At 66.1% G+C, this 57,671-nt stretch carries 47 protein-coding genes and 2 other RNA genes (1 of these 49 running past the window's edge); 21 read left to right on the top strand and 28 right to left on the bottom strand.

Translation table 11 applies throughout. The annotated features are described in order from the left end of the window. Positions 1-469 carry the 5' portion of an acyl-CoA thioesterase gene (locus XdyCFBP7245_RS15825; RefSeq protein WP_055849978.1) on the bottom strand. The gene continues 23 nt to the left of window position 1, outside the view, so only the first 469 of its 492 coding nucleotides appear in the window; the start codon lies at positions 467-469; the stop codon falls past the left edge of the window. A 338-nt stretch (positions 470-807) separates the two neighbouring features. On the opposite strand from XdyCFBP7245_RS15825, the gene XdyCFBP7245_RS15820 reads away from it, so the two are divergent. Next, positions 808-1,539: a hypothetical protein gene (locus XdyCFBP7245_RS15820; RefSeq protein ID WP_104616506.1), complete on the top strand. Its 732-nt coding sequence runs from the start codon at positions 808-810 to the stop codon at positions 1,537-1,539. Positions 1,540-1,549: 10 nt separating this feature from the next. Here XdyCFBP7245_RS15820 and XdyCFBP7245_RS15815 read toward each other — a convergent pair whose 3' ends face one another. Next, complete coding sequence (locus XdyCFBP7245_RS15815; RefSeq protein ID WP_104616505.1) at positions 1,550-2,377, bottom strand: class I SAM-dependent methyltransferase; 828 nt, start codon at positions 2,375-2,377, stop codon at positions 1,550-1,552. Positions 2,378-2,386: 9 nt separating this feature from the next. Next, entirely contained in the window at positions 2,387-3,727 is a 1,341-nt protein-coding gene (locus tag XdyCFBP7245_RS15810) for a dicarboxylate/amino acid:cation symporter (RefSeq protein WP_104616504.1), read from the bottom strand. A 148-nt stretch (positions 3,728-3,875) separates the two neighbouring features. On the opposite strand from XdyCFBP7245_RS15810, the gene XdyCFBP7245_RS15805 reads away from it, so the two are divergent. From XdyCFBP7245_RS15805 to XdyCFBP7245_RS15785, 5 genes are all read left to right on the top strand, one after another. Beyond that, on the top strand, positions 3,876-5,576 hold the full coding sequence (locus XdyCFBP7245_RS15805) for an alkaline phosphatase (protein ID WP_170068673.1): 1,701 nt from the start codon (positions 3,876-3,878) through the stop codon (positions 5,574-5,576). A 287-nt stretch (positions 5,577-5,863) separates the two neighbouring features. Next, the gene (tilS, locus tag XdyCFBP7245_RS15800; RefSeq protein ID WP_104616502.1) at positions 5,864-7,165 is read left to right on the top strand and encodes a tRNA lysidine(34) synthetase TilS; all 1,302 of its coding nucleotides are present in this window, start codon (positions 5,864-5,866) and stop codon (positions 7,163-7,165) included. A gap of 31 nt (positions 7,166-7,196) precedes the next feature. Then, positions 7,197-7,460 (top strand): exodeoxyribonuclease VII small subunit, encoded by a 264-nt coding sequence (locus XdyCFBP7245_RS15795; RefSeq protein WP_005995187.1) that lies wholly within the window; start codon positions 7,197-7,199, stop codon positions 7,458-7,460. Position 7,461: 1 nt separating this feature from the next. Continuing rightward, on the top strand, positions 7,462-8,337 hold the full coding sequence (locus XdyCFBP7245_RS15790) for a polyprenyl synthetase family protein (RefSeq protein ID WP_104616501.1): 876 nt from the start codon (positions 7,462-7,464) through the stop codon (positions 8,335-8,337). An 883-nt stretch (positions 8,338-9,220) separates the two neighbouring features. Next, positions 9,221-10,309 (top strand): M35 family metalloendopeptidase, encoded by a 1,089-nt coding sequence (locus XdyCFBP7245_RS15785; RefSeq protein ID WP_104616500.1) that lies wholly within the window; start codon positions 9,221-9,223, stop codon positions 10,307-10,309. 67 nt (positions 10,310-10,376) lie between these two features. Here the strand turns inward: XdyCFBP7245_RS15785 and XdyCFBP7245_RS15780 are convergent, their stop codons facing one another. Beyond that, a complete protein-coding gene (locus XdyCFBP7245_RS15780; protein ID WP_104616499.1) occupies positions 10,377-10,769 on the bottom strand; it encodes a DUF4870 domain-containing protein in 393 nt (130 codons plus the stop codon). A 341-nt stretch (positions 10,770-11,110) separates the two neighbouring features. Beyond that, positions 11,111-12,478 carry a metalloprotease PmbA gene (pmbA, locus tag XdyCFBP7245_RS15775; protein WP_104616521.1) on the bottom strand — a complete coding sequence of 456 codons (1,368 nt, stop codon included), beginning with the start codon at positions 12,476-12,478 and terminating at the stop codon, positions 11,111-11,113. 199 nt (positions 12,479-12,677) lie between these two features. Here pmbA and yjgA point away from each other — a divergent pair, with 199 nt between their 5' ends. Continuing rightward, the gene (yjgA, locus tag XdyCFBP7245_RS15770; protein ID WP_104616498.1) at positions 12,678-13,328 is read left to right on the top strand and encodes a ribosome biogenesis factor YjgA; all 651 of its coding nucleotides are present in this window, start codon (positions 12,678-12,680) and stop codon (positions 13,326-13,328) included. A gap of 51 nt (positions 13,329-13,379) precedes the next feature. On the opposite strand, the gene tldD is transcribed toward yjgA, so the two are convergent. Continuing rightward, on the bottom strand, positions 13,380-14,825 hold the full coding sequence (gene tldD, locus XdyCFBP7245_RS15765) for a metalloprotease TldD (RefSeq protein WP_104616497.1): 1,446 nt from the start codon (positions 14,823-14,825) through the stop codon (positions 13,380-13,382). Between the two features lie 99 nt (positions 14,826-14,924). On the opposite strand from tldD, the gene XdyCFBP7245_RS15760 reads away from it, so the two are divergent. Further along, positions 14,925-15,680, top strand: a complete 756-nt coding sequence (locus XdyCFBP7245_RS15760) for a DUF6065 family protein (protein ID WP_104616496.1) — start codon at positions 14,925-14,927, stop codon at positions 15,678-15,680. 5 nt (positions 15,681-15,685) lie between these two features. On the opposite strand, the gene XdyCFBP7245_RS15755 is transcribed toward XdyCFBP7245_RS15760, so the two are convergent. The 3 genes from XdyCFBP7245_RS15755 to XdyCFBP7245_RS15745 form a co-directional block, all read right to left on the bottom strand. Next, a complete protein-coding gene (locus XdyCFBP7245_RS15755) occupies positions 15,686-19,591 on the bottom strand; it encodes a YhdP family protein (RefSeq protein ID WP_104616495.1) in 3,906 nt (1,301 codons plus the stop codon). Positions 19,592-19,760: 169 nt separating this feature from the next. Then, positions 19,761-21,260, bottom strand: a complete 1,500-nt coding sequence (rng, locus tag XdyCFBP7245_RS15750) for a ribonuclease G (protein WP_104616520.1) — start codon at positions 21,258-21,260, stop codon at positions 19,761-19,763. Next, positions 21,260-21,832, bottom strand: a complete 573-nt coding sequence (locus tag XdyCFBP7245_RS15745; RefSeq protein ID WP_104616494.1) for a Maf-like protein — start codon at positions 21,830-21,832, stop codon at positions 21,260-21,262. Before XdyCFBP7245_RS15745 ends, rng begins: the two co-directional genes overlap by 1 nt. A 131-nt stretch (positions 21,833-21,963) precedes the next feature. Between XdyCFBP7245_RS15745 and XdyCFBP7245_RS15740 the strand changes: the two genes are divergently transcribed. From XdyCFBP7245_RS15740 to XdyCFBP7245_RS15730, 3 genes are all read left to right on the top strand, one after another. After that, a complete protein-coding gene (locus XdyCFBP7245_RS15740) occupies positions 21,964-22,701 on the top strand; it encodes an SIMPL domain-containing protein (RefSeq protein WP_104616493.1) in 738 nt (245 codons plus the stop codon). 330 nt (positions 22,702-23,031) lie between these two features. Beyond that, entirely contained in the window at positions 23,032-26,151 is a 3,120-nt protein-coding gene (locus XdyCFBP7245_RS15735) for a TonB-dependent receptor (protein WP_104616519.1), read from the top strand. Positions 26,152-26,458: 307 nt separating this feature from the next. After that, on the top strand, positions 26,459-27,133 hold the full coding sequence (locus XdyCFBP7245_RS15730) for an energy transducer TonB (protein ID WP_104616492.1): 675 nt from the start codon (positions 26,459-26,461) through the stop codon (positions 27,131-27,133). A 387-nt stretch (positions 27,134-27,520) separates the two neighbouring features. On the opposite strand, the gene XdyCFBP7245_RS15725 is transcribed toward XdyCFBP7245_RS15730, so the two are convergent. Together XdyCFBP7245_RS15725 and rlmH are read right to left on the bottom strand one after the other, a co-directional pair. Then, a complete protein-coding gene (locus XdyCFBP7245_RS15725; protein WP_104616491.1) occupies positions 27,521-27,700 on the bottom strand; it encodes a hypothetical protein in 180 nt (59 codons plus the stop codon). Between the two features lie 15 nt (positions 27,701-27,715). Further along, positions 27,716-28,186 carry a 23S rRNA (pseudouridine(1915)-N(3))-methyltransferase RlmH gene (gene rlmH / locus XdyCFBP7245_RS15720; RefSeq protein WP_104616490.1) on the bottom strand — a complete coding sequence of 157 codons (471 nt, stop codon included), beginning with the start codon at positions 28,184-28,186 and terminating at the stop codon, positions 27,716-27,718. Positions 28,187-28,307: 121 nt separating this feature from the next. Here rlmH and XdyCFBP7245_RS15715 point away from each other — a divergent pair, with 121 nt between their 5' ends. Further along, entirely contained in the window at positions 28,308-29,843 is a 1,536-nt protein-coding gene (locus XdyCFBP7245_RS15715) for an alkaline phosphatase PhoX (RefSeq protein WP_104616489.1), read from the top strand. Between the two features lie 190 nt (positions 29,844-30,033). Here XdyCFBP7245_RS15715 and XdyCFBP7245_RS15710 read toward each other — a convergent pair. The 8 genes from XdyCFBP7245_RS15710 to XdyCFBP7245_RS15675 all read right to left on the bottom strand — a co-directional run bounded on the left by XdyCFBP7245_RS15710 (position 30,034) and on the right by XdyCFBP7245_RS15675 (position 38,216). Continuing rightward, positions 30,034-30,110: non-coding RNA, sX9 sRNA (locus XdyCFBP7245_RS15710), on the bottom strand. A 170-nt stretch (positions 30,111-30,280) separates the two neighbouring features. Next, complete coding sequence (locus XdyCFBP7245_RS15705) at positions 30,281-31,396, bottom strand: J domain-containing protein (protein ID WP_104616488.1); 1,116 nt, start codon at positions 31,394-31,396, stop codon at positions 30,281-30,283. A gap of 11 nt (positions 31,397-31,407) precedes the next feature. Continuing rightward, positions 31,408-31,818 (bottom strand): ribosome silencing factor, encoded by a 411-nt coding sequence (rsfS, locus tag XdyCFBP7245_RS15700; RefSeq protein WP_104616487.1) that lies wholly within the window; start codon positions 31,816-31,818, stop codon positions 31,408-31,410. A gap of 57 nt (positions 31,819-31,875) precedes the next feature. Then, positions 31,876-32,796 carry a nicotinate-nucleotide adenylyltransferase gene (nadD, locus tag XdyCFBP7245_RS15695; RefSeq protein ID WP_104616486.1) on the bottom strand — a complete coding sequence of 307 codons (921 nt, stop codon included), beginning with the start codon at positions 32,794-32,796 and terminating at the stop codon, positions 31,876-31,878. Further along, entirely contained in the window at positions 32,793-33,821 is a 1,029-nt protein-coding gene (gene holA / locus XdyCFBP7245_RS15690) for a DNA polymerase III subunit delta (RefSeq protein WP_104616485.1), read from the bottom strand. The genes nadD and holA overlap by 4 nt, the downstream gene beginning before the upstream one ends. 15 nt (positions 33,822-33,836) lie before the next feature. Continuing rightward, positions 33,837-34,484 (bottom strand): LPS-assembly lipoprotein LptE, encoded by a 648-nt coding sequence (locus tag XdyCFBP7245_RS15685; RefSeq protein ID WP_104616484.1) that lies wholly within the window; start codon positions 34,482-34,484, stop codon positions 33,837-33,839. A 390-nt stretch (positions 34,485-34,874) separates the two neighbouring features. Beyond that, positions 34,875-37,532, bottom strand: a complete 2,658-nt coding sequence (leuS, locus tag XdyCFBP7245_RS15680; RefSeq protein ID WP_104616483.1) for a leucine--tRNA ligase — start codon at positions 37,530-37,532, stop codon at positions 34,875-34,877. Positions 37,533-37,604: 72 nt separating this feature from the next. Further along, positions 37,605-38,216 carry a DUF998 domain-containing protein gene (locus XdyCFBP7245_RS15675; RefSeq protein WP_104616482.1) on the bottom strand — a complete coding sequence of 204 codons (612 nt, stop codon included), beginning with the start codon at positions 38,214-38,216 and terminating at the stop codon, positions 37,605-37,607. 160 nt (positions 38,217-38,376) lie between these two features. Between XdyCFBP7245_RS15675 and trxA the strand changes: the two genes are divergently transcribed. From trxA to XdyCFBP7245_RS15660, 3 genes are all read left to right on the top strand, one after another. Beyond that, entirely contained in the window at positions 38,377-39,237 is an 861-nt protein-coding gene (trxA, locus tag XdyCFBP7245_RS15670; RefSeq protein WP_104616481.1) for a thioredoxin, read from the top strand. A 754-nt stretch (positions 39,238-39,991) separates the two neighbouring features. Further along, positions 39,992-40,441 (top strand): DUF4442 domain-containing protein, encoded by a 450-nt coding sequence (locus XdyCFBP7245_RS15665; RefSeq protein WP_104616480.1) that lies wholly within the window; start codon positions 39,992-39,994, stop codon positions 40,439-40,441. A gap of 172 nt (positions 40,442-40,613) precedes the next feature. Continuing rightward, positions 40,614-41,585 carry a peptidylprolyl isomerase gene (locus tag XdyCFBP7245_RS15660; protein ID WP_104616518.1) on the top strand — a complete coding sequence of 324 codons (972 nt, stop codon included), beginning with the start codon at positions 40,614-40,616 and terminating at the stop codon, positions 41,583-41,585. 45 nt (positions 41,586-41,630) lie between these two features. Here XdyCFBP7245_RS15660 and XdyCFBP7245_RS15655 read toward each other — a convergent pair whose 3' ends face one another. Next, a complete protein-coding gene (locus XdyCFBP7245_RS15655; protein WP_104616479.1) occupies positions 41,631-42,518 on the bottom strand; it encodes a DMT family transporter in 888 nt (295 codons plus the stop codon). Between the two features lie 170 nt (positions 42,519-42,688). Here XdyCFBP7245_RS15655 and XdyCFBP7245_RS15650 point away from each other — a divergent pair, with 170 nt between their 5' ends. The 4 genes from XdyCFBP7245_RS15650 (at position 42,689) to XdyCFBP7245_RS15635 (ending at position 45,992) form a co-directional block, all read left to right on the top strand. After that, positions 42,689-43,624, top strand: a complete 936-nt coding sequence (locus tag XdyCFBP7245_RS15650; protein WP_104616478.1) for a LysR substrate-binding domain-containing protein — start codon at positions 42,689-42,691, stop codon at positions 43,622-43,624. A 214-nt stretch (positions 43,625-43,838) separates the two neighbouring features. Next, positions 43,839-44,153: a metalloregulator ArsR/SmtB family transcription factor gene (locus XdyCFBP7245_RS15645; RefSeq protein WP_104616477.1), complete on the top strand. Its 315-nt coding sequence runs from the start codon at positions 43,839-43,841 to the stop codon at positions 44,151-44,153. A 24-nt stretch (positions 44,154-44,177) separates the two neighbouring features. Further along, complete coding sequence (locus tag XdyCFBP7245_RS15640; protein WP_425479760.1) at positions 44,178-45,617, top strand: DUF2867 domain-containing protein; 1,440 nt, start codon at positions 44,178-44,180, stop codon at positions 45,615-45,617. A gap of 81 nt (positions 45,618-45,698) precedes the next feature. Next, positions 45,699-45,992 (top strand): hypothetical protein, encoded by a 294-nt coding sequence (locus tag XdyCFBP7245_RS15635; protein ID WP_104616475.1) that lies wholly within the window; start codon positions 45,699-45,701, stop codon positions 45,990-45,992. A gap of 305 nt (positions 45,993-46,297) precedes the next feature. Here XdyCFBP7245_RS15635 and XdyCFBP7245_RS15630 read toward each other — a convergent pair whose 3' ends face one another. Together XdyCFBP7245_RS15630 and XdyCFBP7245_RS15625 are read right to left on the bottom strand one after the other, a co-directional pair. Beyond that, positions 46,298-47,101: a DUF4349 domain-containing protein gene (locus XdyCFBP7245_RS15630; RefSeq protein WP_104616474.1), complete on the bottom strand. Its 804-nt coding sequence runs from the start codon at positions 47,099-47,101 to the stop codon at positions 46,298-46,300. Then, on the bottom strand, positions 47,098-47,454 hold the full coding sequence (locus XdyCFBP7245_RS15625; protein WP_104616473.1) for a GFA family protein: 357 nt from the start codon (positions 47,452-47,454) through the stop codon (positions 47,098-47,100). Before XdyCFBP7245_RS15625 ends, XdyCFBP7245_RS15630 begins: the two co-directional genes overlap by 4 nt. 233 nt (positions 47,455-47,687) lie before the next feature. Here XdyCFBP7245_RS15625 and XdyCFBP7245_RS15620 point away from each other — a divergent pair, with 233 nt between their 5' ends. Further along, positions 47,688-49,496 (top strand): DUF885 domain-containing protein, encoded by a 1,809-nt coding sequence (locus XdyCFBP7245_RS15620; protein WP_104616472.1) that lies wholly within the window; start codon positions 47,688-47,690, stop codon positions 49,494-49,496. Positions 49,497-49,761: 265 nt separating this feature from the next. Here the strand turns inward: XdyCFBP7245_RS15620 and XdyCFBP7245_RS15615 are convergent, their stop codons facing one another. From XdyCFBP7245_RS15615 to rraA, 6 genes are all read right to left on the bottom strand, one after another. Continuing rightward, positions 49,762-51,594 (bottom strand): ABC transporter ATP-binding protein, encoded by a 1,833-nt coding sequence (locus XdyCFBP7245_RS15615; RefSeq protein WP_104616471.1) that lies wholly within the window; start codon positions 51,592-51,594, stop codon positions 49,762-49,764. Between the two features lie 174 nt (positions 51,595-51,768). Then, positions 51,769-51,844: non-coding RNA, sX9 sRNA (locus XdyCFBP7245_RS15610), on the bottom strand. A gap of 75 nt (positions 51,845-51,919) precedes the next feature. Then, the gene (locus XdyCFBP7245_RS15605; RefSeq protein WP_055849901.1) at positions 51,920-52,516 is read right to left on the bottom strand and encodes a plasmid pRiA4b ORF-3 family protein; all 597 of its coding nucleotides are present in this window, start codon (positions 52,514-52,516) and stop codon (positions 51,920-51,922) included. Between the two features lie 288 nt (positions 52,517-52,804). After that, entirely contained in the window at positions 52,805-54,070 is a 1,266-nt protein-coding gene (locus XdyCFBP7245_RS15600) for a cation:proton antiporter (protein WP_104616470.1), read from the bottom strand. A 210-nt stretch (positions 54,071-54,280) separates the two neighbouring features. Further along, positions 54,281-55,876, bottom strand: a complete 1,596-nt coding sequence (locus XdyCFBP7245_RS15595; protein ID WP_104616469.1) for a serine hydrolase — start codon at positions 55,874-55,876, stop codon at positions 54,281-54,283. A gap of 23 nt (positions 55,877-55,899) precedes the next feature. Continuing rightward, complete coding sequence (gene rraA, locus XdyCFBP7245_RS15590; protein WP_104616517.1) at positions 55,900-56,394, bottom strand: ribonuclease E activity regulator RraA; 495 nt, start codon at positions 56,392-56,394, stop codon at positions 55,900-55,902. Between the two features lie 268 nt (positions 56,395-56,662). Here rraA and XdyCFBP7245_RS15585 point away from each other — a divergent pair, with 268 nt between their 5' ends. Then, a complete protein-coding gene (locus XdyCFBP7245_RS15585) occupies positions 56,663-57,496 on the top strand; it encodes a DUF72 domain-containing protein (protein ID WP_104616468.1) in 834 nt (277 codons plus the stop codon). The last annotated feature ends 175 nt before the right edge of the window (positions 57,497-57,671 follow it).

Here is a 57,671-nt window from a genome sequence, read left to right as displayed (position 1 = left end):
AGTGCGCCATGGTGTCCTCGATACCCTTGCTCAGCTCCATCACCTTGAGCGCGTATTCGGCCAGGCGCTGATCCTCGGGCGTGTCCGGCCGCCAGGAAGGCACTTCCACCGGCGTGACGCCGTCCGGATCCATCGCCACGAACACGATGATGCAATGGGTGCACAGGCGCGAGTCGCCGCCCATCGGGCTGCGCGCACGCACATCGATGGCGAAATGCATGCTGCTGCGCCCGGTGTAGACCAGCTTGGCCGACACCGCGACCAGATCGCCGATGCGGACCGGCGCAACAAAGCGGATGCCGCCCACCGCCACCGTCACGCAGTAATGCCCGCTCCAGCCACTGGCCGCAGCAAAACCGACCTGGTCGATCCACTTCATCACCACGCCGCCATGCACCTTGCCACCGAAGTTGACGTCGCTGGGCTCGGCCAGAAAACGAAATGTCAGATCACGCTGTTGGCCAATCACTGCACGCTCTCACCAGGGGATGGGCTGAAAGTGTGCCATGCGCGCGCTGAAGGGATTCGCCCCGCGTACGCGGATGCGCTGCCGGAAAGCGCGGCCCTGCGCCTGCCTTGCAGGTCTCTCACACCCGCCGCACGTGATGACGAGACTCACACACACCGTAGGCGCGTCCCTCGGGACTTGGCGCGTGTTCGCTTGCGCGCTCCGGACCGGCCAGATCCTCATCGGCCACCGGTCGCTGGGCAAATCGCACAGCTACAGCAAAGCGCGTGCAAGCCTGATCGAAAGTCACTTACTCTCGGCATCCGGGCAAGGCTGCCCGCAGCAGGAGGCGGCGCGTCATGTCGGACCGAAGACGATTCACCATCGAGCATGCAAGGCGGCATCTGGAACGCGACGGTTGGCCGCGCTTGCAGATGAGCGCCATCGTGTTGACCACGGCAACAGGCGGGCTGCTGGCCTCGTTCCTGCTGCGCAATGCCGGCGTCGATGCGATGGTGGTGCGCTACCCGATGGCGACGCTGGTCGCCTATGGCCTGTTTCTGCTGCTGATGTGGGCATGGCTACGCTGGCGCAACGACCTAGACGATGAACTGGCGGGCGACTGCGTCGACCTCGCCAGCAGCCAGACGCAGGACGCTTCGGGATGGGCCGGCCACGGCGGCAACTCCAGCGGCGCGGGTAGGTCCGGCACATGGAGCGCGCCATCCGGATCCAGCTCGGATGTCTCGGGCGACACCGCACTGCCGGACTTCGTCGATGGCGAAGCCGGACTGCCGATCTTGGCGATCGTGGCAGTGCTGGCCGCCGCCGCAGTCGCAATCGTTGCTGCCGCCTGGGTGGTGTGGTCGGCGCCGGTGTTGATGGCCGAGCTTCTGGTGGACGCGGCGCTCGCAGGTGGGCTGTATCGACGCATGCGCGGTGTGCAGGCGCAAGGCTGGTGGTGGTTATGCGTTCGCCACACGCTGTGGCCGCTGATCGGCGTACTGACGTTTTTTATCGTGGTCGGCGCGGTCGCGCAGCACAAGGCGCCGCAAGCGACGACGTTGATGGAGGCCCTACGAGGGCGATGACGCCAGCGAGTTACCGCCCCTGGTTGTCCTGCTTGCGAAGACACAACCACGGAAAATGCGGTTGCCGCAGTTTGAGCAGGCGGCGCACACGCGCACGCAGATGGCGCGGATCGAACAGCCATTGCACTGCGAACGCGTCGAAGGCGGCATAGGTGTGCTGGTGGTATTGCTCGGCCAATGCAGGCACGCCAAGGCCGGTGAAGTAACGCAGGCTGCGTGCAGCGCTTTGGTCGGCACGCTGCCGATCTGGATACACGGGGCTGTCGAGGATGTGCAACTCGCCGCCGTCGCGCAGTTGCGCAAGCAGGTGCCGCACCAAGGCCGCAGGATCGGCAAAATACTGGATGCATGCCGGCACTACGATGACATCGAAGACATCGTGCGGCAGCGCCAGGGTCTGGATATCGGCAGCGACAAAACTCAGCCGTTGGTCGTGGCCGAACACGCGTGCGGCCTGCGTAAGCTCGGTGCGATTGACGTCGATACCGCACACGTAGCGCTGCAGCGATTGCGCCAACAGCTGGGATAACCAGCCATTGCCGCACCCCAGCTCGAGAATGGCGCCCTCGCCTGCGCGTGCTTGCAGGTGCTGCACCAGCAATCTGCTCGACAGCGCGCGCACCTGCCATTCCAGGCTGGTACCGAGCTTGCCGCTGGGGCGCGGCAGGCTGCGGACCTGCGCATCGGTATATAGCCGGCCTTCCTTGCGCCGCACCTCCAGATAGCGATGCTCGAACGGATCATCGGCAAGCGTGCGTTGAACGAACACGCCGTCCACGCTGTCCAGCGCGGGCAGTTGCGCCAGGCGCTCACGCAACACAGGCAATCCAACCGTCATGCGTGCCGCTCAGCGCAGCGGCTTGGCGGTGTCGGCAGGCGGATCTTCCAGCCCCACGTTGGTGGATGCGGACTCATAGACCGCCTTGTCCAGCAAACCGGTTTCCTTGGCCACCAGCACCGGCACCAGCATCTGGCCGGTGACGTTGGTCATCGTGCGCATCATGTCGAGGATGCGGTCGATGGCATACAGATACCCGATCACTTCCAGCGGCAAGTTTGCCGCGCTGAGCACCACGGTGGCCATGATGACTGCAGTGCCCGGCACACCCGCAGTGCCGAAGCTGCCCAGCACCGAGGCGATCAGCACCACGAAGTATTGATTGGCCGTCAACGGCACGCCGGTGTATTGCGCGATAAACACCGCACACAGCGCGGGATAGATCGCGCCGCAGCCATCCATCTTGATGCTGGCGCCCAGCGGCACCGCAAACGCGGCGTAGTCCTTGCTGACGCCCAGGTTGTGGGTGATCGAACGCATCGCCACCGGCATCGCGGCAAAGCTCGACGAACTGACGAAGGCCACCTGCATGCCAGGCGCCGCGCCACGGAAGAACTTCCACGGGTTGAGCCCGTGCGCCAGCAACAGGCTGCTATAGACCACCAGGATATGAATGGCGCAGGCCACATACAGCGCGAGCACGAAACTACCGAACGGCAGCAACTTTGCGAAGCCATAGCTGCCGACCAGCCCGGCAATCAGGCCGAAGGTGCCGAGCGGAGTCATCTCCAGCACAAAGCGCGTCACCTGGATCATGATGTCGCTCAGTTGCCCGGTGAGCTTGCGCGCCTCGGCCACCCGCTCGCCAAGCTTGACCATCGCAAAGCCGAGCAATGCGGCGAAGAAGATCACCGGCAGGATCGACCCGCGCCCGGCCGCCAGCACGGTTTCGCCGGCCGCGTTGGTCTTGGTGCCGATGCCGGTCAGGGCGTAGAACGGGTTGGACGGCACCACGTCCAGCAATACCTGGATCGGGCTGGGCACATCGCGCGGCTTCCACGCCGAGTCCACACTCAGGCTGAAATGCCCGGCGCCCGGCTGCATGAGCGTGCCCACCGCAAGGCCGACGCCCACCGCCAGCGCGGCGGTGATCACGAACCACAGGAAGGTGCGCCCGCCGAGCGCAGCCACCGACTTTTGCCCGTGCAACGACGAGATCGCATTGATCACCGCAAAAAACACCAGCGGGATCGCAATCATCTTGATCAGGGTGACGTACAGATCGCCGAGCGGGCCAAACCACACCTCGGCCGCCGGGCCCATCGCCGCACCGGCAATCGCGCCGAGAACGAAGCCGGCCACCACGCGCTGCCAGAACGGAATGCGCAACCAGGCCGCAACCAGTCTCATGTCGTCGAATCATCCGGGGGGAGAGTGCATGCACCTTAGCGCAGGCCTGGCTTGCCCGCGAGGCCACGCCTGGAACAGCAGCGTGTCATCTGTGCGACGGACACAGGCCGGCATAATGGGCGCTGATTCAGCCACGAGTTCGAACCCGATGCGTTACCGCCTACCTGCCCTCGCCGCCCTGACCACCCTGTGCGTGGCCGCCTGCGCCTCCACTGCCGGAACCACCGCGTCCGCACCCGCCGCCATCCGCGTGGACGTGCCGCCGGTGACACACCCGGCCGGCGAGACCCCGCAGTGGTGGTACCGCTCCGGCGCCGCACGTGCGGCCGGCAACGGCGCCATGGCCGGCAAGGCACGCAACGTGATCCTGTTCCTGGGCGACGGCATGAGCCTGACCACGGTGGCGGCCGCGCGCATCCTGGACGGCCAGCGCAAGGGCGGGCCGGGCGAAGAGAACCTGCTGTCGTGGGAGCAGTTTCCGGCGACCGCCTTCAGCAAGACCTACAACACCGATTCGCAGACGCCGGATTCGGCCGGCACCATGACCGCGATCACCACCGGCGTGAAGTCGCACATGGGCGCGATCGGCGTCAGCAGCGGTAACCGCAGCGACTGCGCCGACAGTTTGAACAAGGGGCTGTTGAGCTGGTTGCAGTTGGCCGACAGCGCCGGCATGGCTACCGGTGTGGTCACCACCACCCGTCTCACCCATGCCACCCCGGCAGCGACCTACGCGCATTCGCCGGACCGCAACTGGGAAAACGATACCGACCTGCCCGACTCCGCGCGCGCGGCAGGCTGCCAGGACATCGCCCAGCAGCTGTTGTCCACCGCCCGCTACGGGCGCGGCCCGCAGGTGGTGCTCGGCGGCGGCCGCAGCCAGTTTCAGACCGTGCAGGAGCGCGACCCGGAGTACGACGACAAGGTGGGCCTGCGCCTGGACGGCCGCGACCTGGTCGCCGAATGGAAGCAGGCGCATCCACAAGGTGCGTATGTATGGAACGAGCAGCAGCTGCAGGCCGCTGCCGGCGCACCCGCGCTGCTGGGCCTGTTCGAGCCGGACCATATGCAGTTCGACCACGACCGCAACCGCGGCCCGCAGGGCGAGCCCAGCCTGACCGAGATGACCCGCACCGCGATCCAGTCGCTGTCGCGCGACCCGAATGGTTTCGTGCTGATGGTCGAAGGCGGCCGCATCGATCACGCCAACCACGCCGGCAACGCCTACCGCGCGCTCGACGAGACGGTTTCGCTGTCCGATGCGGTACGCGCCGCCGTGCAGACCGCACCGGCCGACACCCTGATCATCGTCACCGCCGACCACTCGCACACGCTCAACTTCGTCGGCTACCCGGTGCGCGGCAACCCGATTCTGGGCAAGGTCCGCGGCACCGGCGGCGAAGAGGGCGACCGCAGCCAGCTGGCCACCGACCTGGCCGGCCAGCCCTACACCACCCTCAGCTACGCCAACGGCCCCGGCCACACCGGCGCGACCAACGCCCAGCCGGCCGGCCCGAAGAAGTACCCGCACGAGCCCAGCAGCAGCGAGCCGGCCCACGGCCGCCCCGACCTCACCCATGTCGATACCGAAGCGCCCAGCTACATGCAGGAATCGCTGGTACCGACCAAGTCCGAAAGCCATGGCGGCGAAGACGTCGGCATCTGGGCCACCGGCCCGGGCAGCGCGGCATTCCGCGGCACGCTGGAAGAGAACGTGATCTACCACGTCATCGTCCAGGCCACCCCGCGTCTGCGCGAGCGCCTATGCAAGGCCGGCACCTGCGACAGCGCCGGCGTGCCGGTGCAGCTGCCCACGCCAGCCACGTTCGAGGCGGCAGCGAAGCGTTGATGCGCAGATGGCTGCGCAGCGGCGGCTGGTGGGTAGGCGATCAGCGCCACCGTGCCGGACACGTCTGCCGCATGGGCGGACCGCGTCTCGCATGATGCGCGGCGATGTGATCGTTCCGCTGCATCGGCGTGTGGTGCCCGGTGCGCCACGTGCTGCTATGACGAGCAAGAGGATAACGATGCAGCGTCGATGTTCCCAAGCCGCGCGATGCGATCCACGCACCGCTCCTCTTCGCGCACATCCGTGATTCGCCCCTCCAGCGACGAGCCGCCTCGATTGAGCACCCGGTGACCGACACACCACCCCTGCTGCCCGCCACCCCGCCCGGCCCGGTGCTGATCGCCTACAGCGGCGGCATGGATTCGGGGGTGTTGCTGCACGCACTGGCGACCATGCCGGCGTACCGCGATCGCGGTCTGCGTGCGCTGCACGTACATCACGGCCTGCATGCCGACGCCGACGCCTGGGCCGCGCATTGCCAGCGCACCTGTACAGCGCTACAGGTGCCGCTGCACATCGTGCAGGTGCAGGTCGCGCGCGATAGCGGTCTGGGGCTGGAAGCAGCCGCACGCCAGGCGCGCCACGCCGCCTTTGCCGACAGGCTCGCGCCCGGCGAATGGCTGGCGCTGGCCCACCATCGCGACGATCAGGCCGAAACGTTTCTGCTGCGCGCACTGCGTGCATCGGGCCCGGACGGCTTGGCGGCAATGCGTGCGCAGCGCCCGTTTGCCGCCGGCACGTTATGGCGCCCATTGCTGACCCATGCACGCGCCGACCTGCACGCTTACGCACGCCTGCACGCCTTGCACTGGATCGACGATCCCAGCAACGCCGATGCCCGCTACGACCGCAACTTCCTGCGCACGCAAGTGCTGCCGTTGCTGCAGCAACGCTGGCCGCAAGCCACCGATGCCTTGGCACGCAGCGCGCAGCTGAGCGCCGACGCCAGCGATCTGCTGCTGCACGACGATGTGGCCGTGCTTCCGGGCCTGGTCACCGACAGTGGCGCACTGGATCTGCATCTATTACGCGCACAACCCGCCGCACGCCGGCCGCGGTTGCTGCGTGCATGGGCCGCAGCGGCCGGTGCACCGCCGCTGCCCGCGCAGGGCGTGGTGGCGCTGGAACGGGAAATCGACATCCACGCGCCGGATCGCCACGCCTGCTTTGCCTGGCAGCAGGTCGAAGTGCGGCGCTGGCGGCATTGCCTGTACCTGCTTCGTCCAACACCGGCATGGCCGGCGCAGTGGTCCGCGCAGTGGGATGGCGCGCAGCCACTGCAGTTGCCCGATGGCGCGCAACTGCAACTGCACGGACCCGCGGGGCTGCGCTTCGCGCACCCGCTGCTGGTACGTGCCCGACACGGTGGGGAGCGCATCGCGCTGCCGCGGCGCACGCACTCGCATCGGCTCAAGCATGTGCTGCAAACGGTGGATCTGCCGCCATGGCACCGCGATCGCCTGCCGATTCTGTGGGCCGACGATCAGGTGCTCGCTGCCGGCGATCGCATCGTCTCCGCTGCATTGACGGACTGGCTGCAGGCCAATGGCGCACGTCTGCAGTGGCGCATGCATGCCGACGCGAATTGACCCGCCTGCGCGCGCGCCGCACACTTTAGCAATGGCCAAGAAGTCCTTGAACGAAACATCCCCGGTTGCCCGCTTCGAACAGTCGTTGGAAGAACTCGAGCAACTGGTGCAGAAAATGGAAGTCGGCGACCTGAGCCTGGAACAATCGCTCAGCGCCTACGAACGCGGCATCGGCCTGTACCGCGATTGCCAGCAGGCGCTGGAACAGGCCGAACTGCGCGTCCGTCTGCTGACCGACCCGGCCCGCCCCGAGCTTGCCGAAGCCTTCGAGCCGCCGTCGCTGGACGGCGGCTGAGGTGAGTCCCGCGCTGTTCGAACACTGGATCGCTCGCACCGAACGCAGCCTCGACGCAGGCTTGCCAAGCGCCACGCTGGCACCGCAGCGTCTGCACGCGGCGATGCGGCACGCGGTGCTGGGCGGCGGCAAACGCATGCGGCCGCTGCTGGTGTATGCCACCGGTGCGCTGTTTGGCGCCGATGAAGACACGCTGGACACCCCCGCCGTGGCGGTCGAGCTGATCCATGCCTATTCGCTGGTGCACGACGACCTGCCGGCGATGGACGACGACGCGCTGCGTCGCGGCCAGCCCACCGTGCACGTCGCCTTCGACGAGGCCACCGCCATCCTGGCCGGCGATGCACTGCAGACCCGCGCCTTCGAACTGCTGGCCACCGCGCCCGTCAGCGCCGAGCTGCGCGTGGGCTGGTTGCAGAGCCTGGCCACTGCGGCCGGTGCAGCGGGCATGTGCGGCGGCCAGGCGCTGGATATCGATGCCACCGGTCAGTTGCAATCGCTGCACGCGCTGCAGCGCATGCACGCGCTCAAGACCGGTGCGCTGATTCGCGCCGCAGTGCGCATGGGCGCGCTGACCGGCAGTGCCGCGCCGGCCGACCAACAGCGGGTGGACGACTTTGCCGATGCGCTGGGCCTGGCCTTCCAGGTGCGCGACGACATCCTGGATGTGGAATCGAGCTCGGCGCAGCTGGGCAAGACCGCCGGCAAGGACGCTGCGCAATCCAAATCCACCTACCCCGCCTTGCTCGGCATGGACGGCGCCAAAGCCAAGCTGGCCGAGCTGGCAACCCGCATGCACGATGTGCTGCAGCCCTATGGTCCGCCCGGCGAGACCCTGGCGACCCTGGGCCGGTTTGCGGTGGACCGCGCGCACTAGGCGCGGCTAACCAAGCGTCGCGAGCCGCTGCCAGGCGCGTGTAAGCGACGCGCGGGCAGCGGAGTGCATCAGCCGCACATGCCGATTTCGAGCAACGGCTACGCCAGACCGCTGTCGCTTGGTCGCGCAGACGCTTTGGTAGTCGCTCCATGCGCGACGGACGAAGGGACGGCAGGTCTCGCCATGCGGGCATATCCGTTGCCTGGATCCAGCGCCTTCCATTCGCAGATCACGCTTCCCGGCAATCTCGCACCCACCGACAGCCCTCCCCACATTTACCTAACGCCCGGGGATGTCTGACATCGCCTGCAGACAGGCTTGGAGCGACGATTGCCGCCGCATCGACGGCGGAATGAGTGGTTACGAGCGCGATTGGGTGTGCCGAGAGTCCGACGCCGAAGTAGTCGCCGAGCACGTGACACCTAGTAACCGAGAGCCTATCGGTGTCGCGGTCGCCGGTGCTCAGTGCCACTGGGCGACATCCAACGCATAGCTCCGTGACGCATCACGAGACTGCCCGCAGCCAAGGCATCCACAGCGGGTGGCGCACGCACTCATTCGCTTTGCGCGACATGTTTGCGCATTCCGTGCGCCACCGCACGGTCGCTTGCATGGGTCCATCCAGGCAACAGGCGAGCCTGGTCACAAAACGACACATTGCTCGCCAGATTTTGTGTCAGCCAGCGACACAGGACTGACAAATTTTCATGACGGCTTGCACGCTTTATTGATGAATTATCTACACCGGTGATACATCAGGACGCATGACCAATGCACGACATACAGAAATATCGCTAATTGAACGACTTGTCGCGCCCGGTCGCTCTGCCTAGGTTTGGGTTGCCCGCGCTTGCGGGCATCCCCCGACCAAGGAGAGTCACTGGTGAAGAATGTTTTTCTCGCATCGTTTGCAGCAGGCACGCTGGCCGTCGTCGGCGTGCTCGGTTCAGCGCAGGCGCAGTCTGTGCGCGGCCCGGTTCCGTTGACCATCGAACTGGCGCCAGTGGCCGACCAGGCCGGGCGACATCAAGGCAAGATCGCGGTAACCGTCACCAACAACGGCAGCCAGGTTGCCCGCGTTCCGACCTACCAGCTGCCGCTCAAGTCGCTGGACAACGGCATCCTGGAGGTGAGCCGCGATGGCAAGCCGGTTGATTACACCGGGCGTCTGGTCAAGCGCGGCCTGCCCAAGGCAGCCGACTTCACCATTCTGCAGCCGGGCCAGAGCGTCCAGGGCGAGGTGGATCTGGCCGGTGCCTATGACCTGTCCACCAGCGGCAACTACACCATCCAGGTGCGCTCCTCGCTGCAATACGCCTCGCTGTCCGATGGCAGCCTGATGAAGGCCGCAAATGGCCTGCCGGCCGTGGCCACCAGCACCCCGCTCACCGTCTGGCTGGACGGCGTCAACCGCGGCGTGCAGCGCCAGCTGGCCGTCGGCCCCACCGCCGTGGTCAATGGCATCAACTACCTCAACTGCAGCACCACCCGCACCAGCCAGATCGCCTCGGCGGTGGATGCGGCGCGTACCTACTCGCAGAACGCGCGCACCTATCTCAACGGCGGCAGCACCGGCGCGCGTTACACCACTTGGTTCGGTGCCTACAACGCGTCCCGCTACAGCCGGGTCAGCTCCAACTTCGTCAACATCGACAACGCGCTGGACCAGAACAACGGCCAGATCACCGTCAACTGCAATTGCACTGATAGCTCCTACGCCTATGTGTATGCGAATGCGCCGTATGAAATCTACGTCTGCAACGCGTTCTGGAGCGCACCGGTGCGCGGCACCGACTCCAAGGCCGGCACGCTGGTGCACGAGATGAGCCATTTCAGCGTAGTGGCCGGCACCCAGGACCGCGTCTACGGCCAGGCCGGCGCACGCAGCCTGGCCCAAAGCAATCCGGCGCAGGCCATCACCAACGCCGACAGCCACGAGTACTTTGCCGAGAACACTCCGGCGCAGAACTGATCGCATCATTGTCTGAAACGACAAAGGCCCGGCAGCGATGCCGGGCCTTTGTGTTACGCGGGCCGGATTACTTGATCAGGCGCAGCGTGAACGGGTAGCGGTAATGCTCGCCGTTGTTGGCCTTGACTGCGGCCAGGATGCAGAACACCAGGTTGGCGACCCACACCAGCGTCGGCACGAAGAACAGGATGCCGAACGACACCACGGTCAGGATCACGGCCAGCACATAGGCAATGATCACGGTGATCTGGAAGTTCAGCGCTTCCTTGGACTGATCGGTGGCGAACGGCTTGGACGGGCTGGCGTCCTTGCTGATCAGCCAGATCACCAGCGCGCCGATGAACGACGTCAGGATGCCCAGCAGATGTGCGGCCAGCGCGAGGGTGCGCTCCTCCGACGGCGTGCTGGTACTTACCGGCGGCGGCGGCGGCGGCGCGGCGTGTGTCTCGAATTCGCTCATAGATCTCCCCGAACATGATTGTGGTGCGGCGGACTATAACAACGATTCATCCAGTCACCAGTGCGGGAAGACATGGTCTGGTTTTAGTCACCCACCCGGGGCGACAGCTCGCGCCCTCCGTTTGGGCGATGACACGAGCGAGAGCGCTGCGGCACGCCGATGCGACCTTGGGTTCGCCCGCTATTCCTGCGCACTGGAGAGGCCCACACCGTGCGCCTCTGGCGGGAGCCCGGACAGCACGCGCGAATGGCCGGCCGGAGGCACAACGCGGCATGGTCGGCGCGGACCAGCGCGCCGACCCTGCACGTCAGGCATGCCCAGACCTCAGCCCGGGCGACGGCTCAGCTATCGCCCGCCACGGTCATGCGGTTGACCAGCACCGAGCCGATCTTGACGTGCGAGCGCGGGTCGACGTCGCTGCCCACCGCTTCGATGCCGGCGAACATCTCGCGCAGATTGCCGGCAATGGTCAGACCGTCCACCGGATAGGCGATGGCGCCGTTCTCGATCCAGAAGCCACCGGCACCGCGCGAGTAATCGCCGGTCACCGGGTTGACGCCGTTGCCCATCAGTTCGGTGACCAGCAGGCCGCGCGACATGCCGCCGATCATCGCGGCCAGGTCGCCGGCGTTGGCGCTGACCTGCAGGTTGTGCACGCCACCGGCATTGGCGGTGGTCTGCAGGCCCAGCTTGCGTGCCGAGTAGCTGCCCAGCACGTAGCGCTGCAGCACGCCGTCGGCGATCAGCGCGGACTGTCGGGTGGCGACGCCTTCGCCATCGAAGGCGGCCGAGCGCAGCCCGCGGCGCAGATGCGGCAGTTCTTCGATGTTGAACCAGTCCGGGAACAGCTTGGTGCCAACGCTGTCGAGCAGGAAGCTGGCGCGGCGATACAACGCGCCACCGGAGACCGCACCCAGCAGATGCCCGACCAGCGAGCGCGCCACTTCCGGCGCAAACAGCACCGGCAGCGAGCCGGTCGGCAGCGAACGCGGCGCCAGGCGCGCCAGCGTGCGTTCGGCGGCATGCCGCCCAATGGCATCCGGCGCTTCCAGGTCTTCGCGGGCCAGGGCGCTGCTGTACCAGCCATCGCGCTGCATGCCGTCGCCCTGCCCGGCGATCAGCGCGCAGCTGATCGAATGATGGGTGCCGCGCTCGCGCCCGATGAACCCGTGCGAATTGGCATATACCGACAGGCTGAGCCCGGTGCTGGCCGAGGCGCCATCGGAATTGCTGATGCGTGCGTCTGCATCGCGACCGGCGGCCTCGCAGGCCAGCGCCAGATCCACTGCGGTGTCGGCGTCCAGCGCCCACGGGTGCCAGCTATCCAGGTCGGGGAAGTCGTGCGCCATCAGCGCCGGGTCGGCCAGGCCGGACGCCGGGTCGTCTTCGGTGTAACGCGCAATCGCGCAGGCCTGGGCCACGGTGGATTCCAGGCTGGCGTCCTGCAGGTCGGCGGTGCTGGCACTGCCCTTGCGCTTGCCGAAGTAGACCGTCACCGCAATGCCGCGGTCGCGGGTGGATTCGACCGTTTCCACATCGCCCAGGCGCACGTTGACGTCCAGGCCGCGCTCTTCGCTGCAGCTCACTTCGGCCTGGGTGGCGCCGGCCGCACGGGCGCGCTCGAGCAGGCGTTGCGAGATATCGGTCAGTGCGTCCAGACGCTGCAGGCTGTCGTCGGCGACACGGGTTTCGGAGGAGAGTGCGTTCAATGCTTTATCCTTTGGATGCGGATCCGTCCGCGAAAACCCGGCCATCATGGCCGGACTGTCTGAATGTGGATGCGGATCCGTCCGCAGAAAGCTCGGCTATCCATGGCCGCAGTGTCTGAATGTAGGGCGGAGTCTTCCGCCGGAGTCCGGCCGTTCGTGGCCGGAAATTTAACTAACCAAGTTTCGGGATGTAGTGGCAATGCGCGGACGCGATGAAGATACCGGTGAATTTCGTGGCACCAGCCGCAGCCAGCAACGGCGCGAGGCGCTGGAAATTTTCGACCTGGGCGAAAAGCTGGTGGCGCTCACCCCGGCGCAGCTGGCCAAGTTGCCGGTGCCCGAGTCGCTGATCCCGCATATCGAAGAGAGCAAGCGCATCACCTCGCATATCGCGCACAAGCGGCAGCTGGCGTTTCTGGCCAAGCACATGCGCCGCGAGGACGACGAGACGCTGGCCGCCATCCGCGATGCGCTGGATGCCAACAGCGACACCGCGCGCCGTGAAGTGGCGGCGACCCATCGCGTCGAGCGTTGGCGCGAGCGCCTGCTGGCCGAGAACGACGTGGCGCTGGCCGAGCTGCTGGAAGCCTACCCGGCTGCCGATCGCCAGCAACTGCGCCAACTGGTGCGCAACGCGATCCACGAACGCGCCAAGAACAAGCCGCCGCGCGCCTATCGCGAACTGTTCCAGGTGCTGCGCGAGTTGTCCGGCCAGACCGGCGAAGACGCTGCTGCCGAGACCGACGACGCTGACGATGCCGATATCGATAGCGACGACATCGACAATGCGGGACCGGGGACCCGGGTAACTGCAAAAGCGACAACGCCTTATTTTTTCGATCCCGAGTAACCGTCCGGGCAACAGCTCTCGCTCTTCCCGGGTCCCCGGTCCCTACGGAGATCACGCCTGGGTCCCACCCACCGTAATGCCGTCGATCAACAGCGATGGCTGGCCGACGCCGACCGGCACGCTCTGCCCGTCCTTGCCGCACACGCCCACACCTTCGTCCAGGGCCAGATCGTTGCCGATCATGCGCACCTTCTGCATGGTTTCCGGGCCGTTGCCGATCAAGGTAGCGCCCTTCACCGGCGCGGTGACCTTGCCGTCTTCGATCAGGTAGGCCTCGGTGGCCGAAAACACGTACTTGCCGCTGGTGATGTCGACCTGGCCGCCGCCGAAGTTCACCGCGTAAATGCCCTTCTTGACCGAGCGGATCATTTCTTCCGGGTCGTGCTGGCCGGCGCGCATGTAGGTGTTGGTCATGCGCGGCATGGTCAGGTGCGCGAACGATTCGCGGCGGCCGTTGCCGGTGGGCGCCACGCCCATCAGGCGCGCGTTGTGGGTGTCCTGCATGTAGCCCACCAGCACGCCGTCTTCGATCAGCGTGGTGCACTGCGTCTGCGTGCCCTCGTCGTCGATATTGAGCGAGCCGCGGCGGCCGTCCAGGGTGCCGTCATCGACGATGGTCACGCCCGGTGAGGCGACGCGCTCGCCCATGCGCCCGGCGTAGACGCTGGTGCCCTTGCGATTGAAATCGCCTTCCAGCCCATGCCCCACCGCTTCGTGCAGCAGTACGCCGGGCCAGCCGGGGCCGAGCACCACCGGCATCACGCCGGCCGGCGCGGGGATGGCATCCAGATTGACCAGCGCCTGGCGCAGCGCTTCGCGCGCAAAGCCTTCCGGGCGGCCATCGGCAAACAGTTCGGCGTAGCCATAACGACCGCCGCCGCCGGAATAGCCGGACTCGCGACGCCCGCCGTGTTCGACAATCACCTGCACGTTCAACCGCACCAACGGGCGCACGTCGGCCGCCAGCACGCCATCGCTGCGGGCGATCAGCACCGTGTCCACGCCGCCGGACAGGCTCACCATCACCTGTTTGACGCGCGGGTCGGCGGCGCGCACGTATTGGTCGATGCGGCGCAGCAGGTCCACCTTGGTGGCGCTGTCCATGTCGTCGATCGGGTCGGTGGCCGGATACAACGCGCGGCCATTGCCGCGCACCAGTGCGCGGGTGGATTGCGCGCCGCCGTCGCGCGAGATCGCACGTGCCGACTGCGCCGCTTCCAGCAAGGTCTCGCGCTGGATGTCGTCGGAATACGCAAAACCGGTTTTTTCGCCGGCAATGGCGCGCACGCCCACGCCTTGTTCGATGGAATGCGCACCGTCCTTGACGATGCCGTCTTCCACGCTCCAGCTCTCGCGTCGCGAATGCTGGAAATACAGATCGCCGAAGTCGATGCCCGGGCCCAGCAGGGCGCCGAAGGTGCGGTCCAGATGGCCGGCATCCAGGCCGGAGGGAAGCAGCAGCCGGGTTTCGGCCAGAGTGAGAGCGTTATCGGTCATGCGGTCAGGATGGGGCCCGCGCGCCGGGGAGACAAGTCGTCCGGCTGAACATGTGGCGCGGCTATCATCGCCGGCTCGCTCTTCGATCACTGCCAGCGCATGAAGCTCATCGCCCACGTTCTGGATGGCCACACGCTGGACATCCGCCCTGCCCCGCATGCGCGCGACTGGATGGACGCCACCGATCAACGCTATGCGTACCGCTGCCTGCCGCTGGCGATTGCGAACGCGCATGGCTGGGAGCTGCTGTGCCAATCCGGTTTTCAGGCCAGTTGGGATGGCCGCGACGGGCTGGACGCGCTCCGGATCGTGACCGATGCCGGCAGCGCAGCGCCGGCGGTCAGCCACTTCGGCTACGGCGTGCTGACCTTCCATGTCCCCTGTCTGTTTCGCACCGACGAGGGCGTCGACCTGTTCGTCACCGGCCCGTTGAACCGGCCCAAGGACGGCATTGGCGCGTTGAGCGGCCTGGTGGAAACCGACTGGAGCCCGTACACCTTCACCATGAACTGGCGCTTCACCCGGCCCGGCCAGGTGCGCTTCGACGCAGGCGAGCCGTTCTGCCATCTGTTCCCGCTGCAGCGGCAGGTGATCGAACAGGTGCAGCCGCAGTGGATGCCGCTCTACGAGGCACCGGAACTGGCGCAGCAACACGCCGACTGGACCCACAGCCGCACGCGCTTTCTCGATGAACTGCCCGATACGCAATCGGCCGCGGCGCGCGAGAAATGGCAGCGCGGGTATTTCCGCGGCGTCGCGGGGCCGGAGCAGCCGGTGGTGCCGGGCCACCGCGCGCGACTGCGCCTGCCGATGTTCAAGCGTGCCGGCAGCGACGATGATGCTGCCGCCGACTGAGTGCGTCAGCGCGGCGGCGCAGCGGGTTTGCCGGCGGGCGCAGGTTTGCTCGGTGCACGCTCGCGCGTTTCGCGCTCGACCACGTCAACCTGCGGGTCTTTCCACGGCCCGGTGACGTGGTAGGTCTTGGCGCCGATCGCGCCCAGCGGTTTGCCGAGCACCACGTTGGCGGCCGCGCCCACTGCCGCGCCCACCGGCCCGCCAGCCACCGCGCCGACCACGGTCAGCAGGTTGCCGGCCTTGGGGTTCACATCCACGGTCTGGTCGAAGGTCTGCGCCCGCAGATCGGTCTGACCGCGGATGGCGATCTCGGCCGCGGGGCCTGCGATGCGGATGGCGTCGGTGCGCGCGAAACCGTCGCCGAAGCGCACCTCGCCATCCAGGGTGTTGAAGGCCAGGCCCTTGGAGAAGAAATCGCGGAAGTCGAACATCAGCCGGCGCGGCAACTGCGCCACGCTGAGCAAGCCCAGCACGCGGCCGGCGCCTGGATCCACTTCCAACAGCTGGCCGTTGCGGACATCCACCTTGAGGTTGCCGTCCAGCGAGCCGAGCGCAAAGCCGGTCGGCGAGCCCTGCCAGCCGGCGTTGAGTTCCAGTTGGCCTTCGCCGCCGCGCAGCTGGCCGCCCAGGGTGAGGTTCTGCAACAGGTTACCGAGGTTGCGGCTGTCCACCCGCGCCGACAGCCGCGTGCTGGCGGCATCGCCCTTGCCGCGCCAGGCGCCGGTCAGGCCGATGCTCTGGTCGTCCGAGCGCAGTTGCAGCTGATCCACCTGCATGCCGTCGGTGAGCCGGCTGCTGCGCAGGATGGCCGCGCCCAGGGTCATCTTGCCCACGCGCAGGTCGTCGATATCCAGCGCCAGCGGCGGGATGGAAACCGGATCGAACTCGGCGACCGCACGGCGTGCCGGTTCCGGCAGGGCACCGGCCAGCGGATCGCCGGGCTCCGGAGCCGCAGGCTCGGGCGCGTCGGCCACCGGTTGCCAGCGCACGGTGTTGAGCTTGCCTTGCACGATGCCGCCGTCGGCGTTGGGCACGGTGAGTTGGCCTGCGAGCGAGGGGCCGTCCAGGGTCACCGCCACCGCATCGCGGGTCGGGCGCAGCCGCAGCCGGGTCTGCGGAAACACCCCGCCAATCATCAGCAGCTTGTCAGCCTGCACGTCCACCTGTTGCAGCGGCACAGCGTCTTTCTTGGGCGTTGCCGGCTGGCCCGGCAGCGGTGGCATGTCCTGATCGCTGCTGCCGCGCGCCAGGCTGATCCAGTCGATCGCATCCAGCGAGGCGGTGCGGCCGGTCACCACCAACCCGTTAGCGGGCGGGCGCTCGGTCACCGTGTCGGTGCCCATGACCACGCGCACGCCGGTCTGGTCGCCACGGCTGCTGGCCTTGAGCGCCACCAGCTTGCCGAAGGCCACGTCGATATCGCCATCGCCGACCGGCAGGGCCACCTTGACCTGCGTGTCCAGCGGTTGGGTGGCGGCCTTGTCCAGCGGCGCGGGCAGATCCAGCGTGGTACCCACCAGCTCCGAGCGCAGCGTCAGCAGCGCCTGCGCGTCCGCTTGACCCGGCGTGGGCAGCGGTACATCCACGCCCACCTGCCATGGCGCGCTGCCGTGCACATACGGACGCAGCCATTCCATCTGCGGGGCGCGGTCGAACAATTCCTTGGCATCCAGGGTGGCGCCAAAGCGTGCTTCGAAAGCATGTTTCGGGTCCTGCACGAAGCCACCGGCGCGCAGTGCCAGCTCGCCGCTGCGGCCCTGGTGCTGCACGCTCAGATGCTCGGCCGCAAACCCGGTATCGCGATACTCGGCCTGACCGCTGACCTGGTCGAAGGCCAGATTCCAGCGCGCGTCGGCCAGCTTGGCGCCCTGCAAGGCCACCGTGCCCTGCAGATGCCCGCCCACGCCCTTGGTGCGCAACGGGCGCAGCAGATCGAAGCTCACCGTCGCCGGGCCGGACACGCTGAGGTTGTTCAAGGTATCGCCGTAGCGGCGCTCCAGCGGGCTCTTGCGCAACATGCCCAGCAGTTGCGCCGCGTCGGCCTGGGTGGAGGCGCGCACGTAGAGCTCGGACGTCTTGAAGCTGGGAATGCCGGCGTCCAGTTGCGCGATCGGGGTGCCGGCAAGAGCCCCGCTACCCTGCAACGAAAACCCATTGCCGATGAAGCGCAGATCGGCCTGGACCTGCTCCATCGCCGGCCACTCCGGATTGAAGCGAATCACGCCGTCGCGGATCTGCCCGAACGCTTCGAAGCGCCCGTCGTTATCGTCGAACGGCCACTGGTCCAGATCGCCACTGACCAGGCCGGTGCCACCGGTGATCACGCCGCCGGCCACGGCCATGTCCAGCCAGTCGATGGCGGCCTTGCTCATCTTCGAGCGGATCCAGAACTTGCGCGCCACCGGCAGCGCCACATCGTCCAGTTGCGCGGCAAGTTGCAGGCGCGGGCGGGTGCCGTCGTTCTGGAACCACAGCCCGCCGCGCACATTGGCGCCGTAATCCTTGGCCTGCACACGCAGCGCCGGGGTGGCGACCTGCCAACCCGCTCCTTCGCGCCAGCCGACGATCTTGCCGGCCAGTTGAATCTCATGCACCACGCCAAAGCCGGTGGGCCAGTCGAAGCGCACGGTGGCCTGAGGCGCGGTTTCCAGCTCGCCGCCCTGCGCGTCGCCATCGACGCGGCCGCGCAAACCGCTGATGCCCGGCGAGTTGCCCACCGGCAGGAAACCGAGGTCTTCGATCTGCGCCTGCGCACGCACGGCGCCGCCCTGCTCGCCGGCGATCTGCAGATCTGCAACACGCAGCTGTGTTTTGGACAGGATCAACCAGCGGCGCAACGCAGGCGACAGTTGATCGCTCAAGGCGACGGCGGCAATCAGGCCGGAGACATCGCCCTGTCTGGCAGCCACCGCATAGCGGCGCCCGCCGGCAATGCGCAGCCCGTCCAGATGCTGCAACGCGGCCGCCTGTCCAAGCCGTAGCACCGGCGCGTCCAGCCGCCAGCCGCCATCGATGGTCTGCCAGCGCGCACGCGCCTGCAGCCGCTCCCAGCGCAGCGTGCGGCGGGCGGTCTCGTCCGCCAGCGGTGCACCGGACAGCGCCACCTGGGTGAGGTCGGCATCGACGGTGACGCCGGTAATGCGGCGGGCATGCAGCTGTGCCCAGGCCTGCAGGCGCCCACCGCCACCGTCCACGCGCATGCCGCCGAGTTGCAGCAGCGACGCCCATGCTGCCAGATCGGCCGGGTCGGCCTGCGCATAGGCGCTACCGTCGCCGCTGTCGCGGTCGAACTCCAGGACCGCGGTCAGCGGCGCGCGCGTGAGATCGATCCAGCTGCGGCTGCCAACCTTGACCGTCGAACCGCTTACGCGCAGGCGCAAATCGATCCGCGGCAAGGCGGTGTCCAGGCCGATCGATGGCGCGTTCACCTTCAGCCGCGCCTCGGCCAGCTGGATCTCGCCAAGCCGACGCAGTGCATCCAGCGGGTCGGCACCCTTCCCGCTCGGCAGGCCCTGCACCGACCACACGCCGTCGTCGCTGCGTTGCAAAGTCAGCGCCAACCCACGCAGGCGCACCTCGGTCAACGAGTGCCCGGGCAACAAGCCGGCGTACATCGCCAGCAGGATCTCCGCCTGGCCCACGCGCACCTCGCCCTGCGGGCCGATCCGCAAACCATCCAGCCGCAACAACGGGCCACGCCGGGTCCACTCGGTGTCCAGCCGATCGAAGGCAATCTGCTGCCCGGCGCGCTGGCTCAACCAGTCGGCGATCTGCTGCGGGTGCTCCTCGGCCAACGGCAACGCCTGACTGGCCGCGCCCACCAGCAACGCGACCGCCACCAACGCAAGCGCGCAGGCAGTGATCGCATAGCGGCGGAACAGGCGCAGACGGCGGCGCAGCGGCGTGGACATTAACGGCGGGGAATCGGGAATCGGAAATCGGGAATCGGAAGAGCAAGCATCGCACCGCGCGCACGATCATCTGCTTGCGCGCGACAGCATTCTAAGGATGTCAGTCGCATCCCGCAGAGGGCCTTTGGCTTCACCCCCATTCCCGATTCCCGACTCTCCATTCCCCGCCTCACAGCAACACCACGTCGAACTGCTCCTGCAAATATTGATCGTCGGACTGGAAGCGGATGCTCTTGCCCAGGAATTCTTCCAGCTCGGCCACCGCTGCGGACTCCTCGTCGGTGATGCGTGCGACCACCTTGGACGAGGCGATCACCAGCAGCCGCGCGGCATCGAACTGGCGCACCGCGCGGGTGATCTCGCGGAAGATTTCGTAGGTCACCGTTTCGGCGGTCTTGATGGTGCCGCGCCCGCCGCACTGGCCGCAGGTTTCCGACAACTGCCGCTCCAGGCTTTCGACGGTGCGCTTGCGGGTCATTTCCACCAGACCCAGCGGCGAGAACTCATACACCGTGGTCTTGGCGTGGTCGCGGGCCAGCGCCTTTTCCAGCGTACGCAGCACCTGGCGGCGGTGCTCGGGATCGTCCATATCGATGAAGTCGATGATGATGATGCCGCCCAGGTTGCGCAGCCGCAGCTGCCGCGCCACCGCCTGCGCCGCTTCCAGATTGGTGCGGAACACGGTTTCTTCGAGATTGCGCTGCCCCACGAACGAACCGGTGTTGACGTCGATGGTGGTCATCGCTTCGGTCTGGTCGATCACCAGATAGCCGCCGGATTTGAGCGGCACCTGCTTGTTCAACGCGCGGCCGATCTCGTCCTCGACCCCGTACAGGTCGAAGATCGGCCGGTCGCCGGTATACAGCTCCAGCCGCTCGGCCAGCACCGGCATGTACTTGGCCACGAACGCCTGCAACTGCGCGAAAGTTTCGTTGGAGTCGACCTTGACCTTTTCCACGTCCTTGCGGATCAGGTCGCGCACCGCCCGCAACGGCAGACTCAGGTCTTCGTAGATGATGCTGCACGGCGGCGCTTCGCGGCCGCGCCGCTCGACCACCGTCCAGACCCGCGACAGATAGGCGATGTCTTCGGCCAGCGCCTCGGCCGGCTGGCCTTCGGCGTTGGTGCGGATGATGTAGCCGAAGCCACCGTGCTGAGCCGAGACCTCGCTGACGATGGTCTTCAGACGCAGGCGCTCGGCCTCGTCCTCGATCCGCGCCGACACCCCGACGATCTTGGATTGCGGCAGCAGCACCAGGTAGCGCGAGGGAATGCTGATCTGGGTAGTGAGCCGCGCGCCCTTGGTGCCGATCGGGTCCTTGACCACCTGCACCACGATGTCCTGGCCATCGCGCAGAAGCTCCACGATCGGCACCGCCGCGGCAGGCGGCGGCGGGATCGGGGTTTCTTCGGTATCGACCACGCTGGCCGGCGCCGGTGCCGGGCGCACCACGTCGTTGGCGTGCAGGAACGCTGCGCGCTCCAGCCCGACTTCGACGAACGCCGCCTGCATGCCGGGCATCACCCGCTGCACCTTGCCCTTGTAAATGTTGCCGACCACGCCCCGGCGCCAGCCGCGCTCGATATGCAGCTCCTGCAACATGCCGTTCTCGATCACCGCCACGCGGGTTTCGCGCGGGGTGACGTTGACCAAGATCTCTTCCGACATCAATGCGCTCCGAAGGCTGTGAGCAACTGCGAGGTGTGATGCAGCGGCAATCCCATCACGCCGGAATAGCTGCCGGACAAATGGCTGATAAAACGTTCTGCGCGCCCCTGGATCGCATAGCCACCGGCCTTGCCCATGGGCTCGCCACAGGCGGCATAGGCAGCGATCTGCGCGTCATCGAGCGTGTCGAAGGTCACCTCCGACACCACCAGGGCCTGCGCCGGGGCGCGCTGTGCGCAGACTAGAACCACCGCCGTGAGTACCTGGTGGGTGCGCCCGGACAACACTTGCAGCATCGCGATCGCATCGTCGACATCGACCGGCTTGCCGAACACGCGCTCGCCCAGTACCACTTCGGTATCGGCGCCCAGCACGATCGCGTCGGCATCGCGCGCCTGCACCTGCGCAAGGCCGGCGCGCGCCTTGTCCAGCGCAACGCGCTGCACGTACTGTTCGGGCGATTCGGCGGGCGCGCGCAGCTCGGGCACGTCCAGTTCCAGGGTCTGAAACGGCACATCCAGGCGTTGCAGCAGTTCTTGTCGGCGTGGCGAACGGGAGGCGAGATAGAGCATCCGCCCAGCATACCTGTTGGCCGCGCTCGCCCGCTGACTTCGCAACGCGGGCAGCGGGTGCGCGGCGGCGTTCGACTCACAACATATTCATCCAGCTCCCAACACGCTCGCACCACAGACAAGGAGATCTCATGCGTACCACCCTCAAGCCGTTGTTGCTGGCCCTGTCCATCGCTGCCGGAACCGCCATGACCGCACACGCCCAATCCGCGTCGAGCTATACCATTCCCAACGACGGCACCCTGCTCAACGTGTCGGCCGAAGCGGAAGCCAAGCGCGTGCCGGATATCGCCACCCTGTCTGCTGGCGTGGTCACACAGGCTGCTGACAGCAACGCCGCCATGCGCCAGAACGCCGAACAGATGAGCAAGGTCATGACTGCGGTCAAGGCCGCCGGCATCGCCGACAAGGACGTGCAGACCAGCGGCATCAACCTGAGCCCGCAATACACCTACAAGGAAAACGAAGCGCCGAAGATCATCGGCTATCAGGCCAGCAACACGGTCAGCCTGAAGGTGCGCGACATCTCCAAGCTCGGCAAGGTGCTCGACACACTGGTGGCCCAGGGTGCCAACGACATCAACGGCCCCAGCTTCTCGGTCGACCAGCCCGAACCTGCCTACGACGAGGCCCGCGTGGCCGCGCTGAAAAAAGCCCAGGCCCGTGCCGACACCTATGCCAAGTCGCTGGGCCTGAAGGTGCGGCGCATTGTCAGCATCTCCGAAGGCCGCGGCGGTGGCGGCGTAGTACGCCCGATGATGATGGCCGCCTCGCTGCGCTCGGCCAAGGCCGAAATGGACACCCAAGTGGCGCCCGGCGAGAGCACGCTGTCGATCACGCTGGATGTGACCTTCGAGCTGGGTCGCTGAAGACGCAGATACCGTCCCGAAGCATGTCTCGCACTGCCCTCCTCGGAGGGCAGTGTTGTTCGCGGAGCGCTGTTGCGGAATCCTCCTGCGGAGACGCGAAACCTGAGCGTGATATCAGTCGGCAAATTTCGCTGTCCTACCTGAAAGCAGGTAACTTACAAGTGCCCAATTCCACACTTTGATTGATGTGAATAGGCGATTTTTGACGTTTGTGCTTAAAAAAACATGAAATTTAGAGAAATCGTTCTTTAAGCAGGCTCTACAGCTCTCTAGCATCGGTTGTCAGCGCACCGTCATATTCGTGATGGCGCTCCTCTGGAGAGAGAGATGATGACCGGCCACGCCGCTTCGAAGCGCACGTTCCATCCGCCATCGCGTCATGCATCTTCGCGTGCACGCTATTCCCGCATCAGCGTGCTTGCTCTTGCGTTGAGCGGCGCCGTCGGTGTGCTGGTCTCCGGCACTGCCGCCGCGCAAAGCACCACTGCAGGGATCTACGGCAGCGCGCCCGCTGACGCGGGTGCAACCGTCACGGCACAAAGCGATACCGGTTTCTCGCGCACAGCGAGCGTGGACGCCAACGGGCGCTACACCATCGGCAATCTTCCCGTCGGCACTTACACGGTCACCTTGCAACGCGACGGCCAGGCCGTCGAAACACGCAAGAACATCGCCCTGCGCGTCGGTGCGGGCACCGATGTGTCGTTTGCTAGCAGTACCTCGTCCGAGGCCACCAACCTGGGCACCATCACGGTGACCGGCAAAAACATCTCGCCGGTGGATGTCTCCGCCACCGCCTCGCGCACGGTGATTACCGCCGAGCAGCTGCAGCGTTTGCCGCTGGCGCGCTCGGGAGAAGCCATTGCGCTCTTGTCACCAGGCGCTGTGCAAGGCAGCGGCTATTTCGGCAATGCGATTTCCTTCGGCGGCGCCGGCGTCACCGAAAACGCCTATTACCTCAACGGCTATCTCACCTCCAACCCGCTCTCCAACATCGGCGGCGTCACCCTGCCGTTTGGCGCCATCGATCAGCAGGAAACCTACACCGGCGGTTACAGCGCGCGTTATGGGCGTTCGGCCGGTGGCGTACTCAGCCAGGTCGGCAAGCGCGGCACCAACGAGTGGCATTTCGGCACGCAGGTGCTGTGGCGTCCGAAATCGTTGTCGAGCGACAACAAGAACGTGTTCTATCCCTCGACCACGCCACCGGACGGCTATGAATACAGCGATCAGAGCCTGCCAGGTACCTTGTACCGCAGCCGCAAGGACGACCAGCTCTGGAATACGGTCTACAGCGTCTACGCCGGTGGGCCGTTGATCGAAGACCGCCTGTTCGTCTTCGTCGCCGCCGAGCAGGAGCGCAGCGAAGGCGTGTCGACCTCGCGCCGCGACGACCCGGTGATCGGCCGCAACAACTACCGCATCGATGAGCCCAAGCTCTACGCCAAGATCGACTGGAACATCAACGACAGCAATATCCTCGAACTGACCGGCATCAAGAACAATTACCGCGAAGGTGGCGCCTACAGCGACTTTCTGGGTTATCCCGATCTTGGCGGCGACGCCGCTGGCGCCTTTGCCGACACCGTCAAGGTCAACGACCGTTACTACATCGGCAAGTACACCAGCTACATCACCGATGACCTCACCCTGAGCGCGACGTACGGCAAGAGCCGCCAGACCGACTTCCGCAACAACCCCAGCACCGCGCCGCAACTCAACAGCACCAATCTGCAGGACCCGGCCATCACCGGCGGCCGCGAGATCCGCAACAACCAGACCTCCAGCCAGGCACGCGACGGCGAAAACACCACCCGCGGCCTGCGGGTCGATCTGGAGTATGTGCTGGGCGCCCACACGCTGACGGCGGGCGTGGACAACATGCACTTCGATGCCAGCAACGAAGGCGTCATTACCACCGGCCCCGGCTATACCTGGACCTACGGCCGCTCCTCGCGCCCCACCTCGCCGATTCGCGTCGCACTCGGCGTTGGTCCGGCCGGTGGCAATGGCTATTTCGTCAACCAGACCGTGTTCAACACTGCCACCAGCATGTCGGTGGAACAGAAAGCCTACTTCCTCGAAGACAAATGGCAGGCCACCGACACCTTGCTGCTGACGTTGGGCATCCGCAACGACAAGTTCACCAACTTCAATGACGTTGGCGTCCCCTACGTGCGCAGCGGCGACCAATGGGCTCCGCGCCTGGGCGTGAGCTGGGACGTGTTCGGCGATTCCTCGCTCAAGGTGTATGGCAACGCTGGCCGTTATTATCTGGCGCTCCCCAACAGCGTGGCGATCCGTGGCGCTTCGCCGTCCACGTTCACCAACGAGTACTTCACTTACAGCGGCATCGACGCGCAAGGCAATCCGACCGGCCTGACACCGGTGGCGGTGGATGCCTCTGCAGGTTTTACCTGTTCCGGCAATGTGGTCTCCGCCGGGCTGGAATGCGGCCAGGCTCCGGATGCGGCCGGTATCGCCGCCACCGATCTGAAGTCGATGTACCAGGACGAGTTCATGCTCGGCTTCGACAAGACGCTTGGCGAGAACTGGGTGACTGGTGCCAAGGCCACTTACCGCTCGCTGGGCGCCACCATCGACGACGTCTGCTACGCCGACCGGATGCGCACCAAGTTGACCGCGATCGGCGTGGATCCCAGCACCGTCAACGTGCCCGGCTGCATCATCTTCAATCCCGGCGAAACCAACTCTTTCAGCCTGGCCAACCTGGATGGCTCCGGCCGCACATCGGTGTCGATGTCGCCGTCGGACTGGGGGTTCGACAAGAAGGCCAAGCGCACCTATCTGGCGGTGGACCTGTTCCTGCAACATCCGTTCGACGGCAAGTGGGAAGGTCGCATTGATTACACCTGGTCGCGCAACTTCGGCAATACCGAAGGCCAGATCAAATCCGATATCGGCCAGACCGATGTCTCCAAGACCCAGGACTGGGATGCCGCTGCGCTGATGTGGTACTCGGGCGGCTATCTGGCCAACGATCGTCGCCACCAGATCAAGATTTACGGTTCTTACCAGATCGCGCCCGAGTGGTTGCTTGCAGGCAACATCCGGGTGCTGTCCGGCACGCCGAAATCCTGCCTGGGGTATGTGAGCATCAACGGCATCAGCGAGGACTCCGATGCCGGCGACCCGGTGGGTTATCGCTCGTCGTACCACATCTGCAACGGGCAGCCCTCGCGTCCAGGCGATGCCGGTCGTTTGCCGTGGACCAAGATCGTCGACCTCGGCCTGACCTATCGCCCCGCGTTCGCCGACAACAAGCTCGCCATGACGCTGCAGGCCTTCAACATCTTCAACGAGCGCAAGCCGCAGCAGGTCGATTCCACCTGGGAAGACGGCCCGTTCACCCTGTCCAACACCTACAACATGGGCGCGTTTTTCACCCAGCCCCGCTACGCGATGTTCTCGGTGTCGTACGACTACTGACGCACTCTCCCGTCAGCGTCGCTTTCCCAGCCCCGCAATGGGCTGGGCTTTTCTACCGCAAACGCCCAGCTTCGGCTGGGCGTTTGCATGCCGGTGCTTGTGTGGAGTGGCACCTTGAAAAGCCAGTTGGTTATGGAGATCGACATGATGGCGAGATCGCTCCGGCATCCTCTGCGATGTGGCATGTCCCTCGCAGATGCGCGCCATGCTTGTGCAGCCGCGCGCGCTGCGGTAAACCTACGCTACCGGATGGTGTAGTGCGTCCGGGCCGCGCTGGTCCTTTCCGCAGTTCCGTTTTTGGAGGTGGATGATGGTTCGCACGCAATCGCAGGTTTCTTCCCGTCCCCTTGGCATCGACACCTCGCGCGTCCTGGCGATGAGCACGGCCGTGGCGCTGCATCTGCTGGCCGGCGGCTTGTTGCTGATTCCGCTGTCGCATCGGGCGGTTCCGCAACCGCCACCCGAGCCGCGCTGGGTCATGCCGATCACGATACCGACCGCCCCACCGCCGCCGCTGGTATTCCCGGTCACGGTGAGGTTCACGCCCAAGACGCATACACCACCGAAGACCGTGCCAGTTCCGGTGCAGGTGCCGACTCCTCTCATAAACCAGACACCAGTGGTCGACAGCGCAACGGTTGCCCTTCCGGCAGCCGACACTGCGATGGACAGCGCGCCCACCATCGCTGCACCGAGCGGGCCGATCGAGGCGGGTCAGCTGCAGTATCTGAGCTCGCCCGCACCGAGCTACCCGGTGGCTGCATTGCGTGCGGGGCAGCAAGGCACGGTGCTGCTGCGCGTGCTGGTGGGTACCGATGGACGCCCGGCCGAAGTGAGCGTGCAAACCAGCAGCGGTCATCGCGCACTCGATCTGGCCGCGCGTAGCCAGGTGCTACGCAGCTGGCGCTTCCAACCGGCGATGCAGAATGGCCAGGCCGTGCAGGCCTACGGATTGGTGCCGGTGAGCTTTTCGTTGAATTGAAGCTTCGTTGAATTGAAGCGTGGACCGACGCGGCGGCCTGCAACTGCGGCCGCCGCACCACTGCGAACCTCTACGCACACGCTGGCGCCAACTATTCCGCCACGAACGCACGCGCCAAGCAGCAAGCGTAGCGGCCACGCCGCAGTGTCCTTCGCCTGCCGAATGACCACTGGGAGCGCAAGTGACGACCCGCCGCATCGATGGGCGAGAGGCGGCCAACAGAAGGAAGCGAGCGAGCAGCACGACGGATCCCGCCGACGCGATCAAAACCGGCAACAGCGCGCGACACGCCTCGTCCATCGCTTCGGGTCGCATTCGTCCGGAAGCTGAGCAGACGTTGCGCAGTCGCGCTATCGAGCAAGCCGTTGCGTGCTGACGCAGACGCCGTCAAGCACGCTGAATCGAGTGATTGGTCAGCATCGAGTGATTGGTCAGCATCGCCGCAGCGCGACGCCACTGCTCGGCCACACTCAAATGCACCGACATGTGTGGCAGCGTGAGCGGGCCGATCTCGCGGGTTTTGGCGATCAGCCGCTCTGATGACGCAAGCTGCACCGCGCTCGGCACGACGTCATGACGCCATTACGCCCGGTGATACGGATGATTGGCCAGCATCGCCGCAGCGCGGTACAGCTGCTCGGCCACGATCAGGCGCACCAGCATGTGCGGCAAGGTGAGCGGGCCGATCGACCAGCTTTCGTCGGCATTCTTCAGCACCTCGGCCGCGTGGCCTTCCGGGCCGCCGATCAGGAAGGCCAGGTCGCGCCCCTGCCCGCGCCAATGTTCCATGCGCTGGGCGAGTTGCTCCGAACTCAGCGGGCGACCGGGCACATCCAGCGCCACGACATGCGCGTTCTTGGGCAGCGCGGCGATGACGCGACGGCCTTCGTCGTCGATGGCGCGTTGCCCATCGCGTCCCTTGCCGCGCAGGCCGGGTTCGATCTCGACCAGCTCCAGCGGCATCCAGTGCGACAGACGTTTTTGATATTCGGCAAAACCTTGCGCCACCCAGGCCGGTGCGCGTTCGCCGGTGGCGATGAGTCGGCATTTCATCCGTCCATGATATCCGCGTCACAGCCTGGGCAGTCCGTGGCGATTTGTCGTTGCGTGTCATGGCGTGGTTACAGCCGGCACTTAGTGTCGCCCGACCACCCAGCCACGCAGGAGTCGTTCGATGCCGATTTTCGATCCCGCCCGCCGCCAGGTTCTCAAGGGCAGCGCCGCCGTCATGGCCGCCGGCGCCCTTGGCAGCTTGGGCGCATTGCAGTCGCGCCAGGCCCAGGCCGCCACCTCCCCGTCGGTGCGACTCGCACCGGTCCCCAGCCGTTACGGCCCGCTCGCCCCGGTCGCCGACCAGAGCACCGGCCTGCCGCTGCTGCAGCTGCCGCGCGGTTTCAGCTACCGCTCGTTCGGCTGGAGCGGCGATCGCATGGACGATGGCCAGCCCTGCCCCGACCGCCACGACGGCATGGCCGTGGTCGGCCTGCGCCGGCCGGATTGGCGGCCGGGCAGCGACCCGCTGCGCGGTCTGGAATACGTGCTGATCCGTAACCATGAGCGCGGCGCCGGCAGCCCGTTCCGCGCACCGGCCATGTACGACACCGGCATCGTCAGCGGCATCCAACAGGCCGGCGGCGGCACCACCACGCTGAGTTACGGCCGCCGTGGCTGGGGCAGCCTGGAGCCCAGCCTGGGCGGCACCCTGGTCAACTGCGCCGGCGGGCCGACCCCTTGGGGCACCTGGCTGAGCTGCGAAGAGATCAAGACCAACGCGGTCTCCAGCACCGGCCGCAAGCACGGCTATGTGTTCGAAGTGGACCCCGACAACCACCGCACCACCGGCCGCCCGCTGGTAGGGCTGGGCCGTTTCAGCCATGAGGCGGTGGCGATCGATCCGCGCACCGGCATCGTCTATCTCACCGAAGACGACCGCAACAAGGCCGGCCTGTATCGCTTCATTCCCAACGACCGCCGCGGCCGTAATGGCTCGCTGGAAAACGGCGGCCGGCTGCAGGCCGCGCGCGTGCGCGGACGTCGCAATGCCGACCTCACCGTGGCCAGCATCGGCCAGCAGTTCCAGCTGGAATGGGTGGATATCAGCGAACCCGATCTGGACAGCATCGCCGCACCGGCGGGCTTTGCCGACATCGGCGCCAACGACACCTTGAGCGGGCCGTTCGCGCAAGCCTGGGCCGACGGTGCGCTACGCATGAGCCGCGGCGAAGGTATCTGGTACAGCTACGGCAAGCTATTCATCGTCGACACCAGCACCGGTGTGGATGCACAGGGCCGGCGCGGTTACGGCAATGGCGCGGTGTGGGTGCTGGACCTGTTCACCCAGCGCCTGAGCGCGCTGTTCGTCAGCGGCAATCAGCTGGCGGCGCACAACCCGGACAACGTCACCGTCAGTGCGCGCGGCGGCGTGGTGCTGTGCGAAGACGGCGGCGAAAGCCCGGACGAATACGGCCCCGGCGCGCGCTTGCTGGGCCTGACCCGCAACGGCGAATCGTTCTATCTGGCCAAGAACAACGTGCAGCTCACCTCGCAGCAGATTGCCGATGCCGGCAAGACCATTGCCGAAGGCGATTATCGCGACACCGAGTTCTGCGGCGCCTGCTGGGACCCGTTGGCGCGCACCTTGTTCGTCAACATCCAGACACCGGGGATTACCCTGGCCATCACCGGGCCGTGGGAACGCGGGCCGTTGTAAGCCGCTTCTTTGCCAGCCAAGCAGTCGACGCGACACCTGCCGGAGGGCGTATCACCGCTCATCCGGCAGGTTTCAAGCGTGCCGAAAGACCCGCAGGCCGACAGCGAAAACGTAGCGCATGCAGGCCACGGCCGATGCGCCAACGCCAAATGTCGCACGGTCAGCGTGGTCGGTCGCTGCAGCCAAGAGCGGCTAACAACACGTAGCGAGCAGTCGTCAGGCGGGTGTGGACGGCGCGCTCAGAACCGGCGTGTCCGAGTGGTACATGCCGCACCAAGCACCGGCCGCGCCCGCCTTGCGGTGAGCACAGTCGTTGTGTTGGCCACTCTAAACCCTCGCTAACGGCGCCGGGCTGGCATCACCAGCTGTTGGGAACCTCGCATGGGCAGGCGCGTTCGGTCGAGCAGCGAAGTCGCCTGCGTCATTGCCGCGCGTGGTCAGAACCAGGGCGCTTCGGGCATGCTCGACATGACGCGCTGCATCTTCAACCAGCGCTTGAACGATTGCGGATCGCCCAGTTCGCGCAGGCCCTGGCGTGCCTCCATCAACTCGTCTTCGACCTCACGCTTGAGTTGCGCCATCAACCTGCCCAGCCGCTCCGGCTTCGGGCGCGACGGCAGGTCCAATCCATACTCGGCGCAGAAGTCGCCCGCCTGCTGCCTCACCTGCTGCTGCAGGTCCTTGCACTGGCGATCCAGTTCGCGGTTGTACTCCTGCAACCGCGCCGGGTTCATCGCATCCACGCCTTGCGCGTCCAGCAAGCCGATCTCGGCCTGCAGTTCGAGCAAACCCAGCAGATCGCCGGCCTTGTAGGCGGCATTGAGCCGCTGCATCAGGATGGTGCGCGAGGCATGGTCATCGTCGTTCTTGGCGCGGTCCGGGTGCAGATTGCCGGCCAGCTTGCGATACAGCTCGCGCAACGGCGGCGGTTCGGCAGTGGCGGCAGTGGCCTTCCGCTCGGCGCGTTTGCGGCGCTGCGTCTGGCGTTGCTGCTGCTGGGCGTGCTCTTGCTCCAGGCGCTCGCTCACGCGCTCGAAGAGTTCTTCTGGCGAGTCGATCGCATCCAGTTCGTCGGCATCCAGTCCGTAGGCCTGGCCAAGAATCTGCTTCATCAGCGCATCGGATTCGGAGACGTCCTGGTCATAGCCGACCACACTGTGGCGATCGTAGATCGGCCGCAGCGCCTCGTGGCCGGCTTCGATCAGCGGACCGGCGATGTTGCACAGCAGATCCGACAAAAATTCGCGATCGGCCTTTCCCAGCTTGTAGGAAGCGTGCGCACGATCGAGCTCCTCGACCAGGGCGATATCGGCATCGCGGCGACGGTCGAGCAAGGGCTGCAACTCGCCGTGATAGCGCTCGCGCCATTGCGCAAGCGCTACTTGCCAGGCCTGCAATTGGGCGCGATGCAGTTCCAGGTCGCGCAGCAGCCGGTCAAAGCGTTTGCGTGCCGGCGACGTTGCCACGCCGGACGCCTGCGCAGCGCCACTGTGCAACTGCTGCAGTGCGTGCGAAGCAGGGGCATCCGGGGTGGCTTGCAATTTCCTCGCCATGCCGGGGCCAGTCACTCCTCGGAATCGGCAACCACATCGTCCGGACGCTGGTCGCCCACGGTCCACAAACGCTCCAGCGCGTAGAACTCGCGCACACGCGGCAGCATCACATGCACCACCACGTCGCCCAGGTCGACCAGCACCCACTCGGCTTCGCGCTCGCCTTCCACACCTAGCGGCATCACGTCCAGCCGCTTGGCGAACCTGACCACTTCTTCGGCGATCGATTTGACGTGGCGGGTCGAGGTGCCCGAGGCGACCACCATGTAATCGCAGACGCTGGACTTGCCACGCACGTCGATCTCGACCACGTCCTTGGCTTTCAGCTCCTCCACGGCCTCGCGTACGGTGGCCAACAGGGCCGGCACGGACGGCGGCGGATTCGGAAGGGAGGTCTTGATGACTTGAGCTTGACTGGTCAAAGCGGGCAACTCGATGGAATTGGCGTGAATTATAGGCCGGTCCGGGCGGATGCGTGTTCAGCTAGCCGCGCAGGCGCAGCCGTACAAGCCTTCCCGGGCGATAAAGCCGGCCACCGCCGCCGGCACCAGCGCCTGCCAGGCCCTGCCGGCAGCGATCTGCGCGCGCACCGCGCTGGCCGATTCGCCGCGCAACGGGTGGTGCAATTGCCACAACCGGCCGGCCGGCGCGGCGAATAGTGCATCGGTGCTGGCGGCCCAGCGCCCCTGCACCGCGGCGGCCAGGTGCGGCGCATCGCTCAGGTCCAGGGATGTGCCCGGCCGCGCGGCGATGACGAAGTGCGCCAGCTCGAACAACGCCTCCCACTGGTGCCAGCGGTGCAGCCCAACGAAGGCGTCGGCACCCAACAGCCAGGCGATTGGTGTAGCGGGCCCCAGTAGCTCGCGCAGCTCGCGCAAGGTGTCCACGGTGTAGGACGGCGCCAGCTGTTGGCTGGCACGCAGCAGCTCGCGGCTGTCCAGCTGCAGCCCGGGCTGGCCGGCAAGCGCCAGCTCCAGCATCTGTGCGCGCTGCGCGGCCGTGGCCCCGGGCGCGGCGCGATGCGGCGGATCGGCGGCCGGCACCAGGTGCACGAGGGCACCGAGTTCGTCGCGCGCCGCGCAGGCGATGGCCAGGTGACCCAGGTGGATCGGGTCGAAGGTGCCGCCGTAGTAGAGGTGGAGCCGGGACTCTTGAAGCCGGGACCGGGGACCGGGGACCGGGGGCCCGGAAGAGCGAGGCGCAGGACCCTGGTCGGTGGGTTGGTGCGGGTGTTGTTCTTTTTGCAGGGACCGGGGACCGGGGACCGGGGAACCGGACACAGCAATGGCCGGGTTCTCGGGCTGTGAGCCAGGGATTGCGGCGCTGTCAACAGCCTCGGCCTCTATGCTTTCCCCGGTCCCCGGTCCCCGGTCCCCGGTCCCGGCCTTGCCGGCTCTCACGCCAGCAATCTCACCGCGCGCGCTTCGGCCACCGCAACCAGGAGACGTTCCAGGCCAACCCAGGCATCGCCGTCAGCGCGCCCCTTGGCCATGCGGTCGACCAGGCCGGCTTCGGCGACGAAGCGTTCCCACCGGCGCGGCTCGGGGTGGCGCTGCAGTGCGCGCTTGAACGGGGCCTGGCGAGATTCCCAGATGCCCTGCGATTTCATTTCCGCGGCCAGGTTGCCGCCGTTGGCTTGCACCTTCGCCAGTGCTGCGGTGCGCAGCAGTTCCTTGATCAGGATCGGCATCAGCGCGGCGACGGCTTCGCCTTCGGCACGCAGCCCGGCGAGCATGCGGATCACCGCGGCGGGCTGGCCGGAGAAGGTGGTTTCAGCCAGGCGGAACACGTCGTAACGCGCGGCATCGGCCACCAGCGATTCCATCGCCTCCAGATCCAGCGTCTTGCCGTCGGCCAGCAAGGCCAGCTTGTCGATCTCCTGCGCGGCGGCCAGCAGGTTGCCTTCCACCCGCTCGGCCAGGCGCTGCACCGCGGCTGCGTCGGCGCGCAGGCCCTGGGCGCGCAGGCGGCGCTCGATCCAGTCGGACAATTCATGCGGCTTGATCGCCCAGGCCACGGCAATGGTGCCGATGCGGCCGATCGCCTCGGCCCACTTGCCCTGGTGCGCCTTGCTCCAGTCGTTGGCGGTGATCAGCAGCACCACATCCGGCGGCGGGTTGGCGCAGAAGCGGGTGATGACCTCGGCGCCGTCCTTGCCCGGCTTGCCGCTGGGCAGGCGCACTTCCACCAGGCGGCGCGGGCTGAACAGGCTGGGCGCGTTGAAGCTGGCGTCGAGCTGGTTCCAGTCGAACTCGCGGCCGTCGGCATCGAACACCTCGCGCTCGCCGATGCCCTCGGCGCGCGCACGTGCGCGCACCGCATCGGCCGCTTCGAGCACGCGCAAGGTTTCCGGGCCGGCAATCAGGTAGGCCGGCTGCAACGGCTGATTGGACTGGCCGGCCAGCTGTTCCGGGCGAAGTTCCATGACGGAAATCCGCGCTTAGTTGTTGCCTGACGGCTGCGGCGCTGGCGGCAGCGCGGCCGGCACGCTCGATTCCGGCGTCGACGGCTGCACCGGCGGCGTGGTGGCTTGCGGCAGCGGCGCGGTCGGCGTGCTTTCCAGGCTCTCGCCGCGCTTTATGCGCGCACGCACCACGCTATCGATACGGCGCAGGATCGAGGCCGACATGTCCTTGCGCAACTCGTCGGCCAGGATCTCGCGCTCGGTGGCGGTACCGGTGGCATCCACCGGCGGCGACACGTAGTCGCGCGACAGCTCGATCACCTGTTGCGGCACCAGCACCGCACCATTGGCGGTGGTGACCGTAAAGATGGCGGCGTAGCGCAGGCTGTATTCCTGTGCACGGCCCTGGCTGTCGATGGCGATCGGCAAGTCGCCCCAGCGCTCGGACAACACCTGCACTTGCGCAAAGCCGGTCTTGGCGTCTTCGCCCGCCAGCGTGGCGCCGGCAGCCTTGAGGCCACGCCGCAGCAATTTGGCCAGTTCGCTGTACTGCACTGCGGACTGCACCTTCACGGCCGGGGTATCGGGCGGCAACGCAAGCGAATTGCGCAGGTGGAAGCCGCAGGCGGTGAGGCTGGAGACCAGCACGAGGGACGCAGCGAAAGCAGTAGGAAATCGGATCATGGGCACAGTCTGGATGAGCGCCCCGGCGGCGGCAACAGGCAGCTAGCCTGACGCAGCCCGCGTGAACGGGGCTTGATAGGGCGCCGCGGAACAACACAGCGCCCAGGAATGACAAACGCGTCGCCACGCGCCGGTGAAACGAATGACCAGAAGCCACCTCAACAATCTCACCTGAAGTGAAGTACCTGAAACCATCGCGGCAACTTCACCCATGCGTCGCAGCGCACCAGCGCAGTGAATCGCAGAGAACCACTGCAGCACCCGTACCTGCGCAGCACCACGCGCCAGCGCAACACATTGCCAATACCGCCGCAGCAACCTTGCACCGCGTCGCCACGCCGCTCCGGGAAGCTGCCCGTAGCGGCAATGGCAACCCGACCGGCGCCGCCGTCACCCCGCCACGATGTTCACGATCTTGCCCGGCACGATGATGATCTTGCGGATCGTCAACCCCTCCAGGAATTTCGCGGCATTGGGTTCGGCCTGAGCCAGCGCTTCGATCTGCTCGCGCGTCGCCTCCGCTGCCACCTCGATGGTGCCGCGCAGCTTGCCGTTGATCTGCACTGCCAGGGTCAACGCATCACGCACCAAGGCGCTGGGATCGACCTGCGGAAACGCCACGTCTTCCAGCAGTGTTTCGCCACGGCCCAGCACCTGCCACAACGCGTGGCTGGCATGCGGGGTGATCGGGTTGAGCAGCAGCACCATCGCTTCCAGTGCTTCCTGCCGCACCGCCCTGCCCTGGTTGCTGGCATCGTCGAACTTGGCCAGCGCGTTGGACAACTCCATCACCGCCGCGATGGCGGTGTTGAAGCTGTGGCGACGGCCGTAGTCGTCGCTGACCTTGCCGATGGTTTCGTGGGTCTTGCGGCGGATCGCCTTCTGCTCGGAACTCAAAGGTCCGAACAGCATCGCGATCTTGGTCAATTCATCGATAAGGCCATCGGCCGAATGCTTATGCACCTGCACCCACAACCGGCGCATGAAACGCGCCATGCCGTCGACGCCGGCTTCGTTCCACTCCAGCGACTGCTCCGGCGGTGCGGCGAACATCGAGAACAGCCGCACGGTGTCGGCGCCGTACTTGGCCACCATCGACTGCGGGTCCACGCCGTTGTTCTTGGACTTGGACATCTTCTCGGTGCCGCCGATGTGCACCGGCTTGCCATCGGCGATCAGCACCGCGCCGGTGACGCGGCCGCGCTCATCGCGCTGGATTTCGACATCGGCCGGGTTGATCCAGTCCTTGCCGCCGTTGTCGGCGTCGCGATAGAACGTTTCGGCGATGACCATGCCCTGGGTGAGCAGGTTGGTCACCGGCTCGTCGCTGTCCACCAGCCGCGCGTCGCGCATGAGCTTGTGATAGAAGCGGAAGTACATCAGGTGCAGGATCGCGTGCTCGATGCCGCCCACGTACAGGTCGGCCGGCATCCAGTAATTGGCGCGGCGGTCGACCATGTCGCGTGCGTTGGGGCTGGTGTAGCGCGCCACGTACCAGCTCGATTCCATGAAGGTATCGAAGGTGTCGGTCTCGCGCTCGGCCGGGCCGCCGCAGTCCGGGCAGGTGGTCTGGCGCCAGGTCGGATCGGTCTTGATCGGCGAACCGGTGCCGGCAAATTCCACGTTTTCCGGCAACACCACCGGCAGCTGGTCCTCCGGCACCGGCACCGCGCCGCACTTGGCGCAGTAGATCACCGGAATCGGGCAGCCCCAGTAACGCTGGCGGCTGACGCCCCAATCGCGCAGACGGTAGTTGATGCGGCGCTGGCCCTGGCCCTTGCGCTCGAAGCGCTCGGCCAAAGCCTCGAAGGCGCCGCCGAAATCCAGGCCATCGAACTCGGCCGAATTGATCAGCTCCAGCTCGCGGCTTTTTTCGGTATACCAGTCGCGCCACTGGGTGGCGTCCCAGGTCTGTTCGTCTTCATTGCGCGGCTCGCGCAACTTGACCACCTGCACGATCGGCAGCGCGTACTTGTTGGCGAACTCGAAATCGCGTTGGTCGTGGCCGGGCACCGCCATCACCGCGCCGGTGCCGTAGCCCATCAGCACGAAGTTGGCCACCCACACCGGCACCTGCTCGCCGCTGATCGGATGCACTGCGGTCAGGCCGGTGGCCATGCCGCGCTTTTCCTGGGTTTCCAGCTCGGCTTCCGAGACACCGCCATGCTTGAGTGTTTCCAGCAGCGCGGCCAGTTCCGGATTGGATTTGGCCGCATGCAGCGCCAGCGGGTGCTCGGCGGCGATCGAGACGAAGGTCACGCCCATCAGCGTGTCCGGGCGGGTGGTGAACACGCGCAACGGATCCAGCGGCGCGCCATCGGTGTCGCGCACGTCGAACTGGATTTCCAGCCCTTCCGAGCGGCCGATCCAGTTGCGCTGCATGGTCTTGACCGAGTCCGGCCAGCCGTCCAGCTGGTCCAGGCCGTCGAGCAGTTCCTGTGCGTAATCGGTGATGCGCAGGAACCACTGCGGAATTTCGCGTTTTTCGACCAGGGCACCGGAGCGCCAGCCGCGGCCGTCGATCACCTGCTCGTTGGCCAGCACGGTCTGATCGATCGGGTCCCAGTTCACCACCGCGTTGCGGCGGTAAGCCAGGCCCTTGCGCATCAGCCGGGTGAACATGCGCTGCTCGTGCACGTAATAGTCCGGCGTGCAGGTGGCGAACTCGCGCGACCAGTCGATGGCGTAGCCCAGCGATTTGAGCTGACCGCGCATGTGCTCGATGTTGGCGTAGGTCCACTTGGCCGGCGCGGTCTTGTTCTTGATCGCGGCGTTTTCGGCCGGCAACCCGAACGCATCCCAGCCCATCGGCTGCATCACGTTGTGGCCGGTCATGCGCTTGTAGCGGCTGACCACATCGGAGATGGTGTAGTTGCGCACATGGCCCATATGCAGCGCACCGGACGGGTACGGCAGCATCGACAGGCAATAGAACTTGGGTTTGTCCGAGTTCTCGTCGACCTGGAAGGCGCGGGTGGCGTCCCAGAACTGCTGGGCGGAGGATTCGACCTGCTGCGGGTCGTAGGCGTTGGGTTCGACGGTGGACATTGGGAGCGGATGCTCGGGCGGTGCAAAGCGGGACAGGGTACCGCAGTGCAGCAGGTGCTCCAAACCGCTCGCTCAGATCGCCGGCTTTGCCGGCCAGATCCAGGCGGCCACGGCCAGCCAGCCGACCCAGGCCAGAAACGCCAGGCGCTGTGCGATGGCCTGCCGCAGCAGGCCGGGCGGGCCAAATGCCAGCACCGCCACCAGCAGCCCGGCCGCCAGGCTGAGCCAGGCCAGCGTGCGGGTCTCGGGGGCATTGAGCAGCGCTGCGGCAATCAACAGCATGCCCGGCACAAACGCCACCGCCCACAGCAACCAGGCCGTGGCATGCGCCTGACTGGCGCGGCCGTCCAGATCGGTGGGATCCAGCGGCAGCATGCCCATGCCGACGAAGGCCAGCCCGGCCAGCACGATGAGCTGCCCGCCCACGCGCAGACTCCAGCCGGCCTTGAGCGGCATGCGTGCCAGCAGGCTGACGCCGGTGACCATGCCCAGCGCACCGACCAGCACGAACGCCAGCAGATTGAAGCCCAGCGCATGCGGCACACCGTGCGCGCCCAGCAACGCGACCGGGTGGCTGGCCTGCAGATAGCCCGGCAGCGTGGCCCCGAACCCGGCCACCGCCAGCACGAACACGGTTGCCGCGATCAGGCCCAGGTAGCGCTGCGCGCTGTCGGTAGTTCCCATTGTGGTGCTCCGCTGCGGGGCGCACGCGCCACCAGGACGCGGCATTGTCGTGCCGGGCGGGCGCGGCGTGAACCCCCTTCGGCGTCCTGGGCCGGCCTTGTGTCGGCCGGGTTTGCCACCATTACCACCCATTGTTGCCGTCACCCCATACAGGAAGCCCATGTCCGACACGCCGCATGTATTCGATGCCACCACCGACACCTTCGAGACCGAGGTCCTGCAGAAATCGTTGACGACACCGGTACTGGTGGATTTCTGGGCCACCTGGTGCGGGCCGTGCAAGTCGCTGACGCCGATCCTGGAAAAGCTGGCAGGCGAGTACAACGGCGCCTTCGAGCTGGGCAAGGTCGATGTAGACAAAGAACAGCAGATCGCCGCGGCGTTCCAGATCCGCTCGGTGCCGACGGTGTTCCTGGTCAAAGGTGGCGAGATCGTCGACGGCTTCCCCGGCGCGATGCCGGAAGGCCAGGTGCGCGAATTTCTGACCCAGCACGGCGTGCTGCCGGCCGAGCCGCAGATCGCCGAAGAGGTGCTGCCCGAGGCGCCGCTGGACCCGCAGGCACAGGCCGCCGCGTTGCGCGAGGCGATCGCCGCCGAACCGGACAAGGACGAGCTCAAGCTGGATCTGGCGCTGGCGCTGCTCAAGACCGGCAACACCGCCGAGGCCGAGCAGTTGATCGACGCCCTGCCCGCCAACCTGGCCACCGACGACCGTGCGGTGCGTGCCAAGGCGCGCCTGAGTTTTGCCAATGTGCTCAAGGACGCCCCGGACGCCAGCGCGCTGCAGGCCAGCGTGGACACCAATGGCGCAGACCTGCGCGCGCGTCACCTGCTCGGCGTGCGCCATCTGCTCGACGGCAACGACGAAGCGGCGCTGGAACAGTTCCTGGAAATGCTGCGGCAGGATCGCGCCTTCGACGAGAACCTGCCGCGCCGCAGCCTGATCGATGCGTTCCGCGTGATCGAAGACGAAGACCTGGTCGGCCGCTACCGCCGCAAGATGTCGGCGCTGGTGTTCTGACAGCGACGGGCACTGTGGCGCGAGACGCGGCTTCGCACGCCTGAGAGCGGTTGCATGCAGCGTGTCGATTGCACGCGCATTGCACGCATTGCACGTAGCGTGTCGGTCGCAGGATCCGGCACGCCGCGGTGCGGTGCGAGATCTGCATCCTGCCGCTACCAAGGCGCGCAGACCTGCCTCTCCAAACGGGGCACCGGCACACTGCCGACATCCTGAAGACCGACCCGACGAAGACGGCCGACCCCATGAACGCGTAGGAGCGGACCTGGCCGCGATGATGCATTCCCAGTCGCGATGAAGCGTCATGCGATAACGGTGACGCACCGTCGCGGCCAGGTCCGCTCCTACAAGTCCTGGCGCCCTGCCGCTTCACGCGTAAGGCAGCCCTGCACTAGAGCGTGAAAGCCGGTCCCCGCCAGATGGCGCAGACGGCACCCGGCGCAGCGTCGACGACTTCAAGCCACCCCGCTCCCTGACCCGTAGGAGCGGACCTGGCCGCGATGAGGCATTCCTCGTCGCGATGAATCGTTGCTCCGATAACGGGGACACACCGTGGCGGCCATGTCCGCTCCTACGAGAGCATGCGGGTGGTCGAGCCTTCTGCGCGAGGCGGCGCGGCTTGGGCGGCCGGAGATGACGCGGCGCCTGGACAGACTCACGTGACGGGCAACGTCGCTTCCATGGACGGCCATCGCCAACCATACGCATGCGAATGTTATGCTGCAGGCCCGACCCGCCATGGAACCCGGCCCGCATGCGCGCTTCACTGTTCAAGCTCGGCATCAACCTGTGGCCGCCATATCTGTTTTCAGGCATCCACGTCACCGTCTTGTCGGCCGACTATCGCTTTGCGCGTGTGGAACTGCGGCAACGCCCGTGGAATCGCAATTACGTGGGCACCCATTTCGGCGGCAGCCTGTTCGCAATGACCGACCCGTTCTGGATGCTGCTGGTGATGCAGAACCTGGGGCGCGACTACTACGTGTGGGACAAGGCCGGCAGCATCGACTTCGTCAAACCCGGGCGCGGCACGGTGAGCGCGGACTTTGTGATCGACAACGCCATGCTCGCCGAACTGCGCGACGCCACCGCCGGCGGAGAGAAGCATCTGCGCTGGTTCGAAAACGCGATACACAACCGCGATGGCGACGTCGTTGCGCGCGTGCGCAAGCAGCTCTACGTCAAGCGCAAACCGGCGCGGTGATTGCAACCCTGTCGACCGGCTGCAAGGCAGGCAATAACGACAGCCGTATGCCAATCGATCATGACGCGTCCGCTCGATGCGGGCACGCCATGTCTGCGCCAGGTGCAGCGCAATGGCACGCAGTCATCATTGCCACGACGCCGGCGTAGCGCGTCGGCGTCGTGGCGTGCACATCGCCGCTTTGCGTCCTTGCGCGCATTGGTCAAGAATCAAGCACCTCTCCTTGCTGGTTGCCTTCATGCTGCTGCGCACTGTTGTTTCTGCCTGCCTGCTCGCCCTGGTATTGCCCGCTACCGCCCACGCGGCCTACCGCAGCCCGCAACAGATCCTGGACAGCTCGCCGGCCAATGCGTGGCGCGTGCTCGACCCCGATCGCACGCTATACCTGGAACTGGACACCGGCCGGGTGATCATCGAGCTTGCACCGCAATTTGCACCCGAGCACGTGGGCAATATCCGCACGCTGGCCCACGAGCGCTTCTGGGACGGGCTGAGCATCTATCGCTCGCAGGATAATTTCGTGGTGCAGTTCGGCGACCCCGATGGCGAGACGCCGGGCAAGGCCAAATCATCGGGCTCGGCCAAGACCCATCTGCCTGCAGAGTTCGAACGCGCTGCGCAAGGCCTGGATTTTCAGCGCTTGCCCGACAGCGATGGCTGGGCGCCGCAGGTCGGCTTTGTCGACGGCTTCCCGGCGGGCCGCGACAGCGCCACCGGCAAGGCCTGGCTGGCGCATTGCTACGGCACGCTTGGTGCTGGCCGCAACAACGACGAAGACAGCAGCATCGGCGCAGAGTTGTATGTGGTCACCGGGCAATCGCCACGACAGCTGGACCGCAACATCACCGTGGTCGGCCGCGTGGTCAAGGGCATGGAATTGTTGAGCGTGATCCCGCGCGGCCCGGACCCGATGGGCTTCTACGAAGACACAACGCAACGCTCGCCGATCCGTGCGATCCGCTTGGCCAGCGATGTGCCGGTAGCCGAGCGCACGCCGCTGCAACTGCTGCGTACCGACAGCCAGAGCTTCCGCGATGTGGCCGAAGCACGCCGCAATCGCAAGGACGACTTCTACAAGCGCCCGGCCGGGCATATCGATCTGTGCAACGTGCCGCTGCCGGTGCGGACACCGCCGGCGGGCTGAATCGGGAATCGCGAATCGCGAATCGCAAAAGCGGGGCGCGCGTGCTTAGCGCGCGCGCTGGCTGAAGGCGACGCTGCCCAGAATCAGCACCGCGGCCAGCAACATGGTCCAGGTCAGCGGTTCGCCCAGCAGCGACCACGCCAGCAGCGCGCCGAATACCGGCACCAGGTAGGTCACGGTGGATGCGCGCGCCGGGCCGATGCGCTGGATCAACCGGTAATACATCAAGAATGCCAACCCGGTGCAGACCACGCCCAACGCGGTCGCGCAGGCCCAGGCCACTGCCGGCACCGGCGTGGTCGGCCATTGCAGCCAGGCCAACGGTGCCAGCAGCAATGCACTGCACCCCAGCGTGGACGCCGCCGATGCAGCCGGTGGCAGGTCGCCCATGTGGCGCTTCACCAGGTTGTAGCCGATGCCGTACAGCAGCGAAGCAGTGGCGCCGGCCAATGCCGCCGGGCCCACGCTCAACCCGGCCGATTTGCCGGTCGCCAGCACCAGCACGCCGATGAATCCCACCAGCAAAGCCAGCGCGCGCCGCGTACCGATGCGCTCGCCAAAGAACAAGAACGCGATCAACGCAGTGAACAACACCGTCATCGCATTGCAGATCGCACCGACGGCGGCCGGTGCATGTTGCGCGCCCCAGGCAAACAGCAAGAACGGCAACGCGGAGTTCAACACGCCGATCGCCGCCAGCATCGGCCAACGGCGCAAGGGGAAGCGGTCGCGCGCCAACCACAGAAACGGCAGCAGGACCGCCGCGCCCAGCGCCAGGCGAATTTCCACCAACGCCACCGTGCCGAACTTGGGCGCCGCCACACGCATGAACAGGAACGAGCACCCCCATACGATGCCGAGAAAACCCAGCTCGAGCGGGGTCCGCCATTCGCGCGTTGCAACAACTGACTGCGTCGACGAATGCGCGCTCATGGCTGCGCTCCTGCGGCATGCCGTGCGGCGCTGAAACAGCAGAAGACAAGCTCGGGCAGACAGCTGGGCATGGCACGATCATCGCGACGGGACGACGCAGCATCGGCTGCTACCGCAGGCCCGACAAGCGCGTAGTATCGCGGTCAGCCACAAATCTGAGTCATGTCTCGATGAATCTGCGCCCGACCCTGCTGCCCGCATTGGGCGTGTTCGCCGCCGCCGCGCGCCATCAAAATTTCGCGCATGCGGCCGAAGAACTGCATCTCACCGCCAGCGCGGTCAGCCACCATGTGCGCAAACTCGAAGCGCTGCTCGGGGTCACCCTGTTCCAGCGGCTGCCGCGCGGGGTCAAGCTCACCGCCGAAGGCCGTCAGCTGGCCGATGCCGCCACCGCCGCGCTGGCCGAGATCGCCGCGGTGGCCGGCAACCTGCATCCGCGCGAAGACGCCATCCCGCTGCGTGTCACCACGCTGCGCTCGCTGTCGTATTGCTGGCTATTGCCGCGCCTGCCGCGCTTTTGTCGCGCCCATCCGCACATCCGCCTGGACCTGCAATCGGACCCGGCGTTCTCGCGTTTCGAAGAAGGCGGCCCGGAACTGGGCATCCGTTATGGGCAAGGCGCATGGCCGGGGCTGACCTCGCACCATTTGATGGACGATGCGCTGTTCCCGGTGGCCTCGCCCTCGTTGCCGGAAGTGGCGGCACTGCGCACACCGGCGCAGATTGCCCAGTTGCCGCTGCTGAGCGACATGTCGCCGCAAGGCTGGCGCGACTGGTTTCGTGCCGCCCAGGTGCGCGGCACCACGCTGCCGCCGATGCATACCTTCAACGACAGCACCGATGCGATGCGCGCAGCGGTGTACGGCCTGGGCGCGGTGCTGGCACGCAAGCACATCGCCCAGCCCTACCTGCAACGCTACGAACTGGTGCGGCTGCCAGGCCCTACCCTCAAAGCCCGCTACGCGTACTACATCGTGCACCCCAGCCACCGCGAGCCCAGCCCGGCGGCGGCGTTGTTCATCGACTGGCTCAAACGCGAAGCGCTGGACGAACGCACCCCGATGCCCGCGTTGCCGGCAGAGCTGGTGGCACTGCCCGCTGCGTGAGACGGCTGGTTGAAGCACTGCGTTCCGGCCGCGATCTGCACCGCAACGCTGGCACAGGCCTTGCGCTAGACGTAAGCAGCGCCCCATGGCCAATCGCACCAAACGCTCGCGACAGTCGCCGGCCGCAGCCAGCCAGCGCTGCCCCGAAAAAGCGCTTGACATCGGCCGCCATAAAATCAATTAATTAGCTAATTCGTTAATTGTCTAAACCCTTATGTCCATCGACCGCATCTTCGAAGCCCTCGCCTCCCAGCCCCGCCGCAAGATGCTGGCGTGCCTGGCAGACCAGGAACTCACCGCCGGGCAGATCGGGCAGTTGTTCGAAATGAGCGCGCCGGCCATCTCGCGGCATCTATCGGTACTGGAAACCGCCGGACTGGTGTCCAGCGAGCGTCGCGGCCAGTTCGTGGTCTACCGGCTGACCCCCGACAACCTGGTCAACACGCTCAGCAGTTTTGCCTTCGAAGTCTGCCCGGCCTCGGCACCGATGAAACGCAAGGCGCGCGCCTTGACCAAGAAAACCTCCTGACCCTCCTCCGGCCGCAAAGGACTCATGCCGATGTTCAGCACACGCCAGCACCGCACTGCCGACGCACACGCAGGTTTCCCGTCCGTCCGTCTGGAGTCCTACAGCGGCGGTCTGCCGGTGGAGGTCACGCTGATCGCGCAACTGGGCGTGGGCGCAGGCAATCCGTTGATCGAGCAGTCCTGCCGCCGCCAGCGCGCGCATCCCAGCTTTCACGATGCGCTGGACGAACCCTCGGCACGCCTGGCCGGCACCGACTTTGCGCGCGGCGAATCGACCGCGCTGTTCTCGTTTGCGGTGGGTGCCAACGGCCACCCATTCCATCGCCACGCCGGGCACCGCATGTTCACCGCCATCACCGGCAGCGGTGGCGCGCAACTGCGCTTTTGCACCGCCTCGATGGAGCAGATCGAACAAGATCCGCAGCACTTTCTGGCGGCGTTGCGGCACATCGATCTGCCGGCCGATTGCCTCTTTACCGTGCGCTTTGGCGGCGGCACCTGGCATCAGTTCGCACCGCTGAAAGCGCAGGCCGCACACCCGGCGTTTTTCGCACTGTCCTGCCACAGCGATGAGGCCGGCGGTGAGTTGAGCGATGCGGTACGCGCACGGGTGCTGGCCGGCACCGCCGATATCGCAACGCTCACCGAAACGCTGCCCGAGTCAGTGATTGCGCTGCTGGCCTCGGCCCAGGCGCGTGCGCTGCAGATTCCTACCGTGGGCCTGTCGCTGGCCGCATCGCCGGGCAGCAGCCGGTTTACCTGGTGCGGCAGGCTGCGCTCCTTCAGCGGCAGGCTGCGCCAGGCAGTGAGCCGGCTGCGGCGGCCGGTGGGGTTTGTTGCGCTGGCACCGCAGCGGGCGCAGGTCAGCGTGCATGCCGCCCCCAAGCCCGGCTCGTTGCTGACCCGGCACCTGCCCCGCTTCGATCATCAGGACAGCGTGCGGCTGCGCCTGCAGCCGCATCAGTTGCGTCAGCACGGTGCGCACACCTTGATGACGTTGCTGCTGGAAGGGTTCACCGAGCGCGCGCCGCGGGGCGTGACCTGGCTGATGCGGCTGCGCAATGCGCTGGTGGCGCCGCTGCAGTTGCGGACCTCGCCGCTGGGCTGCCCGGTGTCGTCGTTGCTGTCGGAACAGCGCGACTGTCTGTTCGCGGGCCGGTTCCCGGTGCTTGCGCAAGACACCGCGCCGCTGGATCGACGCGTGCAGGTCTTGCTGGGCGCCGACGACCGTCACCTGGTCTTCCGCAGCAGCGTGGGCGTGGACGTGCTGGACGATGGCAGCGTGGAGCTGAGCCTGGAGACGCGGGTGGCCTGCCGGAATACGTTTGGCCGCGTGTACATGGCCTTGGTGGACGGCGTGCATCATCGCTACATCGCGCCGGCACTGCTGCGCACTGCCGCGCAGGCGTTGCTGGTGCCGGTGCTGGATACCGCCCCGGCACAGGCAACAGCCAAGCGCGCGTGAGCAGCCGGCGCACGCAGCCATCACCCGATCTTGCCTGATGGCTGCCTAGGCTTTGGGTCCCCAATCCAAGGAAGCTCTCCCATGCCGACTCTTCGCATGCGTATCACCGGCACCGACGACGACGCACGTGCCATCGCCAACCTGCTGCAGAGCATCGAGGGCATTGAGCACGTCGAAGAAGTGGACGACCTGATGCCGCATCTGGACGACGACGATTCCAGCTCGGCCGGCCTGTCCGACGACGAAGGTCCGGGCAGCCACGAGTTCGAAGTGGAAGCCGGCAACGAGGCCACCGCGCAGAAGGTGCGCGAAGCGGTGCAGGAACTGGCCTTGCAGCTGGACGTGTTTGTCGAATACGAGTTCGACGAAGGTTGAGCTTGCGCAGGGCGCGACTGCAGACATCGGTGGATGTCTGCAGTCGGCCTGCCCTTTATTCCGACGAAACCTGCAGCGCGCTGGCGTCTTGCTTGAGCAAGCGTTGCTCGTACCGGAGGCGTACAGCACGCTGGAAACGACACTGGTCGAACATCGCTGTTACACGCGGCCATGCCGATGCGCATGGCAGATTGCATGCGCTTTGCACCTGCATCCTGCACTCCTCACACAGCGCTGCTTCCAATGACAGGCGACGCGCCCATCACGCGCAGCTGATGCAGCAGCACCGACCAGCCGCGCGCCGATCAAGACATCCGGCGCCGCCGCGCGCGCCAGCGCCACGCCTGCAACAGCAGCCAGCCGGCAATCGCCGCCACCAGGGCCACTGGCAGCAATGCCGCGACCGCACGGATCACGAACGCCACGCTGGACGAAAACACCTGCCCGAACTCGGCAGCTGCCTGCGCGATCTCGCTTCTGCCCTGCTCCCCGCCGGTACTGCGGAAGTTGAGCGTCAGTAACTGGGTGCGGATACGGCGTTGCTGCTGCGCGGATTCCTGCTGCGTTTGTTGCGCTTCGGCCTCAATCTCGGCCAGGCGCTTGGACAGTGCAAGCAGATCGGTCACCGCCAGATCGCGACGCTGCTGCAACTCCAGCAGACGCGCGTGTTCTTTTTGAAGGCGCGCCTGCGCCAGGCCGGTATCGGCAATCTGCTGGGCCAGATCCTCGGCGCGCGTGCTGCGTGCCGCCACCTCGCCATGTTGGCCGGCCAGTTGCACCAGTGGCTCGATGCCATCAGGCACCGTGCGCACGCGAACGCTGCCGCTGGGCTCGCGCCCACCCTCCTGTTCCACCGCCAACAGCGCGCAGGTGCCGAACTGTGCGCTCTGGCAGGCAGCACGGACGGCCGCGATGCGCTCGCCGATCTGATCGGCCGGCAACTCGATCCGCACATCGTGTTCGTAGGCCAGCGCATTGCCTTGTACGGCGGGGGGCGCCGGCGCCGGGGCACCGCCGTCTGCGGCCATCTCCCCCGGCGGCCGCGCACATCCGCACAGCGCCCAGCCGACCAGCAGCGCGATGCCGGGCCAGCGCATACCGCGCCTCATCGGCTGGCTCCATCGACCTGTTGCACGTTCAAGGTGGTCAGATCCAGCGCGGGCAGGCAGCGCACGTTGACCGCCACGCTGGCTTCGCCGGTCTTGGGGTTGGCCCCCTCGCTGAAGGGCGCAATCCCGCACTGCGGGCAATGATGATGCTCGATATGGTGGCGATTGAAGCGGTAGGTGCCGACCGCCTCCGGGGCCGCCTGCAGGCGCAGCTGGGTGCGCGTGCCGAACCAGAGCAGACCACCACGGCGACGGCAAAGCGAGCAATTGCAGTCGTAGACCTCGGTGATCGGCGTATCGGTCTCCAGTTCGAAGGCGATGCGTCCGCAATGACAGCTACCGGCATACAACATGGTGTTCCTCCTTGGAATGCGCCACTTCACTGTGGCGTGCAACAGGCAGACGGTGGCGACACGGCGGCGGGCCAGGCAGCAGCCAGGGCCCGCCCGAGACCGGCCGATTCAGCATCACGGCCGCAGCCGCTTGGCGCGCGACGCACCGATTCGATCGCCACTCTAAACCAATGGTGGATGCGGACAACCGCACAGTTGCCTATGCTGGCGGATTGACTCCACCAGGACCCACCATGCGTCAACGCCTGCTTGTCCTCGCCCTGATCGCCGGCCTGAGCGCCTGCCAGCAGCAGCCCGAATCGCCGAGCGCCGGCACCACCCCGCCCGTCGGCACGCACGACGCGCAGACCCCGGATGCGCACTTTGCCGCGCTCTCCAAGCAGGCCCTGGACACCTGGATGCAGCTGTCGCCGGTCACCGCCACCCAGACCGGCGATCACCGTTTCGATACGCAGATCGACGATCTCAGCACCGCCGGGCGCCAGCGCAGCCTGGAGGCAGGCAAGAAGCTGCTGACCGAGCTGGAGGCGATCGACATCGCCAAGCTGTCGCGCGAGAACCAGGTCGATGCAGCGATCTTGCGTAACCAGTTGCAATCGGAAATATGGAATACCGAGGTCCTGCAGAGCTGGGCCTGGGACCCGCAGGTCTACAACGGCCTGGCCGGCAGCGCGTTGTACGGCCTGATGGCGCGCGAGTTCGCACCGCTGCCCGAGCGCCTGGCGTCGGCCACGCAGCGCATGGAAAAAATCCCGAGCATTTTCGCCCAGGCGCGCGAGAACCTGGACCCGGCGCGCGTGCCCAAGATCCACGCCGAGACGGTGGCCAAGCAGAACAAGGGCATCTTGAGCATTGTCGATACCTTCATCGCGCCCAACATCGGCCAGCTCGGCCCGATCGAAGCGGCGCGCGCGCAGGCGGCCATCGACAACCTGCGCAAGGCGGTGACCGAGCAGCAGACCTGGCTGGATACCGTGCTGGTGCCCAATGCCAACGGCGACTTCCGTGTCGGTGCGGAAAAGTACGATCAGAAACTGAAATTCGCGCTGCTGTCGTCGCTGTCGCGCGCCGACATCAAACAGCGTGCGGAGTCCGAGCTCAAACGCGTGCGTAGCGAGATGTACGGCATTGCGCGCACCGTGTTCAAGGACAGACCGGGAGCACCGAAGCTGCCCGCCTCGCCGACCGACGATCAGCAACAGGCTGCGATCGAAGCTGCGCTGGAACTGGCGTATGCCGACAAGCCCGCGCGCGACAAGGTGGTGGACGAAGCCAAGGCAGCGCTGACGCAGTCCACCAACTTCGTGCGTCAGAAGGATTTGATGACGCTGCCGGATTCGCCGGTGGACATCATCCTGATGCCGGAATTCCAGCGTGGCGTGGCGGTGGCGTATTGCGATTCGCCCGGCCCGCTCGACAAGAATCTCAAGACCTTCTACGCGGTGTCGCCGATTCCCGACGACTGGAACGACAAGCAGGTCGATTCGTTCCTGCGCGAATACAACACCCGCATGATCCATCTGCTCAGCATCCATGAGGGCACGCCGGGCCATTACCTGGAAGGCTGGCACTCGGCCAAGTTCCCCTCCACGCTGCGCGCGGTGCTGCGCTCGGGCATGTTCGCCGAAGGCTGGGCGGTGTACACCGAGCGCATGATGCAGGAACAGGGCTACCTGGATAACGACCCGCTGTTCCACCTGGTGCAGCTCAAGTTCTACCTGCGCACCATTGCCAACGCCATCCTCGACCAGGGCGTGCATGTGGACGGCTGGGACCGGGATAAGGCGATGCACCTGATGACCCACGACACCTTCCAGCAGGAAAGCGAAGCCTCGGGCAAGTGGGTGCGTGCGCAGCTGTCGTCGGCGCAACTGCCGACCTACTTCGTCGGCGTGCAGGAACATCTGGATACGCGCAAGGCGATGCAGGACAAGCTGGGCAAGGACTTCAACCTGAAGGCCTACCACGACAAGATGCTGTCCTACGGCGCCCCGCCGGTGCGCTTTGCACGCGAGCTGATGCTGGATCAGCCGATTAAGTAAGCACTTCGTTCTCCCCTCGGGAGAGGGGCTTGCTCCAACAGACGGATGAAGCGCTGACTACCTCCCTTCTCCCGCATGCGGGAGAAGGTGCCCGCAGGGGCGGATGAGGGCACGAGCGAAGCTCGATGTAGTCAACCTGGCAGAAGACTTCACTCCCCTCACCCCAACCCCTCTCCCGCACGCGGGAGAGGGGCTAGATCTCGATGTTACGACTCCCGCTTGCGACCTCCCTTCTCTCGCACCGTGTACTGGAGCATCGTTCCCCTCACTCATCCGCCGCAACAAACCCGCCGGTCTGCCGCGCCCAAAGGCGTGCATACAGCCCACCCTGTGCGATCAGCTGCGCATGCGTGCCGGTTTCGACGATGCGGCCGGCGTCCATCACCACCAAGCGGTCCATGCGCGCAATGGTGGACAGCCGGTGCGCGATGGCAATGACGGTCTTGTTGCCCATCAATGCGTCGAGACTGTCCTGGATCGCCGCTTCCACTTCCGAATCCAGCGCCGAGGTGGCTTCGTCCAGAATCAGGATCGGCGCATCTTTCAACAGCACGCGCGCAATGGCGATGCGCTGGCGCTGACCGCCGGAGAGTTTGACGCCGCGCTCGCCCACATGCGCATCGAAGCCGTGGCGGCCTTCGCCATCGACCAGGGCATCGATAAAGCTCTCCGCGCGTGCCTTGCGCACGGCTTCGAGAATCTGCGCGTCGCTGGCCTGCGGCCGGCCGTACAGCAGGTTGTCGCGGATCGAACGATGCAGCAGCGAGGTGTCCTGCGTCACCAGACCGATCTGCCCGCGCAGGCTTTCCTGCGTGACCTGCGCGATGTCCTGCCCGTCGATCAAAATACGCCCCTGCTCCAGGTCGTACAGCCGCAGCAGCACGTTGACCAGCGTCGATTTGCCCGCACCGGAAGGGCCTACCAGGCCGATCTTTTCGCCCGCGCGTACCTGCAGATCCAATCCGGCGATCACCCCGCCGCGCTTGCCGTAGTGGAAATGGACCTGGTCGAACTGCACCTGGCCCTGAGTGACCCGCAGCGGTACCGCATCCGGCGCGTCCTGCACGGTCAGCGGTTGGGCGATGGTCTGCATGCCGTCCTGCACGCTGCCGATGTCTTCGAAGATGCCGTTGACCGTCCACATGATCCAGCCGGACATGTTGTGGATGCGGATCACCAGACCGGTCGCCAGCGTGATCGCGCCGACGCTGATCTGCCCACGGTTCCACAGCCACAGCGACAATGCGCAGGTGCCCACGATCAGGAACCCGTTGGCCACCGCGATGGCCGTATCCATGGCGGTGGTCACCCGTGTCTGCCCGCGGTGCTTGACCGCCAGCTCATCGAGCGCGTCGTGCACATAGGCTTCTTCGCGGCCTGCATGGGCGAATAACTTGAGCGTGGAAATATTGGTATAGCCATCGACGATGCGCCCGGTGGCCTTGGAACGCGCGTCCGATGCCACCCAGGCACGCGCCTTCATGCGCGGCACGAAGAACGCCATCAACGCGACATACACCACCAGCCAGATCAGCAGCGGTGCCATCAGCCACGGGTCGGCCTGCGCAAACAACCACAAGGCACTGCCGGTATAGACCACGATGTACCAGAGCGCATCGACCATCTGCACCGCCGATTCGCGCAACGAGGTGCCCGTCTGCATCACGCGGTTGGCGATGCGGCCGGCAAAGTCGTTGTTGAAAAAGCCCAGGCTCTGGCGCACCACGTAGTTGTGCATCAACCAGCGCGAGCGGTTGCTCAGGCCCGGCACGATCGCCTGATTGACCAGCAGATTGTGCAGGCCGGTGAACAAGGGCCGCGCCACCAGCGTGATCGCTGCCATCCATAGCAACTCGCCCGCATGACGACGGAAGAAGTCCGGTCCCGGTCGCTCGGCCAGCATGTCCACGATGCGAGCGAGGAAGTCGAACATCGCCACTTCCACCAGCGCCAGCAGCAGCCCTGCGACCAGCGTGGCCAACAGAATCGGCCACAACGGCCGCAGATAATGCAGATAAAACCGCCATACGCTGCGTGGCGGCATCTCCCGCTCTATGGGCGGGAAGATATCGATCAGGGACTCGAACCAGCGGAACATTGCATGTACTTCGCGAATACCGGGCGGTCAGGCTAGCCGATTGGGCGTCAAACCGCAGTGCGTTGATGCGGCGAGTTCCGCGTGGGAGGTCGCGCTGCGGGTGCCCAGTGCTGCTGTGGATGCCGCGGCGCCGGCACTGCATGGCGCAGCCGTCTCAGCACCTTCGTTTAGAGCGGCTAACAAATCTAGCTAGCAATCGTCAGGTGGGTGCGGGCAGCGCGCTCAGAATCGGAGTGGACGCGTGGTCCATGCCGCACCGAGCGCCGAGCGCCGAGCACCAGCCGCGCCCGCCTGACAGCGAGCTCAGTCGGTTTGTTCGCTGCTCTTAGTCGCGAACACGCGCAAGCAGCCGGTTGATCTCGACCAGATCGAAGTGACCCGGATCGAAACGCCCACCGAGCGTGGCCAGTTCCTGCACATGCTGCGGGTGATCCGGGTTGGCGATGATCTGCAGAAATTCCTGATAGTCATCGATCCCGCCGCGGCTTTCCGGCGGGCAGGCATTAGCACCATCGATGCAGCGTGCCACGCGCAGCCCGGCATCCGGCGGCAAGACGGCCTGCACCTGCACGGTGTGCTGCCAGCCGGCGCCGGCCCCATAGAAATAGCCAAATGCATCGAGCTCGCCCAGCGCGCTTTCCAGCGTGACCCGCGCGGCATGCTTGAGTCGCGCGCGATCCGGCACATCCAGCCCGGACTCGCCATAGCGCCCGCCACCAACGTCGAATTCGTACGGATGCACACCGCTCCAGCCCATGACCGGCTGCAGCACGCGATGCAAGGTCGCCAGCCGCACTGCACCGGACACCAGCACGCTGCGCCACACCAGCGGTGCACTGCCCGCCAATGCGATCTGCAACTGATAGATCGGCACAGGAACCTGCACCGCCTGCTGGGCGGCCTTCTTTTTTGCCTTGGTCATGACGACTCGATGACTGATATCTGACGCCAGTATGGCGGCGGTGGCATGCTCGCCTCAATGCGCCTGCACTGCGGCTGCGCCAGCAACCAAGCCGACATCGCTCCATCCTGGTCAAGCAGGTGCGTTCATTCGGAGCACGCAGCGCACGGCGCGGTGCGCTCGCGCGCACTGTGCAGCAGCCAATGCGCAGCCTTCAAACGTCAGGATTGCCCGCACGGCCAAGCAACCGACAAGCGCTACATCTCACCAGCAGCGCAGCTGCCTCGCCAGCGCAGCAGCTGCCGGCGCTCAGCGCTGTTGCAGGCTCGGCACCGCGTCGGTCACGCTGGCGTGGCGACGCATGATCCAGTTGAACAGCGGCGTGGCCATCAGCGTGGACAGGATCGCCATCAGCACCAGCACCGAGAACAGGCCCTGCTCGATCACCCCGGCCTGTAAACCGATATTGATGATGATCAGCTCCATCAGGCCGCGTGCATTCATCAGCGAGCCGATCGCCATCGCGTCGCGGTTATTTTCGCCGGTGGCGCGCGCCGCAGCCCAGCAGGCCACGCCCTTGCCGATGAACGATGCGGCCAGGATGGCGACGCCGGCCAGCATGATCTGCGGCTGCAGCAACACGCTGAGCTGGGTTTTCAGGCCCGAATAGGTGAAGAACAACGGCAGCAGCAACACCACCACAAACGGCTGCATCATCTCGCGCAGCTTCTCAGTCAATGCGCCCCTGGGCAGGCACACGCCCAGCAGGAAGCCACCGAACACGGCATGGATACCGATCGCATCCATCGCCCAGGCGCTGAGGCAGAACAGCATCAGCACGATCGCCAGCATGCTGTTGCTGAGCGGCTGATCCGGCACTACGTGATCGGCCAGGCGACGCAGCAGATGCCGGCCGACAAACAGCATGAACAGCGCATAGGCGACGCCGCCGCCGATGGCCAGGTACGCACTGCCCCAGCTGCCGCCGAAGCTGGCCAGCACCACCGCCAGAATGCACCACGCCGCCGCATCGTCGAACGCACCGGCGGTCAACGCCAACGTGCCCAACGGGCTATTGGTCAGGCCGCGCTCGTGGATGATGCGCGCCAGCATCGGGAATGCGGTGATCGCAATGGCTGCGCCCAGGAACAGCGAGGCTTCCATGAGCTTGGCCTTTTCCGAGAACAGGCCTTCCACATTGAGCAGCCACGGGCACATCGCAAATGCCAGCGCAAACGGTACTGCGATACCGGCCAGCGACACGCTCATCGCGCTGCGATAGCGCGCACGGAAGTGATCGCCGCGAAAGTCGGTACCGACCAGAAACATGTACAGGCCAACGCCAAACTGCGCGAACACGTACAGCACGTCCATGGTCTGCTTGGGGAACAACGCTGCCTGCGCACCCGGTGCCAGCAGGCCGAATAACGACGGCCCCAGCATCACGCCGGCGATCATCTCGCCCACCACCTGCGGCTGCCCGATACGCTTGGCCAGCATGCCGACCAACCGACAGACCAGCAGGATCGCTGCAGCCTGCAGAAAAAAATACACCGACATCTGCGCAGTGGTCATGCGTATGGGGACATCCCTGAGAAGTGCGCGGATCATAGCGAGCCGCGCTGGTGGGCGGTAGCGCTGAGGCTGCCGAGCGCGGCTGTTGCAGCATCGGCAGGCACTTCAGCGGTGCTGGATGGACACGGCCACCCTCATTGATTGCCGGCTCATTGATTGCCGGGTGGCCCGCAGCACAGCGGATGCGCTGGCGCCGCCCTCAGACACGCGTCACCGCGATGCAGGCGATGCCGCCGACACCGGGGTCAGCACCAGATCCTGAAAATCGAAACTGAAATCGGTCAACGGCGAGATCGCTTCCATGCGCATCTCGCGCACCGCACCGTCCGCAGTCAGCGAAAAGTTGACGAAGGCATCGGCGTTCAAGGAACGGTCGTCCCAGCGCACGATGAAGCTGTCGTGCTGCCAGTGCTCCAGCGTGCCGATCAACTGCGCCGTCTTGGCGAACTGCAGCCGCAGCCGCTTACCGTCCTGGCGGATCACCACATCGCCGTACCACGGGTCGCGATAGGTGGCCGCATAACCGCGCAGCGGCAACGACGGCGTCGAGCGTGCGGTGCGTGCATCCTGATGCTTCTTCCAGCTGGTGTCGGCATCCATGTCCGCCTTGGCCACGGCCTTGGCGTACGCATCGGTCCAGTCGGTGGGCGGCACCTGCAAGAACGCATCCAGCACCTGCAGCGTCACCGCGTTGAACGCCGCACCCACTTCCTGATTGGTCAGCACCACCACACCCAGTTGCTGGTCGGGCACCAGGGTCAGCCGCGACACCATGCCGGGCCAGCCGCCGGTGTGCCAGACCAGCCGATGGCCGCGATAGTCGCTCAGGCTCCAGCCTTCGCCATAGCCGGCGAAATTGGGCCGCATGCCAGCCAGGTCGGGCACCGATGGCTCGGCAATGGCAATGGGTGTGATCATCGACCACATCTCCTGTTGCCGCTTGGCACTGAACAACGGCGTGCCGTCCGGCAACACCCCACCAGCCAGCTGTACCTGCATCCACAACGCCATGTCGTGCGCACTGGAATAGATGCCGCCGGCACCGGAATTGTTCGACCAGGTCAGCGGTGCCACCGTGCGCAGCTCGGTGAAGTCGTACTTGGCATGCCCCACCGCCGCGTTGTCGCCAGGCTGCAGATGGTCGGCGTTGAAGCGCGTGCCACGCATGCCCACCGCAGCGAAGATCCGCTGCTGCAAGAACGCGGCATAGGACTGCCCGGAGACCTGCTCGATCACCTTCTGCGCGACGGCGTACAAGATATTGTCGTACGCGTAACGGTCACGAAACCCGCCTTTCAACGGCACCTTGGCCAGGCGCTGCACGACTTCGTCGGTGCTGTAGCTGGTGGTCGGCCAGAACAACAGATCCCCAGCTCCCAGGCTCAGCCCGCTGCGGTGGGCAAGCAGGTCGCGCACGCGCATCTCGCCGCTGACATAAGGGTCGGACATCCGAAACCACGGCACGTGGTCGATGACCTTGTCGTCGAGCGACAGCTTGCCCTCGTCGGCCAGGATCGACAGCGACGCGGCAGTAAACGCCTTGGTATTGGAGGCGATCGCAAACAATGTGTCTGCCTGCACCGGCTCGGGTTTGCCGATCTCGCGCACGCCATAGCCGCGCTCCAGCACCACCTGACCATCCTTGACGATGGCCACCGCAATGCCGGGCACATCGAACTGCTTGCGCACGCGTTCCATCTGCGCATCGAACTGCTGCAAGCCGGCCGGTAGCTCGGCCGCGTGCGTCGTTGTCACCAGGGTTGCCAGCATCAGCACGCCTCCCGTCAGCCATCGGTTCAAGGTCACTGTCACGCTCTACTTGTTGTCGATCAGATTGCGCCGCCTGCACCGTCCAGCGGCAGCGGTGTCACCAGCACGCCGTTGGTGTCGGCGTACAACCAATGACCGGGCACGAACGGAACGCCGGCAAAGTTCACCGGCACATCCACATCGCCCAGATCGCGCCGCTCGGTGCGCCGCGGGCAGGCGGCCAGTGCCAGCACGCCCAGCGGCAGCGTGGCCAGGATCTCGACATCGCGTACGCAGCCGTGGATGAGCACGCCGGCCCAACCATGAGCCACCGCCTGCGCCGCGATCTGGTCGCCCAGCAGCGCATGTTTCAGCGAGCCCTGGCCGTCCACCACCAGCACCCGCCCCTCGCCCGGCGTGGCGGCCAGCTCGCGCACGCGCGAGTTGTCTTCGAAACAGCGCACTGTCGCAATCGACCCGCAGAACACGCTGCGCCCGCCAAAGTGGCGTAACAACGGCTCGGCAACGGTCACCTCGGGAAAACGGTCACACAGATCGGGCGTGGTCCAGGTCATCGGTGCGGTCTCGAGCGGCTGAACCGGCATGGTAGCCGGCTGCGGCGGGGTCCGGGTGTCGGTCGATGTCGTCTTGGCGCTGACAGCTGGGCGGCCCGTCGCCTGCCGGCATCGGTGCAGAGACCGAGCCGACATCGCCAGCAGGCGGCTTCGCTGTCACGTCCCATCCAATCCCGATACGCGACGCTATAGCCTCGTGACCGCCGCCGGGCGCCCGGCCCAACGCGGCACCCAATCGTGCCCACCTTAGCGAGCGAGTATTCCTGCGATGACTGATCTGTTCGCTTCCACGCCGCCCGCCCTGGACGGCATCCATGTCGGTATCGGCAGCTGGGTGTATGCGCCGTGGCGCGCAGGCATGTTCTATCCCGAGGGTCTGGTGCAGCGGCGCGAGCTGGAATACGCCAGCCGCCAGGTCACCGCCATCGAAATCAACGGCACCTATTACGGCGCGCAAAAACCGGCAACCTATGCGAAATGGCGCGATGACGTGCCGCCTGGCTTCGTGTTTTCTGCCAAGGCGCCGCGACGCATTACCCAATCCCGCACACTGGCGGGCACCAAAGCGCAAGTGGACGACTTCGTCGGCGGCATTGTCGAGCTCGGCGATACCCTGGGGCCGCTGGTGTGGCAATTCGAGCAAGGGCATCGGCTGCAGGCCGACGACCTGGAAGCCTTTTTGACGTTGCTGCCCAAACACGTAGGCAAGCGCAGCCTGCGGCATGTGCTCGAAGTTCGCGACCACGCGGCGGTGGATGCGTCGCTGCTCGCGCTGGTGCGCCGCCACGGCGTGACCACCGTCTTCACCGATTCGGACGAACATCCCTCCTTTGCCGATCTGTCCACCGACTTCGTTTACGCGCGTCTGATGCGTAGCCAGGCGCGTCTGCATGCCGGTTATCCGGCGCCGGCATTGAAACAGTGGGCCGAGCGCATCCACGCCTGGCGACGCGGCGACGACCCTGCCGATCTGCCGCATGTCGACGCCACCTCACCGGTGGTCCGCACGCCGCGCGAGGTGTTCGTGTTTTTCATCAGTGCGGCGAAGGAGCGCAATCCGGCGGCGGCGATGGCCTTGTTGAAAGAGCTGTCTGCTGGATGACGTGTTGCTGGCAGCGGCGTCCGCTGGCCAGCTGGCTGGAGTAGACCGTACCCCAACCCCTCTCCCGCAGGAGAGGGGCTTAGGGAACCTCTGAACAAAGCACGGCAGGTGCGCGACACTACTCGCCTCGTGTTGAGGAATCATCCATGCAACTGACGTTCGGCGACGCTGAGGG

It is taken from the genome of Xanthomonas dyei (genome assembly GCF_002939865.1).
Classification (GTDB): Bacteria; Pseudomonadota; Gammaproteobacteria; order Xanthomonadales; family Xanthomonadaceae; genus Xanthomonas; species Xanthomonas dyei.
Note: the sequence above shows the minus strand (reverse complement) of the source record. Positions and strands in the feature narration are given on the sequence as shown.

Coding starts and splice junctions, on each gene's coding strand:
- XdyCFBP7245_RS15820 (WP_104616506.1), top strand. CDS start 808: ATGTCGGACCGAAGACGATTCACCATCGAGCATGCAAGGCGGCATCTG.
- XdyCFBP7245_RS15815 (WP_104616505.1), bottom strand. CDS start 2,377: ATGACGGTTGGATTGCCTGTGTTGCGTGAGCGCCTGGCGCAACTGCCC.
- XdyCFBP7245_RS15810 (WP_104616504.1), bottom strand. CDS start 3,727: ATGAGACTGGTTGCGGCCTGGTTGCGCATTCCGTTCTGGCAGCGCGTG.
- XdyCFBP7245_RS15805 (WP_170068673.1), top strand. CDS start 3,876: ATGCGTTACCGCCTACCTGCCCTCGCCGCCCTGACCACCCTGTGCGTG.
- XdyCFBP7245_RS15795 (WP_005995187.1), top strand. CDS start 7,197: ATGGCCAAGAAGTCCTTGAACGAAACATCCCCGGTTGCCCGCTTCGAA.
- XdyCFBP7245_RS15780 (WP_104616499.1), bottom strand. CDS start 10,769: ATGAGCGAATTCGAGACACACGCCGCGCCGCCGCCGCCGCCGCCGGTA.
- yjgA (WP_104616498.1), top strand. CDS start 12,678: ATGCGCGGACGCGATGAAGATACCGGTGAATTTCGTGGCACCAGCCGC.
- tldD (WP_104616497.1), bottom strand. CDS start 14,825: ATGACCGATAACGCTCTCACTCTGGCCGAAACCCGGCTGCTGCTTCCC.
- XdyCFBP7245_RS15760 (WP_104616496.1), top strand. CDS start 14,925: ATGAAGCTCATCGCCCACGTTCTGGATGGCCACACGCTGGACATCCGC.
- XdyCFBP7245_RS15755 (WP_104616495.1), bottom strand. CDS start 19,591: ATGTCCACGCCGCTGCGCCGCCGTCTGCGCCTGTTCCGCCGCTATGCG.
- rng (WP_104616520.1), bottom strand. CDS start 21,260: ATGTCGGAAGAGATCTTGGTCAACGTCACCCCGCGCGAAACCCGCGTG.
- XdyCFBP7245_RS15745 (WP_104616494.1), bottom strand. CDS start 21,832: ATGCTCTATCTCGCCTCCCGTTCGCCACGCCGACAAGAACTGCTGCAA.
- XdyCFBP7245_RS15740 (WP_104616493.1), top strand. CDS start 21,964: ATGCGTACCACCCTCAAGCCGTTGTTGCTGGCCCTGTCCATCGCTGCC.
- XdyCFBP7245_RS15735 (WP_104616519.1), top strand. CDS start 23,032: ATGACCGGCCACGCCGCTTCGAAGCGCACGTTCCATCCGCCATCGCGT.
- XdyCFBP7245_RS15730 (WP_104616492.1), top strand. CDS start 26,459: ATGATGGTTCGCACGCAATCGCAGGTTTCTTCCCGTCCCCTTGGCATC.
- rlmH (WP_104616490.1), bottom strand. CDS start 28,186: ATGAAATGCCGACTCATCGCCACCGGCGAACGCGCACCGGCCTGGGTG.
- XdyCFBP7245_RS15715 (WP_104616489.1), top strand. CDS start 28,308: ATGCCGATTTTCGATCCCGCCCGCCGCCAGGTTCTCAAGGGCAGCGCC.
- XdyCFBP7245_RS15705 (WP_104616488.1), bottom strand. CDS start 31,396: ATGGCGAGGAAATTGCAAGCCACCCCGGATGCCCCTGCTTCGCACGCA.
- holA (WP_104616485.1), bottom strand. CDS start 33,821: ATGGAACTTCGCCCGGAACAGCTGGCCGGCCAGTCCAATCAGCCGTTG.
- XdyCFBP7245_RS15685 (WP_104616484.1), bottom strand. CDS start 34,484: ATGATCCGATTTCCTACTGCTTTCGCTGCGTCCCTCGTGCTGGTCTCC.
- leuS (WP_104616483.1), bottom strand. CDS start 37,532: ATGTCCACCGTCGAACCCAACGCCTACGACCCGCAGCAGGTCGAATCC.
- XdyCFBP7245_RS15675 (WP_104616482.1), bottom strand. CDS start 38,216: ATGGGAACTACCGACAGCGCGCAGCGCTACCTGGGCCTGATCGCGGCA.
- trxA (WP_104616481.1), top strand. CDS start 38,377: ATGTCCGACACGCCGCATGTATTCGATGCCACCACCGACACCTTCGAG.
- XdyCFBP7245_RS15665 (WP_104616480.1), top strand. CDS start 39,992: ATGCGCGCTTCACTGTTCAAGCTCGGCATCAACCTGTGGCCGCCATAT.
- XdyCFBP7245_RS15655 (WP_104616479.1), bottom strand. CDS start 42,518: ATGAGCGCGCATTCGTCGACGCAGTCAGTTGTTGCAACGCGCGAATGG.
- XdyCFBP7245_RS15650 (WP_104616478.1), top strand. CDS start 42,689: ATGAATCTGCGCCCGACCCTGCTGCCCGCATTGGGCGTGTTCGCCGCC.
- XdyCFBP7245_RS15645 (WP_104616477.1), top strand. CDS start 43,839: ATGTCCATCGACCGCATCTTCGAAGCCCTCGCCTCCCAGCCCCGCCGC.
- XdyCFBP7245_RS15640 (WP_425479760.1), top strand. CDS start 44,178: ATGCCGATGTTCAGCACACGCCAGCACCGCACTGCCGACGCACACGCA.
- XdyCFBP7245_RS15635 (WP_104616475.1), top strand. CDS start 45,699: ATGCCGACTCTTCGCATGCGTATCACCGGCACCGACGACGACGCACGT.
- XdyCFBP7245_RS15630 (WP_104616474.1), bottom strand. CDS start 47,101: ATGAGGCGCGGTATGCGCTGGCCCGGCATCGCGCTGCTGGTCGGCTGG.
- XdyCFBP7245_RS15625 (WP_104616473.1), bottom strand. CDS start 47,454: ATGTTGTATGCCGGTAGCTGTCATTGCGGACGCATCGCCTTCGAACTG.
- XdyCFBP7245_RS15620 (WP_104616472.1), top strand. CDS start 47,688: ATGCGTCAACGCCTGCTTGTCCTCGCCCTGATCGCCGGCCTGAGCGCC.
- XdyCFBP7245_RS15615 (WP_104616471.1), bottom strand. CDS start 51,594: ATGTTCCGCTGGTTCGAGTCCCTGATCGATATCTTCCCGCCCATAGAG.
- XdyCFBP7245_RS15605 (WP_055849901.1), bottom strand. CDS start 52,516: ATGACCAAGGCAAAAAAGAAGGCCGCCCAGCAGGCGGTGCAGGTTCCT.
- XdyCFBP7245_RS15600 (WP_104616470.1), bottom strand. CDS start 54,070: ATGACCACTGCGCAGATGTCGGTGTATTTTTTTCTGCAGGCTGCAGCG.
- rraA (WP_104616517.1), bottom strand. CDS start 56,394: ATGACCTGGACCACGCCCGATCTGTGTGACCGTTTTCCCGAGGTGACC.
- XdyCFBP7245_RS15585 (WP_104616468.1), top strand. CDS start 56,663: ATGACTGATCTGTTCGCTTCCACGCCGCCCGCCCTGGACGGCATCCAT.